The organism is Streptomyces sp. NPDC001536, from assembly GCF_042894505.1.
Lineage (GTDB): Bacteria > Actinomycetota > Actinomycetes > Streptomycetales > Streptomycetaceae > Streptomyces.
On the sequence record NZ_JBIAVQ010000010.1, the window covers coordinates 55,181 to 112,189 of the forward strand.

The 57,009-nt window shown below is 70.3% G+C and carries 47 protein-coding genes, 1 tRNA gene and 3 pseudogenes (1 of these 51 running past the window's edge); 17 read left to right on the plus strand and 34 right to left on the minus strand.

Annotated features, from left to right (window positions below; all coding sequences use genetic code 11):
* Window positions 1-958: the 5' portion of an MFS transporter gene (locus ACFY0U_RS26290; protein WP_388640306.1), read on the minus strand. Its footprint begins 176 nt before the window's first position; the window shows 958 of its 1,134 coding nt (coding positions 1-958); its start codon is at window positions 956-958; its stop codon lies off the left edge, out of view.
* A 334-nt stretch (window positions 959-1,292) separates the two neighbouring features.
* Here ACFY0U_RS26290 and ACFY0U_RS26295 point away from each other — a divergent pair, with 334 nt between their 5' ends.
* A complete protein-coding gene (locus ACFY0U_RS26295) occupies window positions 1,293-3,404 on the plus strand; it encodes a LamG-like jellyroll fold domain-containing protein (RefSeq protein ID WP_388640308.1) in 2,112 nt (703 codons plus the stop codon).
* A gap of 48 nt (window positions 3,405-3,452) precedes the next feature.
* Here ACFY0U_RS26295 and ACFY0U_RS26300 read toward each other — a convergent pair.
* The 5 genes and pseudogenes from ACFY0U_RS26300 to ACFY0U_RS26320 form a co-directional block, all read right to left on the minus strand.
* Window positions 3,453-4,241: pseudogene (locus ACFY0U_RS26300) on the minus strand (lipid II:glycine glycyltransferase FemX).
* Window positions 4,242-4,250: 9 nt separating this feature from the next.
* Entirely contained in the window at window positions 4,251-4,904 is a 654-nt protein-coding gene (locus ACFY0U_RS26305; protein WP_388639752.1) for a hypothetical protein, read from the minus strand.
* A gap of 49 nt (window positions 4,905-4,953) precedes the next feature.
* Window positions 4,954-7,158 (minus strand): glycoside hydrolase domain-containing protein, encoded by a 2,205-nt coding sequence (locus ACFY0U_RS26310; RefSeq protein ID WP_388639754.1) that lies wholly within the window; start codon window positions 7,156-7,158, stop codon window positions 4,954-4,956.
* 102 nt (window positions 7,159-7,260) lie between these two features.
* Window positions 7,261-7,647 carry a hypothetical protein gene (locus ACFY0U_RS26315; protein WP_388639756.1) on the minus strand — a complete coding sequence of 129 codons (387 nt, stop codon included), beginning with the start codon at window positions 7,645-7,647 and terminating at the stop codon, window positions 7,261-7,263.
* A 180-nt stretch (window positions 7,648-7,827) separates the two neighbouring features.
* Window positions 7,828-8,182 (minus strand): annotated as a pseudogene (locus ACFY0U_RS26320) (hypothetical protein); the annotation flags it as partial.
* A 208-nt stretch (window positions 8,183-8,390) separates the two neighbouring features.
* Between ACFY0U_RS26320 and ACFY0U_RS26325 the strand changes: the two are divergent.
* Both ACFY0U_RS26325 and ACFY0U_RS26330 read left to right on the plus strand, forming a co-directional pair.
* Window positions 8,391-9,077: a response regulator transcription factor gene (locus tag ACFY0U_RS26325; RefSeq protein WP_388639758.1), complete on the plus strand. Its 687-nt coding sequence runs from the start codon at window positions 8,391-8,393 to the stop codon at window positions 9,075-9,077.
* Entirely contained in the window at window positions 9,074-10,558 is a 1,485-nt protein-coding gene (locus tag ACFY0U_RS26330) for a sensor histidine kinase (RefSeq protein ID WP_388639760.1), read from the plus strand. Before ACFY0U_RS26325 ends, ACFY0U_RS26330 begins: the two co-directional genes overlap by 4 nt.
* A gap of 174 nt (window positions 10,559-10,732) precedes the next feature.
* On the opposite strand, the gene ACFY0U_RS26335 is transcribed toward ACFY0U_RS26330, so the two are convergent.
* On the minus strand, window positions 10,733-11,173 hold the full coding sequence (locus ACFY0U_RS26335) for an OsmC family protein (protein ID WP_388639762.1): 441 nt from the start codon (window positions 11,171-11,173) through the stop codon (window positions 10,733-10,735).
* 361 nt (window positions 11,174-11,534) lie between these two features.
* Between ACFY0U_RS26335 and ACFY0U_RS26340 the strand changes: the two genes are divergently transcribed.
* From ACFY0U_RS26340 to ACFY0U_RS26350, 3 genes are all read left to right on the plus strand, one after another.
* The gene (locus ACFY0U_RS26340) at window positions 11,535-12,956 is read left to right on the plus strand and encodes a family 2B encapsulin nanocompartment shell protein (RefSeq protein ID WP_388639764.1); all 1,422 of its coding nucleotides are present in this window, start codon (window positions 11,535-11,537) and stop codon (window positions 12,954-12,956) included.
* A gap of 78 nt (window positions 12,957-13,034) precedes the next feature.
* Window positions 13,035-14,483, plus strand: coding sequence for a family 2 encapsulin nanocompartment cargo protein terpene cyclase (locus tag ACFY0U_RS26345; RefSeq protein WP_388639766.1), 1,449 nt, complete (start codon window positions 13,035-13,037; stop codon window positions 14,481-14,483).
* A gap of 15 nt (window positions 14,484-14,498) precedes the next feature.
* Window positions 14,499-15,374 carry a geranyl diphosphate 2-C-methyltransferase gene (locus tag ACFY0U_RS26350; RefSeq protein ID WP_388639768.1) on the plus strand — a complete coding sequence of 292 codons (876 nt, stop codon included), beginning with the start codon at window positions 14,499-14,501 and terminating at the stop codon, window positions 15,372-15,374.
* 155 nt (window positions 15,375-15,529) lie between these two features.
* On the opposite strand, the gene ACFY0U_RS26355 is transcribed toward ACFY0U_RS26350, so the two are convergent.
* A complete protein-coding gene (locus ACFY0U_RS26355) occupies window positions 15,530-16,096 on the minus strand; it encodes a DUF4291 domain-containing protein (protein WP_388639770.1) in 567 nt (188 codons plus the stop codon).
* Between the two features lie 271 nt (window positions 16,097-16,367).
* Here ACFY0U_RS26355 and ACFY0U_RS26360 point away from each other — a divergent pair, with 271 nt between their 5' ends.
* Window positions 16,368-16,970 carry a hypothetical protein gene (locus ACFY0U_RS26360; RefSeq protein ID WP_388639771.1) on the plus strand — a complete coding sequence of 201 codons (603 nt, stop codon included), beginning with the start codon at window positions 16,368-16,370 and terminating at the stop codon, window positions 16,968-16,970.
* Window positions 16,971-17,089: 119 nt separating this feature from the next.
* On the opposite strand, the gene ACFY0U_RS26365 is transcribed toward ACFY0U_RS26360, so the two are convergent.
* Window positions 17,090-18,466, minus strand: a complete 1,377-nt coding sequence (locus tag ACFY0U_RS26365) for a hypothetical protein (protein WP_388640310.1) — start codon at window positions 18,464-18,466, stop codon at window positions 17,090-17,092.
* A gap of 263 nt (window positions 18,467-18,729) precedes the next feature.
* Here ACFY0U_RS26365 and ACFY0U_RS26370 point away from each other — a divergent pair, with 263 nt between their 5' ends.
* Window positions 18,730-19,260 (plus strand): SMI1/KNR4 family protein, encoded by a 531-nt coding sequence (locus ACFY0U_RS26370; protein WP_388639772.1) that lies wholly within the window; start codon window positions 18,730-18,732, stop codon window positions 19,258-19,260.
* Window positions 19,261-19,310: 50 nt separating this feature from the next.
* On the opposite strand, the gene ACFY0U_RS26375 is transcribed toward ACFY0U_RS26370, so the two are convergent.
* A complete protein-coding gene (locus tag ACFY0U_RS26375; RefSeq protein ID WP_388639773.1) occupies window positions 19,311-19,826 on the minus strand; it encodes a GNAT family N-acetyltransferase in 516 nt (171 codons plus the stop codon).
* A 189-nt stretch (window positions 19,827-20,015) separates the two neighbouring features.
* Complete coding sequence (locus ACFY0U_RS26380; RefSeq protein ID WP_388639774.1) at window positions 20,016-22,277, minus strand: M4 family metallopeptidase; 2,262 nt, start codon at window positions 22,275-22,277, stop codon at window positions 20,016-20,018.
* A 548-nt stretch (window positions 22,278-22,825) separates the two neighbouring features.
* Here ACFY0U_RS26380 and ACFY0U_RS26385 point away from each other — a divergent pair.
* The 3 genes from ACFY0U_RS26385 to ACFY0U_RS26395 all read left to right on the plus strand — a co-directional run bounded on the left by ACFY0U_RS26385 (window position 22,826) and on the right by ACFY0U_RS26395 (window position 27,691).
* Window positions 22,826-24,172 carry an RICIN domain-containing protein gene (locus tag ACFY0U_RS26385; RefSeq protein WP_388640312.1) on the plus strand — a complete coding sequence of 449 codons (1,347 nt, stop codon included), beginning with the start codon at window positions 22,826-22,828 and terminating at the stop codon, window positions 24,170-24,172.
* A 140-nt stretch (window positions 24,173-24,312) separates the two neighbouring features.
* Window positions 24,313-26,457 (plus strand): glycoside hydrolase family 9 protein, encoded by a 2,145-nt coding sequence (locus tag ACFY0U_RS26390; protein WP_388639776.1) that lies wholly within the window; start codon window positions 24,313-24,315, stop codon window positions 26,455-26,457.
* A 442-nt stretch (window positions 26,458-26,899) separates the two neighbouring features.
* Window positions 26,900-27,691: a class I SAM-dependent methyltransferase gene (locus ACFY0U_RS26395; protein ID WP_388639778.1), complete on the plus strand. Its 792-nt coding sequence runs from the start codon at window positions 26,900-26,902 to the stop codon at window positions 27,689-27,691.
* A 126-nt stretch (window positions 27,692-27,817) separates the two neighbouring features.
* On the opposite strand, the pseudogene ACFY0U_RS26400 reads toward ACFY0U_RS26395, so the two are convergent.
* The 4 genes and pseudogenes from ACFY0U_RS26400 to ACFY0U_RS26415 all read right to left on the minus strand — a co-directional run.
* Window positions 27,818-28,073, minus strand: a pseudogene (locus ACFY0U_RS26400) (protein translocase subunit SecD); the annotation flags it as partial.
* Between the two features lie 85 nt (window positions 28,074-28,158).
* Window positions 28,159-28,602: a hypothetical protein gene (locus ACFY0U_RS26405; protein ID WP_388639780.1), complete on the minus strand. Its 444-nt coding sequence runs from the start codon at window positions 28,600-28,602 to the stop codon at window positions 28,159-28,161.
* A 249-nt stretch (window positions 28,603-28,851) separates the two neighbouring features.
* Window positions 28,852-30,156, minus strand: coding sequence for a phytase (locus tag ACFY0U_RS26410; protein ID WP_388639781.1), 1,305 nt, complete (start codon window positions 30,154-30,156; stop codon window positions 28,852-28,854).
* A gap of 184 nt (window positions 30,157-30,340) precedes the next feature.
* Entirely contained in the window at window positions 30,341-30,796 is a 456-nt protein-coding gene (locus tag ACFY0U_RS26415; RefSeq protein WP_388639783.1) for a hypothetical protein, read from the minus strand.
* A gap of 144 nt (window positions 30,797-30,940) precedes the next feature.
* Here ACFY0U_RS26415 and ACFY0U_RS26420 point away from each other — a divergent pair, with 144 nt between their 5' ends.
* Entirely contained in the window at window positions 30,941-32,104 is a 1,164-nt protein-coding gene (locus ACFY0U_RS26420) for a serine hydrolase domain-containing protein (protein ID WP_388639785.1), read from the plus strand.
* Here ACFY0U_RS26420 and ACFY0U_RS26425 read toward each other — a convergent pair.
* A complete protein-coding gene (locus ACFY0U_RS26425; protein ID WP_388639787.1) occupies window positions 32,076-32,714 on the minus strand; it encodes a dihydrofolate reductase family protein in 639 nt (212 codons plus the stop codon). The two genes, ACFY0U_RS26420 and ACFY0U_RS26425, sit on opposite strands and share 29 nt — an antisense overlap.
* 177 nt (window positions 32,715-32,891) lie before the next feature.
* Here ACFY0U_RS26425 and ACFY0U_RS26430 point away from each other — a divergent pair, with 177 nt between their 5' ends.
* Together ACFY0U_RS26430 and ACFY0U_RS26435 are read left to right on the plus strand one after the other, a co-directional pair.
* Window positions 32,892-33,041 carry a hypothetical protein gene (locus tag ACFY0U_RS26430; protein WP_388639789.1) on the plus strand — a complete coding sequence of 50 codons (150 nt, stop codon included), beginning with the start codon at window positions 32,892-32,894 and terminating at the stop codon, window positions 33,039-33,041.
* A gap of 429 nt (window positions 33,042-33,470) precedes the next feature.
* Window positions 33,471-33,547 (plus strand) — tRNA-Met (locus ACFY0U_RS26435).
* Between the two features lie 37 nt (window positions 33,548-33,584).
* Here the strand turns inward: ACFY0U_RS26435 and ACFY0U_RS26440 are convergent.
* A complete protein-coding gene (locus tag ACFY0U_RS26440) occupies window positions 33,585-34,523 on the minus strand; it encodes an aminoglycoside phosphotransferase family protein (protein ID WP_388639791.1) in 939 nt (312 codons plus the stop codon).
* 110 nt (window positions 34,524-34,633) lie between these two features.
* Between ACFY0U_RS26440 and ACFY0U_RS26445 the strand changes: the two genes are divergently transcribed.
* Entirely contained in the window at window positions 34,634-35,284 is a 651-nt protein-coding gene (locus tag ACFY0U_RS26445; RefSeq protein ID WP_388639793.1) for an SMI1/KNR4 family protein, read from the plus strand.
* Here ACFY0U_RS26445 and infA read toward each other — a convergent pair.
* From infA to ACFY0U_RS26465, 4 genes are all read right to left on the minus strand, one after another.
* A complete protein-coding gene (infA, locus tag ACFY0U_RS26450) occupies window positions 35,281-35,505 on the minus strand; it encodes a translation initiation factor IF-1 (RefSeq protein WP_007386266.1) in 225 nt (74 codons plus the stop codon). The two genes, ACFY0U_RS26445 and infA, sit on opposite strands and share 4 nt — an antisense overlap.
* A complete protein-coding gene (locus ACFY0U_RS26455; RefSeq protein WP_388639795.1) occupies window positions 35,502-36,293 on the minus strand; it encodes a GNAT family N-acetyltransferase in 792 nt (263 codons plus the stop codon). The genes infA and ACFY0U_RS26455 overlap by 4 nt, the downstream gene beginning before the upstream one ends.
* Window positions 36,294-36,598: 305 nt before the next feature.
* Complete coding sequence (locus ACFY0U_RS26460) at window positions 36,599-37,657, minus strand: ScyD/ScyE family protein (protein WP_388639797.1); 1,059 nt, start codon at window positions 37,655-37,657, stop codon at window positions 36,599-36,601.
* A 437-nt stretch (window positions 37,658-38,094) separates the two neighbouring features.
* Window positions 38,095-39,636, minus strand: coding sequence for a CHAD domain-containing protein (locus ACFY0U_RS26465; RefSeq protein WP_388639799.1), 1,542 nt, complete (start codon window positions 39,634-39,636; stop codon window positions 38,095-38,097).
* Window positions 39,637-39,815: 179 nt separating this feature from the next.
* Here ACFY0U_RS26465 and ACFY0U_RS26470 point away from each other — a divergent pair, with 179 nt between their 5' ends.
* On the plus strand, window positions 39,816-41,786 hold the full coding sequence (locus tag ACFY0U_RS26470; RefSeq protein WP_388639801.1) for a potassium transporter Kup: 1,971 nt from the start codon (window positions 39,816-39,818) through the stop codon (window positions 41,784-41,786).
* 167 nt (window positions 41,787-41,953) lie between these two features.
* On the opposite strand, the gene ACFY0U_RS26475 is transcribed toward ACFY0U_RS26470, so the two are convergent.
* Window positions 41,954-43,201, minus strand: a complete 1,248-nt coding sequence (locus ACFY0U_RS26475; protein WP_388639803.1) for an acyltransferase family protein — start codon at window positions 43,199-43,201, stop codon at window positions 41,954-41,956.
* A 221-nt stretch (window positions 43,202-43,422) separates the two neighbouring features.
* On the opposite strand from ACFY0U_RS26475, the gene ACFY0U_RS26480 reads away from it, so the two are divergent.
* Entirely contained in the window at window positions 43,423-44,670 is a 1,248-nt protein-coding gene (locus ACFY0U_RS26480; protein ID WP_388639805.1) for an AI-2E family transporter, read from the plus strand.
* Between the two features lie 103 nt (window positions 44,671-44,773).
* Here the strand turns inward: ACFY0U_RS26480 and ACFY0U_RS26485 are convergent, their stop codons facing one another.
* The 12 genes from ACFY0U_RS26485 to ACFY0U_RS26540 all read right to left on the minus strand — a co-directional run bounded on the left by ACFY0U_RS26485 (window position 44,774) and on the right by ACFY0U_RS26540 (window position 57,001).
* Complete coding sequence (locus ACFY0U_RS26485; RefSeq protein WP_388639807.1) at window positions 44,774-45,496, minus strand: dienelactone hydrolase family protein; 723 nt, start codon at window positions 45,494-45,496, stop codon at window positions 44,774-44,776.
* 369 nt (window positions 45,497-45,865) lie between these two features.
* Window positions 45,866-46,990: an alcohol dehydrogenase catalytic domain-containing protein gene (locus ACFY0U_RS26490; protein ID WP_388639809.1), complete on the minus strand. Its 1,125-nt coding sequence runs from the start codon at window positions 46,988-46,990 to the stop codon at window positions 45,866-45,868.
* A gap of 40 nt (window positions 46,991-47,030) precedes the next feature.
* Window positions 47,031-48,038, minus strand: a complete 1,008-nt coding sequence (locus tag ACFY0U_RS26495) for an ROK family protein (protein ID WP_388639811.1) — start codon at window positions 48,036-48,038, stop codon at window positions 47,031-47,033.
* Window positions 48,035-48,721 (minus strand): HAD-IA family hydrolase, encoded by a 687-nt coding sequence (locus ACFY0U_RS26500; RefSeq protein ID WP_388639813.1) that lies wholly within the window; start codon window positions 48,719-48,721, stop codon window positions 48,035-48,037. The genes ACFY0U_RS26495 and ACFY0U_RS26500 overlap by 4 nt, the downstream gene beginning before the upstream one ends.
* Window positions 48,718-49,575 (minus strand): TIGR03619 family F420-dependent LLM class oxidoreductase, encoded by an 858-nt coding sequence (locus tag ACFY0U_RS26505; RefSeq protein WP_388639815.1) that lies wholly within the window; start codon window positions 49,573-49,575, stop codon window positions 48,718-48,720. The genes ACFY0U_RS26500 and ACFY0U_RS26505 overlap by 4 nt, the downstream gene beginning before the upstream one ends.
* On the minus strand, window positions 49,572-50,438 hold the full coding sequence (locus ACFY0U_RS26510; RefSeq protein ID WP_388639817.1) for a VOC family protein: 867 nt from the start codon (window positions 50,436-50,438) through the stop codon (window positions 49,572-49,574). The genes ACFY0U_RS26505 and ACFY0U_RS26510 overlap by 4 nt, the downstream gene beginning before the upstream one ends.
* A 350-nt stretch (window positions 50,439-50,788) precedes the next feature.
* The gene (locus tag ACFY0U_RS26515) at window positions 50,789-51,688 is read right to left on the minus strand and encodes an NADP-dependent oxidoreductase (protein WP_388639819.1); all 900 of its coding nucleotides are present in this window, start codon (window positions 51,686-51,688) and stop codon (window positions 50,789-50,791) included.
* Window positions 51,685-52,500, minus strand: a complete 816-nt coding sequence (locus ACFY0U_RS26520) for an SDR family oxidoreductase (RefSeq protein WP_388639821.1) — start codon at window positions 52,498-52,500, stop codon at window positions 51,685-51,687. The genes ACFY0U_RS26515 and ACFY0U_RS26520 overlap by 4 nt, the downstream gene beginning before the upstream one ends.
* Window positions 52,493-53,485, minus strand: coding sequence for a zinc-binding dehydrogenase (locus ACFY0U_RS26525; RefSeq protein ID WP_388639823.1), 993 nt, complete (start codon window positions 53,483-53,485; stop codon window positions 52,493-52,495). The genes ACFY0U_RS26520 and ACFY0U_RS26525 overlap by 8 nt, the downstream gene beginning before the upstream one ends.
* On the minus strand, window positions 53,485-54,693 hold the full coding sequence (locus ACFY0U_RS26530) for an MFS transporter (RefSeq protein WP_388639825.1): 1,209 nt from the start codon (window positions 54,691-54,693) through the stop codon (window positions 53,485-53,487). Before ACFY0U_RS26530 ends, ACFY0U_RS26525 begins: the two co-directional genes overlap by 1 nt.
* Entirely contained in the window at window positions 54,690-55,754 is a 1,065-nt protein-coding gene (locus ACFY0U_RS26535) for a 3-oxoacyl-ACP synthase III family protein (protein ID WP_388639827.1), read from the minus strand. Before ACFY0U_RS26535 ends, ACFY0U_RS26530 begins: the two co-directional genes overlap by 4 nt.
* On the minus strand, window positions 55,751-57,001 hold the full coding sequence (locus tag ACFY0U_RS26540) for a sedoheptulose 7-phosphate cyclase (RefSeq protein ID WP_388639829.1): 1,251 nt from the start codon (window positions 56,999-57,001) through the stop codon (window positions 55,751-55,753). Before ACFY0U_RS26540 ends, ACFY0U_RS26535 begins: the two co-directional genes overlap by 4 nt.
* Window positions 57,002-57,009: the final 8 nt, after the last annotated feature.

Sequence of the window (57,009 nt, forward strand, 5' to 3'; positions counted from 1 at the left end):
CGGAGTTCGCGGCGAGTGCGATGTCGGTACGGCCCGGTGCGCACCGCAGCATGGCGTGCTGGGTGGTCATGAAGACCGGCCCGAGCGCACCGCCCATCAGCACCAGAAAGACCACCGCTGTCACCTGGTGGGCGCCGACTGCGTACAGGCCGAGCATGCCCACTCCCTGCACGGCCACAGCCGTGGTCACCGCGGACTGCGGGAAGCGGTCCAGCAGCACCCCGGTCAGGCTCACCCCGGCCAGACAGGCGACGCCGAAAACCGCGAGCAGGCCGCCGACCGCACCCGGCCCGAACCCGCTCACATCACCCAGGAACTTCACGAGGTAGGTGTATCCCGCGAACGCTCCGGTGGCGGACAGGGTCCCGGCCGCCAGCACGAACCTGAACCGGCGGGCATCGGGCCGAGTCCCGTAGGCGGCGGGCTCTTCTTCCGGACTCGAGGTCCGCAACAGACCGGCGATCGTCACGAGCGAGATGAGTCCCAGGACCGCCAGTAGGGCGATGGGCGCTTGCCAACGGGTCTGTCGGCCCAGCCAGGTCCCGGCGGGAACACCGAGTACGAGCGCGAGCGAGCCGGCGACGGACAGAGCCGCCAGGACACGGCCACGGACCTTGGGCGCGAACAGGCCTACCGCGACCGGTCCCATCACAGCCCAGAACAGTGCCTGAGCGAGCGCGGTGAGCAGCCGCGCCGCGAGGAGCAGCCAGTAGGAGGTCGTCAGTGCGGCGATCAGGCTGGACAGGACCAGGGCGGCCAGGACCCCCATGAGCACATGCCGTCGTGGGACGGCCCGCAGGGCGTGGGCGAGTGGCACCGATGCCACGGCCACTGTCACGCCGTATCCCGTGACCAGGAATCCGACCGCCAGCACGGACACCCGCAGGCTTTCGGAGATGAGCTCCAGAAGGCCGACGGGCAGGTTCTCCGCCGTATTGAAGGTGAACGCGGCCAGCATCAGGCCACCGAGCACCGCCGGCCCGTGCCACGGGGCTGGTTGTGTCGCGAGCCCGGGGTTTCGTCCTGTGCTCGCCCGCCGGGCCTGTTCCGCGGCAATGTCCACGAAGCCACCTCACCGGGCGCCTCATCCCGCCGCAACCGAATTCCCCCGACGTGGCCGAGCCCCTCGACGGATCAGGCGGGTGTGTCCGCACCGCGCTGTGGAAAACCCTTACGGCGCTGTCAGTGGCGCCTGTTAGCTTCTGTGAGCTCGTGTGATCCACGGGCATCAATCGCTCACAGGGGAGGGCCAGTTGAAGCTGTCCAGGAAGACCGGCAGACACAGAGGGACGGTGGTGGCGGCGTGCGCGGCAGCGCTGCTGGCGGGCCTCACCGGCACGGCGCACGCCGTGGACAACCTGCCGCCGAACCAACCGCTCGTCGAGGACCTCCAGTCGGGCGGCAAGCCCTGCGCGACGGGTGACGACACGGTGTACGTATCGGCTCCGCCTCGGTTGAGCGCCGTCCTGTACGACCCGGAAGAGGACAACCAGCCCAGTGAGTCCAGCCCGGTCTCGGGCGAGTTCGAAGCCTGGTGGACGGATGCCGACGGGACGGTGCAACGCCGTTCCTACACCACGATCACCCTGTCCTCGGGATCGCGCCAGTACTGGACGATGCCGAGCGACCTTCCCGCGAACACCGCCGTCTCCTGGCGCGTCCGCGCGAACGACGGCCACGCCACCTCCCCCTGGAGCGACGAGGGCGACGGCTCGGCCTGCTCCTTCGTCTACGACGACACGAGCCCCGAGAAGCCGACGATCAGCTCTCCCGAGTACCCCACCCCGGACGAGGTGTTCTGGGTGGACGGTGTCGGCGTCTACGGCCACTTCACCGTCGACTCCCCCTCCGACGACGTGGTGTCGTACACCTACGGCTTCCCCGGCGGCCCCTACGGCACTGTCACCGCCGAGCAGCCCGGCGCGGCCGTGACCATCCCCTACCTGCCACTCACCTCCGGTCCCAAGAACCTGACGGTCCGCGCCATCGACCGGTCCGGCCGCAGCAGCGCAGAGGCCCGCTACGACTTCAACGTGAAGTCCGGCCGAGCCGCTGTCACCCGCTGGAAGCTGGACGACCCGGCGGGGTCCCGTTCGGCGGCCGCCGAGAGCGGCACCCCCGCCCGCGCCGGCGTCGGCGCCACCTTCGGCGGCCCGGCCCCCACCGGCACCGCGGCCACCGCCACCGTCGCCCTCGACGGCTCCGGCCACGGCTTCCTCACCCCGGACGCCCCGGCCACCGACATCCGCGACACCTTCGCCGTCAGCGCCTGGGCCCGGCCCGCCGAGACCGGCCGCACCATGACCGTCGCCAGCCAGGACGCGGACGGACGGCCCGGGTTCACCCTCGGACTGCGCGCCCAGGACTCCGGCGCGCTCTGGTCGTTCGCCATCGGAGGAGCGCGAGTGTCCGGCGGCGCCCCCGAGACCGGGGAGTGGGCACATCTGCTGGGGCTGTACGACGCCGAGACCGGAAAGGCCCATCTGTACGTCAACGGCCACGAGGTGGGAGACGCGGTGGCGGCGACTCCCGCCGAAGCCGCCGGCGCCTTCCAGATAGGGCGTGCGCGCGGCACCACCGGTTACCGCGACCGGTGGCACGGTGACGTCGGCGACGTACAGGTCCATGACCGCGTCGTCGTGCCGAAGGAAGTGGCCGAACTGGCCTGGCGCAAGCCGAGTCTGCTCGGCCACTGGTCCCTGTCGAGCGATACCGACGGCGCCAGTCCCGAGCAGTCGGGCGGCACACCGCTTCAACTCGCCGGTGGCGCCTCGATCTACCGCGCCTCGAACGACTCCTGTATCCCCGAGCTCGACCCGGACTGCACCTACGTGCCGCCGCCGCTGGTCGGTGACGGGCATCTGACTCTGGACGGGGAGAGCGGATACGCCACCGCCGAAGGGCCCGTCGTGGACACCGGTGACAGCTTCACCATCGGTGTCGTCGTACGCCTTTCTGACTCCGACCCCGCTCACCCGATGACCGTCCTCTCCCAGGCCGGGGAGCACACCGACGCGTTCAAGGTGCGCTACGACCCGCCCACCCACAGCTGGCAGCTGGTGATGCCCGAACGGGACGAGGCCGGTGCGCCGGAGAAGGTGGTCTCCCAGATCACGGGTGCCGACGGCGGCGAGGGACAAGGTCAGCGACTGGCCGTGGTCTACGACGACGCCACCGACACCATCAAGCTGTACGCCGACGGCTACACCAACGCCACCGCCACCGCCAGCCTGCCCGACGGCTGGCACAGCTCCGGCGCGCTCCAGATCGGACGCGGCAAGGTGGGTGACGGCTGGGGCGAGTACCTGCACGGCGACGTGGACGAGGTGCAGGCCTACGCCGGTGCGCTGCGGGACGAGGACGTCCTGGGGCTCGGCACGGAGACGAACCCCTGCCTGTGCTGATCCGGCGGTCGGCCGGAACCCGGGTTCCGGCCGGCCGTGGCCCCATGCTCAGCGGCGGGACATGTAGGGGTCCAGGGCCTTGTGCAGGACCTTGGATCTCAACAGCCCCAGCAGGTGGTTGCTCTCCTCCAGCGTGTCGGTGATGCCGCGGAAGTTGTAGACACCCGCCCCGAGCGCGTGGGCGTCGCTCAGACGTGCTCGCCGCCGGTCAGCATCGTGGCGGCGGCGAGCACTTCCCCCTCGTGCTGGGCGAGGTAGAGGCGCATGCGGTCGCGGTCCTCGGCTGTCAGCGCGGTCCACATGCGCTGCGGGGGATGAACCTGTCCCGCTCGGCGGTCTCCCGGTAGATCTCGTAGAAGGCGGGCAGATCCTCGTATCCGCCCCGGACGACCTTGATGCCATCCTTCTCCGCCTTCTTGATGTTGCGGCGCCGCTGCTGGTTCAGGCCCCGCTCGATCTCCGCCAACGACCGCCCGGCGAAGGGCACTTGGAAGACGTAGCGCGGCTGGCCGGCGGCGAAGCCGTCCTCGTCTCCGGGTTCACTCTGCCGCCAGTCGCCCCGCCCGGGGGTCGGCGATCGCCGCCTCGACTGCCTCGGCTTCCAGCGCCCGGCCACGACGGGCGGCCCCATCTTCACCGAGAACGCCCTTGCTCCTTCAGGTAGGCGAGGTACCGCTTCAGCTTCGGCAACGGCCGCACCAGTACCAATCCCGCGCCGACGAGACGGTCACTCTCGTCGAACCACCCCAGGCTCTCCGCCCGCCAGTCCCGCTTCACATCGCCCCACGCGGGAACCTGCATGTGACTGACCGCGGGCCGGGCCCGGACGAAGGCCAGATGGCGTGGTCAGGCGCCCAGGGTGAGCGTCCCCGCTCCCTGCCCGGGTGTGTCCTCCCAGCCGCGGATCCTGGCTGCGAGCCGCTTCAGGCGCGCGTCCGAGGGGGGTACGTCGATCTGGAAGTGGGACTCGTTCGGGTGGCGGAAGTCTCCACCCCAGGCCACCACTTCCTGGCATTCCTTGAGGATGTCGCGGAGAGTGGCCAGTTGGTGGGGGAAGAGGCCGTCCTTGGTGCCCTTCGGGTACCAGGTCGGGCGGATCGCGACCGCGGTCCCGGAGGCGTGGTTGGTCGCGTAGCCCTTCAGCTTGCCGTTCGCCGGGCGGAAACCGATCACCTCACCGTCTACGAGCGTGTCGATCTCGTAGTGGTAGCGGCGGATGACATGGACGAGCACGGTGGCCGCCTCGCCGAGGCGCAGGGCCACGGAGACCGAACTGCCGGGCACCTGACGGGTCCAGATGGTTCCCGTGGTGTCGGCCTGCGGTTCCATCGGCCAGCCGTTGGCGCTGGTGGGGTGTGTGGGCGGGGTGTCCTCGGCGGCTCGCGTGGACGCGGACGCCGCAGACGGGGTCGCGAGTGTCGCGAGGCCCGCCGCCGCGGTCAGGCCGAGGCCGGTGCGCAGTACGCCACGGCGCGGCAGGTGCGGGGATGAGAGGGGCATAGCGGTCCTGTCCGAGAGTCGAGGGGTGCGATGGATGGCGATCGGTGTGTCACAGGCCGCGCAGGGGCGCGTTGTACTTCTCGAACACCCGGTGAAGGCCGAGCATGGCGGTGCCGTAGTCCTGAGCCCGGCCCTCGGTGCCGTTGTAGCGGGCCAGCGTGAGGCGGGTGTCCTCGTCGTCGGTGACCATGGACGGTCGGGGAACGTGGATCTCGTTGGCCCCCTGGATCAGGACCGTGGGCACCGTGCTGATGTTGTACTCGTGGTCGTTGTGCAGTCGCTGCCAGACGTTCCACAGGTCGTTCTCGTCGGCGGGGCCCATGAGGGAGCCGCCGATCAGGCCGGCCAGGATGCAGTGGTTGCGGCCGCGGATCGCGGTGGCGGCGAAGATCTGTGCGAGACCGGTGCTGGAGTCGTTCTTCGTGCTCAGTCCGGTCCCGTCGTAGTGGTCGATGACCGCCTCGTCACCGACGACGTCCAGGGTGTTGTACATCCGTATCTCCCACAGCAGCGGGCTCTGGATGATGGCTTTGCGCATTCTGAAGGTGCGCGCGAGCCGGGTGACCAGCCCGTCGAAGCTCATCAGGATGTCGAACGCCTGCGTGGTGGACCGATACGTGAGGGCCTGGGCGCCCTGGCTTCCGCCCTCCTCCGGCACACCCATGGTGTTGAGGAGGTACGACTGGACGTCCGCGAGCAGGGCGTTGCGTCGGGACATGTCCATACTGACGTCCAGGTCCGCGGTCGTCTGCTCGGGGTTGTAGGTGTTCTGGCCCGAGTCGCGGCCGGACACGATGTTGTTGTCGATCTCGATGAGGCCGGCGCCCGCTCCCACCGAGACGGTGGAGATCTGGTCGAAGGCCCAGTCCTCGGGCAGCGGATAGCCGAGATTGCCGGAGAAGCCGGTGGACATGTCGCAGACGAAACTGGCCGAGGTGTATCCCGCGGCGGCGACGCGGCTGCACACGTTGCGGGGTCCGTAGATTCCGGTCAGGTACCCCTGGCCGTGCTCGTTCATGACGTCCCGGATCGCACGGAAGTGCGGGAGGATGTTGTCGGTGACCTCGTAGTCGAGCGCGTCGAAGTCGACGGCGAAGTAGATACGTGTGCCGGGTCTGAAGCCGTAGTGCTTGGCCCGCTCGATGGCGGCGAAGGCGTCGGCCACCCCCTGCTCGCGGCGGAAGTAGGCCGCCTCCCCGCCCCAGGTCTGGTAGATCGGGAAGCAGCTCAGTCCGTAGGCGGCCATCCGGCCCAGCTCACCGGGCTTGATCTTCTTGTCGAGGGTGGTGTTGGGGACGTTGGACAGGTAGCGGCCCACGATCTGGTATCCCGCGTCCCGAAGCGCCGCCGCGCGCGCGTCGGTGACCTCGGTGACGCAGTCGGCCGCCGTGCCCTTGCGGGTGGCGTCACCGGTGGACACCAGCAGCGAGGCCCAGGTCTGGAAGTCGCCTCGGCCGGTGACAGGGAGTTTCGCGAAACTCTGGAAGCTGCGCACACGTGTGGCCAGGTCGGCGTCGAACTGACTGCTGAAGACCGCCCCGATGCGCTTGTTGAAGATCATGGCGGCGGAGAAGAGACTCACCCAGGTCCCGGACGAGCCCTCCGAGAGGGGGTTGTTCCTGATGCCCTGCTGGGTGCCTGGGCCGAAGACACCGTTCGCGACGTCGTCGCTCATGCCGATCTCGTACTGGATCGCGAACATGAGTGCCTTCTGCACGTCCCGTGAGAAGTGACCGTCGCACGGCACGATGAAGAAGTTGCGGCGGCCGACATAGCGGCCGTTCATCCACTGCTGTACCGCGCGGGTCAGCTCGCTGCCGCCCTCGATGACGACGTAGGCGTCCATGGTGAGCAGCGCCTTGAACACCTTCGGCGCCACACCGTCCGCGAAGGCTCCGTCGACGCCCATGTTCTGCTTCAGCTCACGGACAGAGGCCGCGACGGAGTCGTTGTAGGTGCCGTCGATGCCACCGCCGTCGTAGCCCTTGCAGTACAGCGCGGACTGCACGATCTTGAGGATCTTCTCGTGCCGGGTGCCCGCGTTGATGACGGGATGGCGGGACTGGAGGGTCGCGAGCGTCGTCGGGCCGAAGCTGTCGGACAGGGCGGTGATGCCCAGCTCGTGCTGGAGCGCCCGGGTCAGCGCGAACATGACGGGCCAGCCGGTGCGGCCGTTCTCCTCGACCTTCGGGATTCCGGCGACGTTGTAGGAGTTGATGAACTTCTGTGCCTCGATGACCATCTGGTCGGCCACGCTGGGTCCTTTCACGCGCGCCTGGGAGGACTGCCCGGGCCGGTGCGCGCACCGGCCCGGAAAGAGGTTTGTCTCTGACTGGTCGTGTCCTTTGACGCCGCGTCAGCAGTCCTCGACGCCGTCGATCCAGTTGGTGGCGTTGTCGGTGTAGTAGCTGGCCATGTAGCCGCGGTGGCCGCTCGGGGTGAGGACCCACACCCAGTACGGGTTGCCGCCGACGCTCTGCGCACCCTCCTGCTGGCAGTACACCCACACCTGGGCCGGGCTGCTCACCGTGGTCTCCACCGTCGGGCAGTTGGCGGCCGACGGGTACAGATAGCACTGCTCCCCGCCGCCGGAACGGACGTTGACGCCGGAGGCCCAGACTCCGTAGTAGCCCGCGCCATGACCGGTCGCATGGGCGGCGCCCGCCGTGCCGACGACGAGGCCGGCGGAGGCGATGACGGTGGAGGCCATGGCCGCGGCAGCGGCCTTCACGGAATGGATCATGAGTGATTCCCCCTTGGGATGGTCAGGAAGCGGTCGTCGCGGGCCCGGGAGTCACACAGGGCGGCACACGTCACATGGCAGCGATGTGGACCTGTGAAGAGCGACGTCGACAGAGGCTAGTCAGACGGCGCGTGCTCAACTCCTGACACATGTCAGGGCAACCCGAGACGTGTACCAAACGCCGCGGCCCTCGACCCTGGGGGGGGGTGCACGGTGCACGGTGCACGCGGAGGCGGCCACGAGTCCGAAGCCGTTGTCGACGTGGCGGACCGTCACGTCGTCCACCCAGCAGTCGTAGGCGCATTGCAGGACGACGCCGTTGTAGCCCATGTCGAGCAGATGTGGTTGCCGCGCGGTCTGCACGGCCTCCAGGGTCAGGCCCTCCACTCCCGCGCCGGTCAACGCCTTTACACGGGGTGGTCAGTTGCGGGTCCCGCTCCCGAGACAGGTCCAGTGGGAGCGGCCTTTCGAGGGTGACCCGGCGGCCGCGGACTCGGGTGATGCGTACGGGCCATTCGTAGGGGACGTACGTGCTCGAACAGCGGCGGACCGGGGGTCCGGAAACCCTTCGGCGCCCCCGATGCCGGGCTTCCGGACCCCTGCTTCCCTCCCCGGCCCGCGATCGTCGATCCCCCGGGTCAGCGGGCTCTGGGAAGACAGTGGCATGACAGGACTGTGGGGAAGCTGAAGGTTCCTGAAGAGCCTTCAGCTTCCCCACAGGGCCGACCGGTCATGCTGGTGCCATGCGGATACTGGTGGTTGAGGACGACCAGCGTCTGGCGGAGCTGCTGCGCCGCGGGCTGGTGGCCGAGGGGTACGCCGTCGATGTCGCGTACGAGGGCCCGCACGGCCTGGAGATGGCCCTGGACAACGACTACGACGCGCTCGTGCTCGATGTGATGCTGCCGGGCCTCAACGGCTACCGGTTGTGCGCACGCCTGCGGGAGGCCGGGGTCTGGAACCCGGTGCTCATGCTCACCGCCAAGGACGGCGAGTACGACCAGGCCGAGGGTCTGGACATCGGAGCCGACGACTACGTCACCAAACCCTTCTCCTTCGTCGCACTCGCCGCCCGGCTACGCGCCCTGATCCGGCGCGGCCGCCCTCAGCGGCCCGCCGTCATGCGCATCGGAGACCTCGAAATCGACCCTGCCACCCGCCGCTGTCGCCGCAGCGACACCGAACTGGCCCTGACAGCACGTGAGTTCGCCGTACTGGAATACCTCGCCCGCCATGACGGGGGGACCGTGACCAAGTCCGAAGTGCTGGAGCATGTGTGGGACGACCGCTTCGACGGCGACGTGAACATCGTCGAGGTCTACATCAGCGCCCTGCGCCGCAAGATCGACACCCCGTTCCAGCGGCGCACCATCCGCACCGTACGCGGCACGGGCTACCGCCTGGACGCCGATGAAGGATCCCGGCCATGACGGCCTTGGGAGCGGTACGGCTCCTGGGCCGGTTCCGTCCGGCCACATTGCGTATGCGGCTGACCCTCATGGCGGCCGTGCTCGCGGTCGTTCCCCTGACCGCGGCCGCCGCCGGCGTCGCCGTCGCGACCCGCGCCTCGCTGCTCCAGGACGCCCAGCAGCGCAGTGAGAGGCCAGAACTCGCCTACACCGTGGAGGTGAAGGGAGAACGCCGGGTCCTCGACCGCGGCGCACCCGTTCCCGAGTGCGGATCCACCTCCCCCAGGCCCCGGGACCACCGGCAGGTCAGCTTCTGCACGTACCTGTACGACCTGGGCTCCACGCGGCCGTCCACGCCGGGCCATCCGTCTGTCCACGATCAGCTGACCAGCCGCGGCGCGTTGTCCCTCGAACCATGGACCGACCCGTTCACGGACCCGAAGCCGATCCGGCAGGCCACCGCCTACGTCAACCTGCAGGGATACGTCGTCATGGTCTACTCCCTGGAGGCCGGCCAGACCCGACTCAACACCCTGATGTGGTCACTCATCGGCGGAGTGCCAGCCTTGACGCTGCTGATCGCGGGCAGCACATGGTGGGCGGTCGGCCGGGTGCTGCGCCCCGTGGAGGCGATCCGCTCGGACTTCGCCGAACTGAGCGCGCACCACCTCGACAGGCGGGTCCCCGTTCCCCGCTCCGGGAACGAGGTCACGAGGCTGGCCGCGACGATGAACGCCACACTGGACCGCCTGCAGAGCGCGGTTGAGCGCCAGCGCCAGTTCACCGCGGACGCCTCGCACGAATTGCGGACCCCTCTTGCCTGTCTGCGCGCCGAACTCGAACTCGCTCTCCGTGACCCCGAATCGGCCGCCTGGCCGCAGGTGGTCCGCGACGCACACCAGGACACCATGCGGCTGCAGGACCTCACGGAAGACCTGCTGCTCCTGGCCCGGCTCGACGCCGATCGACTCGGGACAAGCTCGAAGCGTGCCGTCGACCTCACCGATCTGGTGCGCGAGGAAGCCGCCCGCCACCGCACGACTCGCCCTCTCACCTTCGATGTGCTGTGCGAGCCCGGCCCCGTGACGGTCCACGGCCACTCCGCTCTGCTCGCCCGCGTCCTCGGCAATCTGCTCGACAACGCGGTACGCCATGCCTCCTCCACCGTCACCGTGCGACTGGCCCGCGACTCGGACGGACAGGCGATCATCGACGTCCTGGACGATGGTCCCGGCATCCCACCGCAGGACCGCGAACGGGTCTTCGAGCGTTTCACCCGGCTCGACGACGCACGCGCACGCGACAGCGGCAGCGGCAGCAGCACGGGCAGGGCCGACGGCTTGGGCGGGACCGGGCTGGGACTGGCCATCGCCCATCGCATCACCGCGGCCCACCACGGCACCCTCACCCTCGCTCCCAGCGCCCACGGCGCCCACTTCACCCTCCGGCTGCCGTGCGGAGCGTCTCAACGCGGCGCGGCAGAGGCTCCGTCCGCCCCATGACCGCCGGCAGGAGAGGGCGCCCGCGCTGTCCTGCCGGAACGTGCGGAGCTCGTACTCGGGTGGGCCGTCAGGTGGCGCCAGGCGGACCGACTCGGCACGGCCGGCTCGCACCCGTCCCGCCCCGTGCCTGATGTGCAGTGCAGCGCATCCCGTGGTCCGCGCTCCGGTGAGAAGTCAGGCGCCTTCGATCGTCGCCTTGACGGGGGTGCCGATCTCGACGGTGCGGCTCACCGTGCACAGCCGGTCGTGGGATGCGCTCACGGCCCGGGGAAGAATGGTCCGGGCCCGCTCGGCGCCCTCGCCCTCCGCGAAGTCGACGGAGAACGTGACCGCCAGATCGGTCATCCGGTTACCGAGCTCGTCGGCGACCTTGTTCCCGGTCACCTCGACAGAGAACCTGACCGGCTCCGCGTGACGGCTCGTCGCCACATCGACGTCCACCGCCGTGCAGCCTCCGATCGCGGCGAGCAGCAGCTCCACCGGAGTGAAGACGGCCTCCCCCTCAGTATCGGAACCGGTACCAAAGCTGATCGTGGCGCCACGCGCGTTCGTCGCGGTGAAGTGGCCGATGCTGGTTCGCTCGACGGTGACGGAGCGCAGGGAGTTGTCGGTCATGCCGTCGAGACTATCCGGGCTGCGGGAAGCGTGGCGGCGGCATGGACAGGTGTCTGGCTCGCGGCGAGCCACTTCGACCTGGTGCAGGTCTCGCCGGGCGTCAAGGTGGCCACGTCCGCCGCCGTAGGACGGGGGTGGCGCAATGTCGCTCATTGGTCCGATAAACCGGATTCGATTGATTGTCACCGCTTCGAAGGAAGCCTCTGGGATCTTCGGGCGAGGCGGCTCAACTGGCCCTTACCGTCCTGCAGGTGGATGGATCACCGAAGTCCTCCCTCCCTATTGCCGAGTCCTCCCTGTCCATTGACCGGCGCACACCTGTGCGTCGGCCGCCCGGCCACGCAAGGAGCAGCCCACCCCGATGACCGTGGACAGCAGCCCGGAAACCCAGGCCGCACCAGCCGCGCACGCGCCGCAGCAGTCCCTGAGCACCGCCGCCGCACGCAACCTCACCACCACCACGAAGTCCGCCCCGCAGATGCAGGAGATCACCTCCCGCTGGCTGCTGCGGATGCTCCCCTGGGTCGAGACCAAGGGCGGCGCCTACCGGGTCAACCGACGGTTGCGTCACACCGTCGGCGACGGGCGCATCGAGTTCGTGCAGGAGGGCTCCACGATCCGTGTGATCCCCCGCGAGCTCGGTGAACTGGCCTTGCTGCGGGGCTTCGAGGACCTGGACGTCCTCACCGCCCTCGCGGAGCGCTGCACACAGCGCGACTTCACTCCCGGCGACGTCCTCGTCGAGCGCGGCAGCCCGGCGGACCGGATCCATCTGATCGCCCACGGACGCGTCAGCCAGTGCGCTGAGGGCAAGTACGGCGGAGAGATCACCATCGCGGTGCTCGCGGACGGCGACCACTTCGGCGAGAACGCCCTCCTGGACGCGGACGCCCGCTACGACTGCACGGCCACCGCCGAGACCTCCGGCACCCTCCTCACCCTGTCCCGTGCCGACTTCGCCGCCGTGCGGGACTCCGCGCCCCCGCTTCAGGCCCACATCAGCGAGTTCAGCTCCGCCACTCAGCGAAGGCAGAACAAGCACGGTGAGGCCGAGATCGCCATGTCCGCCGGTCATGTCGGCGAGGCCGATCTGCCGGGCACCTTCGTCGACTACGAGCTCAAGCCACGTGAGTACGAACTCTCCGTCGCGCAGACCATTCTGAGGATCCACACCCGCGTCTGCGACCTCTACAACGGCCCGATGAACCAGACGGAGGAGCAACTCCGGCTGACCATCGAGGCGTTGCGCGAGCGCCAGGAGCACGAGCTCATCAACAACCGAGAGTTCGGGCTGCTGCACAACGCCGACTTCAAGCAGCGCATCCAGACGCACTCCGGCCCGCCGACCCCGGACGACATGGACGATCTGCTCTGTCGCCGCCGCGGTACCAAGTTCTTCCTCGCCCACCCCAGGACGATCGCCGCGATCGGACGCGGCTTCAACGCCTGCGGTCTCTACCCGGACCACGTCGATCTCGGCGGGCAGTCCGTCCCGGCCTGGCGCGGCGTCCCGATCCTGCCGTGCAACAAGATCCCGATCAGCAAAGAGCAGACCAGTTCCATCATCGCCATGCGTACGGGCGAGAAGAACCAAGGGGTCATCGGCCTGTGGCAGACAGGGCTGCCGGACGAGGTCGAGCCGGGGCTCTCGGCGCGGTTCATGGGCATCAACGAGCAGGCGGTCATCTCCTATCTCGTCAGCACGTACTACTCCGCCGCGGTGCTCCTGCCCGACGCGCTGGGCGTGATGGAGAACGTGCAGATCGCCCGTGGACGCGGCTGAGGTCATGCCACGCGGACTGGACTGACGTCCCCCGTCCCCGCCGTACGAGCGCCCATCCCACAGCAGTAAGGAGCAGCGATGCCCGATCCCGGGCCCTCAGGGCCATCCATCCCTGAGCAGCGGTCGCAGACGACCACCCCCGTGCCGGACGTCCCCACGGCGGTGATCCCCGACCTTCCGGTCGCGGCGGCGGCTTTCGGCCTCGCGGCGGTGGCACATCCGCCGATCGCCGCCCCGCCCCCTCCCCCGCCGGCCACGCCTCCCGTACCCGCCGCAGAACCCGCCCTTCAGCGGGTCCTGGGCGGACCGACCGGCCTGGGCACGGCCTCGCTGTCCCTGGCGGGCGGTGCGCAGCCGACCAGTACACCGTCGCCCCCTCCTGAGCACCCACCGGTCGCGTCCGCCGAAGCGGCCGCACCTCGTGTGGCCGACCCGGTTCTTCAGAGGGTCCTGGGCGGGCCGACCGGCCTGGGCACGGCCTCACTGTCCCTGGCCCACGCTCTGCCTGAACCCGCCCCGGTGCTCCCGGCCCCCGCGCCACCCGCCGAGGGCCAGGCTGTGCCCGGCCTGTACCACCACCCCGTCCCGGAGCCCGACCCGGCACGTGTGGAGGAGGTGAGTAGCCGGATCAAGCGCTGGGCCGAGGACGAGGTCCAGCTCTATCCCGAGGAGTGGGAGGGCCAGTTCGACGGCTTCTCCGTCGGGCGGTACATGGTCGGCTGCCATCCCGACGCTCCGACCATCGATCACCTGATGATCGCGACCCGGCTGATGGTCGCGGAGAACGCCGTCGACGACTGCTACTGCGAGGACCACGGCGGCTCGCCCGTCGGCCTCGGCGGACGCCTTCTCCTGGCCCACACCGCGCTCGACCCCCTCCACACCACCCCGGAGTACGCGCCGGCGTGGGAGGAGTCGCTCGGCTCGGACCCGCCACGGCGCGCCTACCGCAGCGCGATGGACTACTTCGTCCGCACGGCCACGCCCTCCCAAGTCGACCGCTTCCGCCATGACATGGCCCGGCTGCACCTTGGCTATCTGGCCGAGGCCGCCTGGGCCGAGACCGACCACGTCCCGGAGGTGTGGGAGTACCTGGCGATGCGCCAGTTCAACAACTTCCGCCCCTGCCCCACCATCACCGACACCATCGGAGGCTACGAGCTCCCAGCGGACCTGCACGCGCGGCCCGAGATGCAGCGGGTCATCGCACTGGCCGGGAACGCGACCACCATCGTCAACGACCTGTACTCCTACACCAAGGAACTCGCCAGCCCCGGCCGGCACCTGAACCTGCCGGTGGTGATCGCCGAACGCGAGCAGCTCTCGGAGCGCGACGGCTATCTCAAGGCGGTCGAGGTCCACAACGAACTCATGCACGCCTTCGAGGCGGCGGCGGCCGACCTCGCCGCGGCCTGCCCCCTGCCCAGCGTGGTGCGCTTCCTCAAGGGCGTGGCCGCATGGGTCGACGGCAACCACGACTGGCACCGCACCAACACCTACCGCTACAGCCTGCCCGCCTTCTGGTAAGGAACGGACACCTCTGTGACCACAGAAATCACCCCCACCCTCTCCGCGACGATCCCGGCCCCCGCGACCCCCTACCAAGGGGACATCGCCCGGTACTGGAACAACGAGGCGCGGCCGGTGAACCTGCGCCTCGGTGACGTGGACGGGCTCTACCACCACCACTACGGCATCGGCGCCGTGGACCACTCCGCGCTCGGCGATCCGGAGCACAGCGCCTACGAGAAGAAGCTGATCGCCGAGCTGCACCGGCTCGAGTCCGCCCAGGCCGAGTTCCTGCTGGACCACCTCGGTACCGTCACACCCGAGGACACGCTCGTCGACGCCGGCTGCGGACGCGGCGGGTCCATGGTCATGGCCCACCAGCGCTTCGGCTGCAAGGTCGAGGGCGTCACCCTGTCCTCCGCTCAGGCCGACTTCGGCAACGGGCGAGCACAGGAGCTGCGTATCCAGGACCACGTGCGCTCCCGGGTGTGCAACATGCTCGACACCCCCTTCGAGAAGGGCAGCGTCACCGCCTCGTGGAACAACGAGTCGACCATGTACGTCGACCTGCACGACCTGTTCGCCGAGCACTCCCGCTTCCTCAAGGTGGGCGGCCGGTACGTGACCATCACCGGCTGCTGGAATCCCCGCTACGGCCAGCCCTCGAAGTGGGTCTCCCAGATCAACGCCCACTTCGAGTGCAACATCCACTCCCGCCGCGAATACCTGCGAGCCATGGCCGACAACCGGCTCGTGCCGCAGACCGTGATCGACCTGACCCCCGACACGCTGCCGTACTGGGAGTTGCGGGCGACGTCCTCACTGGTCACCGGGATCGAGGAGGCGTTCATCGAGTCGTACCGGGACGGCTCCTTCCAGTACGTACTGATCGCGGCCGACCGCGTCTGACCGGGCGCGTCATCCGGTCGATGACGAGACCGCCAGGGCGTGAACGGCGGTAGTGACGCGATCAGATGGTGCGAGCGCCGGCAGCCGGCGCGGGTGGCGGCCCGGTGAGGGCCGCCACGTCTGGTGTTCCGACGCTGCGTCTCGGACCGGCAGCGTCATCTGCCTGGGGACACAACGTCCTCCAGTGTCCGCGGCAGGGGGTAGACGCGCTCCGCGGGAAACAGCCGCTGAGCCTTGGCGGCACGGCCGGTCTGTATCAGTGTCGAGGCCTTGCGGATCTGGGGGGTGAGGTCGGTGAGACTGACGATCCAGTCGTCGGCGAACGTGCGGATCAGATCGCGGCCGATGCCGACCTGGATGCTGTAGTGGTTCAGCGCCGCTCCGCGCGGCGAGCGCTCCGGGTCCCACTGGACATGTACGGCTGCCCGGGCAACCGCCGCCGGGTCGGCGGTCGTCAGCACGGCCTGGGAGAGGGCTTCCTCCCAGCCCTCCCGAGTGATCCGTACCGCGAAGACACGTTCCTGGCCGGGCTTGCGGGCCCAGTTGCTGCGGTGCATCAGCCACATGAACGACGGCTTGATCCAGGTCATGCGATGGAACGAGAACGGCGCGACGAAGCGGCCCGCCCGCAGTGCCGCGTCAGCGATGGCAGGCGAGTACGCCTGATAGACCACGATCGTGCGAGCGTCGTAGTCGGCGCGAATCTGATACGGAGGCGTCACGCGCCGCACCCTGCCACCCGGTCCGTCGACGCGGCGAGCCAATTTCGCCTCGCCGCGCGCCGCGCCGGGAGTGTGTGCCGGAGGCCGCTGACCGACGTCACGGCCACCAGTGAGCTACCACTCGGAACAAGTCACTCGGCTCGAACGTAGTATCTCCACACCAAGCATCTGTGCACCTACATGGTTCATGGTCCGCGATCCATGTACGCGGTCCGCCCAGGAACTCGTGCCACAGGTATTTGGGCCGAGAGTTCAAGGAGAGGTCAACCACATGTCCGAGAACGCCATCGCCTCCACGGAACTGACGTCCCAGTACACCGCTCAGGTAACCAACGACCTTGAGCGCAACCTCAAGGAGCAGGAGCGCGTCCAACAGGAAATAGCCGCCCTGCAGCAGCAGTTGGCTACCCTTCAGCATGACCACGCGGTACTCGTGAACATGCATCAAGCACTCGGCCTCACTCCGCCCACCGCCGAGGCCGAACAGTCCCCCGCGCCGGCTCCCCGCAAAAAGACCGGCACCCGGCGGCCTGCCCCGTCCAAGAAGGGCGCCACTCCCAAAGCCTCCAGGTCGGCCACCACGAAGGCCGAAGCCAAGACGGCGGAGCCCACCCTGGTCAGCCTGATCCGCGACCACCTCGCCGCACAGAGCGAACCCCGCTCCACGGCCGAGATCGCCGACGCGATGGGCCAAGCCCACCCCGACCGCGGAATCAAGCCCACCGTGGTGCGTACCACCCTCGAAGCGCTCGTGGCCAAGGGCACGGTCCAGCGCGTCAAGCAGGGCAGTTCCGTCTACTACACCACCTCCGACGCGACACTGCCTGCCCCGGAGCAGGCGTCGACGGACGCGCAGACCGACACCACCGCGTAACCCGGCGCGGGCCTGCCCGCTTCGTTCGCGGTGAACGGTGCACCTCACGGGAGACCCGCGGCACGCAGGGCCCGAACCAGACGGTCCAGGCCCTCCCTCGTGCCGCGGGTCCCGCACCTCTACGGAGCGATCCCGACACCGTCGATCCGGCTCCACTGCTTCTCCTGCTGAGCCGTCATGGCAGGCCATGACAGCCCCGCCGGCCGGGGCTCGACACGGGAGGCGTACGGCAGAGGGCGGAAGTCGGGGTCGTAGAAGCATCCCGTGCCGTAGGTGCGGTCGTAGGAGGCGCACGAGGAGGCGACGGACTGCGCGGTGGGCCTCTTTCCCGTGCGTACCCAGGTGGCCAGCGCGGCAAGGGAGTTGGCGTCCTCGGCGTCGCTCAGCTCGCTGTGTTCGTGCTCCGTGGTGAAGGTCTGCACGAGGTTCTTGTCCCGGTGGGCGCCTTGGAGGCTCGCCCGGTAGGCGGCCTCGTGCTCGACGAAGGCGGTGGGGTCGTCGATGGCGTGCAGCGTGAGTACGGGGATCGACACCCGACCGGTGAGATCGCTGTCGTAGGACAGGTCTCGTCGGGCCGCAGGGTCGGCGGAGAAACGTTCGACACCTTCGTTCAATGCCTTGTCGTCGTGTGAACCGGAGTACCGCACGCCCTCGTTGCTGAACGGATTTCGATCGCCGAGCCGGTTGTGCACGATGTCGCGGAAGGTGAAGACGGAGAAGCGCAGGTGGGATTCCAGCGTGCGCTCCGGGATGCGGGTGACCGCGAGGATGTCGTCAAGGTTGCGTTGCTGCACGGCGGTGCGATCCTGCGGCGCCGACGCGTATCCCGTGCACTCCTCCAGGCGGGCCCGCAACCCCGTCGTGGTCAGGGTCGAGGTGGGACGCAGTCCCTGCCACAACGGGTACTGGGGCTCAGTGGGGCGCGGCAGGTTCTGGCAGTAGTACTGATAGACCACCCGCAGGTCGACGCGGTAGTCGTATCCGCGTGAGCCGCCACCCAGCACTCCGTTGGTGAGCAGAGCACCGTCATAGGAGCCTTGCTTGCCATATGCCTCTACGACCTTGGCGGCGACGTTCCCGCCCCAGGACTGTCCGTGTACGAAGGTCCGCCTGGGACGGCCGAACTCATCCACGAAGAGCCGGCGCACATTCTCCGTGTCGGCGGCGGCCATACGGGTTCCGTAGCCGCCGCGCCGATAGGACGAGCCCGCCCAGGCATAGCCCTGGTCCACCATCACCGACCAGCGTTCGAGGTCGCCGAGGCTTCGCTCGGGGTCCGACCCTTCACCCAGGTCGGGGCCGCCGTGAGCGTGCACGACGAGCGAGCCGTTCCACCGCTTGGGCACAGCGATCGCGTAGAACGCTCCGTTGGCGTCCTGGCCGGTGTAACAGGTGGCCTTCTCCGCCAGGTTCACCGGGCAGGAGATCGGTGCGGGTGGCGGCGGCTCACCGGCCGCCTGGACCGGGCTGATGCCGCTGAGCGACCCGGCGACCATGCCCGCGATGCCGGCGGTCAGCGTCACTCCGCGGCGTGCGCGGGACCAGAGGCGAGGAAGGGGCAACGTGGTCCGACCCGAGCGATTCACAGCAATGCTCCTGAGCCTCAGTGGCGCACCATCGCGCCGAGCGCTGCGATGTTATGAACGCAGGCGCCGGTGCACCACGAGTCGCTCGATTCTGTTCATAGTGTGCGCACAGCATGCGGGGCGTGGGGCCCGCCGTGCCTCGTTGTCTGCGTGGCATGCCATCATCCGGGCCCATGGATGGACGTACGCTGACGCCCGCCTGGCTGGAGTCCTGGGCGCGTGGGGTCTCAGGCGCCCTGACCGTCATGACCGACGAGTTCGAGCACCGGCACGGCTTCCCCCCGGGCACCAACCAGGTCCGGCCGGCCGACCACGGCGACCAGGCCGCGGCGCACGCGCTGGCCCAACTGGACCACGCCTCCGCCGACTTGGTCACTTTCTACGTCAGCGTCGCCGACCTCACCTGGGCCGATGTCGGCAGCGGCTACTTCATCCATCCAGTACCCGACGTCCTTTTGTGCCTCCACGAGTACGGCGCCGTGCCCCTCGGCGCGGGCCAGGACGTCGGCGGCTTGGTCTTCGGCTCCAACGGTGGCGGCCAGTCCTATGTCACCGGCCCCGGCGGGGTGGTCCACCGAACGCGGACGGCATCGCTGGACGAACCTCAACTCGACCGGGTCGCCGATGACTTGCGGCATTTCCTCCAGCTGCTGGAGCAGTCACTGACCCGGTTCCTCGCCGACGGCGAACCAGGACGTCTCTAGGAGCGGTCGCCGGTCACGGCATTGAGGAGGGCCGGGACGGTGGGTGGTTCTCAGGCCGACTTCAGGTCGGTGCGTGGGTCGATGGCCCAGTGGTTGCTGCGCAGCACTCGGTCCGCGAACGTGACGTCCCGTTCGGTGACGAAGTGGAAGCCTAGGGACCGGCAGATGCCGTTCGAGGCCACGTTGCCCGTTGCCGGAAAGGCATGCACCGTGCCCCAACGCTGCTCATCCCGAGCCTGTTCGAGGAGGGTTCGAGCCGCGCGCTTGCCCAGGCCACGGCCCTGGAAATGCGGCAGAACCATCCATCCGATCTCCGACATGGGGCCGTCGTCGGTGTCATGAGACCAGATGGTCACCGACCCGGCCACCACGTCGGGAGTCTCCGGATCAGGGATGATCATCTTGATCCAGCAGAGGTCGGCCGCGGCCTCGGCGGCATCGCGAAGAACCTTGTCGGGGATGCCTTCACGGGGTAGCGGGCCGCCGAGATCAGCCATCATGACCGGGTCGCACCGCATCCGGACATAGGCGTCGACATCGTCCGCAGTGACGTTGCGCAACTGCACGAGACCTCCTGACCGTGCTCGGGAACAGTCCCATGATCCGAGACGTCGTTCATCAGCGGTGTCGACCTCGCCCATGTGGCTTGAAGCAGTGCCTTCTCAGCCCCCGGCCGCAGTCAAGGGCTCGAAAAAACGGACCACACCGCCGCCCGGATCGCGTGGACCCGGGCGGCGGTGTGCCGGCGGTGCGGATCAGGGGGTCAGTTGCCAGCGCGCTATGTACCCGACGTCGATGGACGCCCGGTCCTGCACGCGCAGCTTCCACGTGCCGTTGAGCGGTTGCGCGGAGGCGTCGACGGTGAAGGTCTGGTCGACGTTGTCGGCGGACCCGCCGGTGCGGTTGAGGAGGGAGTAGACGGTGCCGTTCGGGCCGACGAGGTCGACGGTGAGGTCACCGCGGTAGGTGTGGACGATGTTGACGTAGACCGTGGTGGTCGCGGAGGCGTTGCCGTCGCGGCCGGTGATGGTCACCGGTGACTCGACGGCGGCGCCGTTGTCGGGGATGTCGACGCGAGTGGCGTTGGCGTAGACGTAGGCGATCTGCCAGCTGAAGGTGTCCGTGGCGGTCGCCCCGGTGGTGTCGGTCACGGTGATCGTGACCTCGCTGGTGCCGAGGGTGGTGGGCGTTCCGGTGATCAGGCCGCTAGGGCTGAGACTGAGTCCGTCGGGCAGTCCGGAGGCCTCGTAGGTCAGAGAGGCGCCGGAGTTGGTGGTGTAGGCGTCCAGTTGGAGGCTGACGGTCTGGTTGACGCCGCTGATCTGGTCGGCGGTCGGGGCGAGGTTGACGCCGAGGGCGATGCGGTTGCCGACGTTCGTCGCGGCCCAGGCGTCGGCGACGGCGAGGTAGGTGGGGCTGTAGGCGCCGAAGAGGTCGGCGGTGGCCGACAGGGTGGCGGTGCGGGCGCCGGCGTAGTTGGTCGTCGAGGTCATGTACGTCGTCAGCGCGCGGTACCAGATCGCGGCGGCGTTCTGGATACCGATGCCGGTGACGGCCTGGCCGTCGTACGTCGGGCTGTCGTAGTCCACTCCGTTGACGGTCTTGGCGCCGCTGCCCTCGGAGAGCAGGTAGAAGAAGTGGTTCGCGGGGCCGGAGGAGTAGTGGACGTCGATACTGCCCAGCGTGGAGCTCCAGTTGTCGCGGGAGTCGCCGTCCCTGGAGGGCTTGTCCATGTAGCGCAGCGGGGTGCCGTCACCGTTGATGTCGATCTTCTCGCCGACGAGGTAGTCGCCCGGGTCGGCCGGGAGGTTCTCGTAGAACTCGACGGCGGCGGCGAAGATGTCGGAGGTCGCCTCGTTGAGGCCGCCGGACTCGCCCGAGTAGACCAGACCCGCGGTGGCGGCGGTGACACCGTGGCTCATCTCGTGGGCGGCTACGTCGAGCGCAGTCAGCGGGTGGGTGTTGCCAGCGCCGTCGCCGTACGTCATGCAGAAGCAGGAGTCCTGCCAGAAGGCGTTGACGTAGTTGTTGCCGTAGTGGGCGCGGCTGTAGGCGGCGACCCCGTCGTTGCGGATGCCGTTGCGGCCGAAGTTCTCCTTGTAATAGTCCCAGGTGGCCGCGGCGCCGAAGGCGACGTCGACACCCGCGGTCTGACGGTTGGACGGCAGACCGTTGCCCCAGACATCGTTGTCGTCCGTGAACAGGGTGCCGGTACCGGAGGTGCCCTGGTTGAGGTCGTACGTCCGCTGCCCGGCCCGGTCGGGGTCGACGAGCTGGTACGTCGACCCGGACAGGGTGCTGCCGAGCGGGACCTCGCCGGCGTACTGGCCTGTGCCGGAGCCGGTGTGCACATGTTCCGCGGCCAGGAGCTGCTTGCCGGTGGCGGCGTCGGACACGACCTGGAGTTCGCTGGGGGTGCCGTCCTCCTGGACGCCCTCGACGAGGGTCTCCCAGGCCAGCACGGGCTTGCCGCTGCCGGCCCAGACCACCAGGCGGGGTGCCTGTTCCGTCTCGGCACCCTTGACCTCGGCGTTCTTCGAGGCGGTGAGGGCCTTCGCGGCTGCGCCGGCAGCCGTGACCTTCGGGCTGAGCGAGGACACCTGGAGGCGAGCCGCGGTCGCCTTGGTGACGGTCGTACGGCCGCTCTTGTCATGGACGACGAGGTCGCCGCCGAGGACGGGCAGCCCGGCGTAGGTACGGTCGTAGCGGGTGTGCAGGGTGCCGTCGGCGTCCTTGATGACGTCCTTGACGACGAGTTTCTCCTGGGCGCCGAGGCCGATCCGCTGCGCGGTGCCGGCCGCCGCGGAACGGGCGCTCTTGATCAGGGCGGTGCGGCGAGCGGGCGTCAGGGAGGGCTGGGCGGCGCCGGCCCGGGGGGTGGCGGTGATCTTCGTGGGACCCGGGTCCGCCGGGGCCGCGGCGGCGAACTCGGGGGCGGCCAGGGCGAGTAGGGACCCTACGGCCGTAAGGGCGAGGGCGGTGGCGCGTCTGCGCCGTACAAGAGCGCGGTGGGGCAACGACTTCTCCTTCGATACGACGGCCAGCCCGTGACGGGGGCCGCGGACGAGACGGAGCGGCGGGGTGCGCCGGTCCGGAGCGCTGCACGGCAGGCGGGTGGAAGGAGGCGGGGGGTGGGGTCGAGCGGTTGCTCCGCGTGGTGATTTGGTCAAGGAACCGTGAACTTCCGCAGAAGAGTGGCACCGCATGCACAGTTTTGTCATGGGAATGCCAAAGCAACGGCTGGAAATGACCATGACGTTCCGGCATATCCGCACAGACAGCGCCGGTTTTCAGCCGCGCCCGCGGAGACGCACTGGTCGGCGTCCCGCCGTTGGTAAGTCTTGGGGCCGGCACCACAACGGCGAGAACGACTTCGCGTTCACGCTCTCACGGACGCCAACTCCTGTACGGACAGCGCGACTTGATCGCGCCCTGTCGGTTCGTCACAAGCCTGGCGTGCCGCAACAGTTCACGCGTCAGGCCTGGCACCGCACCCTCACCATCGGATATGTCATGTCTCTGCCACACCACCCTCAGTGCCGGAGTGAGAGGAACCACCGTGCACCTGCGCCCCCTGCGCGCCCTGTGCGGCACCGCCGCGCTCGCCCTCACCCTGCCCGCCCTGCCCCCTGGCCAGGCCGCGGCAGCCGTCCCCACCACCTCGGTGTACCTCCAGAGCTACGTCACCGGCCTGAACGCGGCCGACAGCGGCGGGACGGTCGTCGCGCACAATCCCAAGGGGACCGAGGACCACCAGCAGTGGACCCCGGTCGCGGTCAGCGGCGGCCACCGGCTGCAGAACGCCGACGAGTCCGGCGTCTGCCTCGGCCGCAGCGGCACGTCCGCGGTGACGGCGGCCTGTGGCGCGGACGGCACCACCTGGACGATCGCCGCGGGCACGGGCGGCACGTACACCGTCTCCGTCCCGGGCACCTCGCAGTACCTCACCACCTCGGCCGCGGACTCCGCCGCCGTACAGCTCGGTTCGTCGGGCGACCTGGCCCGCTGGTACCTCACTCCGACCGCCTACGCCACCACGCCGGCGGACACCCGCACCCTGGACCAGGTCACCTTCCTGACCTCGCACAACGCCTTCGCCAACGGCTCCGACGGCAACTTCGCCTCGTTCCCGGTCAGCCTGTTCCCCAACCAGAGCCGCGGCATCACCCGCCAACTGAGCGACGGCGTACGGGGTTTCATGCTGGACGACTACACCGTCTCGGGCCAGGCCGTGCTGTGCCACAACAGCTGCAGCGGCGTCGGCAGCCCCGTGCCGCTCGCCACCGACCTCCAGCGCATGGTCGACTTCCTCAAGGCGAACCCGGGCCAGTTCGTCACCGTGTTCCTGGAGGACTACGCCTCCTCCGACGTGCTGAAGTCCTCGCTCGCCTCGGTCAGCGGGCTGTACGACGTGCTGTTCCGGCCCGACCAGGAGGGCGTGGCCGCCAACGGCTGGCCGACCATGGCCGACCTGGCCGCCCGCGGCAAGCAGCTGCTGATCTTCAGCGACCGCACCCGCGCGAGCGACACCGCGAACGGGTGGAGCACCCGGGACACCTTCGGGGTGATGTACCAGCGCGAGTGGACCGTGGAGAACTACTGGTCCATGGGCGGCGGGATCGGTGACTCCGACTGGTCCTGCTACAGCCGCTGGGGCACCGGCAGACCGCTGACCACCGACTCGTCCGCCTTCCACCCCCTGTTCGTCATGAACCACTTCCGCGACTACACCATCACCGCCACCACCACGACCGACAACGGCAAACTCCTCAACCGCGCCCAGAACTTCTGCACCCCTGCCGCCCGCAAGAAGCCCACCTACCTGGCCGTCGACCGCTACGACCTGGGCTCCCCCACCCCCCTCAGCACGGTCGACACCCTCAACACCTACATCCTCACACCGGGCCAGTGACCGACCCCCCGCCCCGCCGAGCGCGGGGCGGGGACGTCCCACGCCTCCCACGTGCACACCGATTGACGGGTCATCGTGCGCATGACACTCTCCTGATGGGAGCGCTCCCACACCCGCGAACACCCCATCAGGAGCCGCTCATGCATGCCTTCATCTCGTTACGTCACTACAGCAGGCCCCTCGCGGTCGCCCTGCTGACGAGCTCTCTCGTCCTCGGCGGCCTGCTGACCGCTCCCACCGCCGTCGCGGCGACCAGTGCCGTGCGCGTCAACCAGGTCGGCTACCTGCCCGACGGCCCCAAGCGCGCGACCGTCGTCACCACGGCGACGCAACCGCTCACCTGGCAACTGCGCAACGCCTCCGGAACCGTGGTCACCTCCGGCTCCACGACCCCGCGCGGCGCGGACACCCCCTCCGGCCAGTCCCTCCAGGTGGCCGACTTCTCCTCGTACGCGGAAACGGGCTCGGGCTACGTCCTGACGGTGGACGGCAGCAACAGCGACCCGTTCGACATCCGCGCGAACCTCTACGACGGACTGCGCTCCGACGCGATGGCGTTCTTCTACCACCAGCGCAGCGGCATCGCCATCGACGCCTCCCTGGTGGGCTCCGCCTACGCCCACCCGGCCGGGCACCTCGGCGTCGCACCGAACAAGGGCGACACCTCCGTCCCCTGCCAGTCCGGGGTCTGCGACTACACCCAGGACGTCAGAGGCGGCTGGTACGACGCCGGCGACCACGGCAAGTACGTGGTCAACGGCGGCATTTCCGCCTGGCTGGTCGTCAACTCCTTCGAGCGGGCCAAGCGCGCGGGCACCGAGGCCGCCCTGGGCGACACGACGCTGCGCGTCCCCGAGCGCGGAAACGGCACCCCGGACGTCCTGGACGAGGCGCGCTGGGAACTGGACTTCCTGATGCGGATGCAGGTGCCCGCGGGCAAGCCGTACGCGGGCATGGCCTTCCACAAGATCCACGACGCGAACTGGACCGGTATCCCGACCCGCCCGGAACAGGACGCCCAACAGCGCGAACTGCACCGCCCGTCCACCGCGGCGACCCTCAACCTCGCGGCGAGCGCGGCCCAGTGCGCCCGGGTCTTCCGCCCGTACGACGCGGCCTACGCGGACCGCTGCCTGGCGGCCGCCCGCCGGGCCTGGACGGCGGCACAGGCCAACCCCGCGCTGTACGCACCGGATTCCGACAGCACCGGCGGCGGGGCCTACGGCGACACGCGGGTCACGGACGAGTTCTACTGGGCGGCCGCCGAGTTGTACGCGACAACCGGTGAGAGCGCCTACCGCGACGCCGTGACCTCCTCGTCCTGGCACACCTCGGCCGACGCCTTCACCGCCTACGGCTTCGGCTGGGCCGACACGGCCGCGCTCGGCCGGCTCACCCTGGCCACCGTCCCCAACGGGCTGACCGCCTCCGACCTGACGCGCGTCCGCGCCTCGGTGACCTCCGCCGCCGACAGCCACCTGTCCAGGATGGCCGCGCAGGGCTACGCCGTGCCCATCCCGGCGGACGGGTACTTCTGGGGCTCCAACAGCGAGGTCGCGGACAACGCGATCGTGATGGCCGTCGCCGGAGAGCTGACCGGCAACGGGCGCTACCGCACCGGTGCGTTGGAGGCGATGGACTACCTGCTCGGCCGTAACGCCATCGGCCAGTCCTACGTCACCGGCTACGGCGAGAAGGACTCCCGCAACCAGCACCACCGATTCTGGGCACAGCAGGCGGACGCCTCGCTGCCCAACCCTCCGGCGGGTTCACTCGCGGGCGGCCCCAACGACGACCTCCAGGACCCGGTGGCGCAGGAGAGGCTGGCGGGCTGTGCGCCCGCCGCGTGCTACATCGACGACATCGGCTCGTACTCGACCAACGAGGTGGCGGTCAACTGGAACGCTCCGCTGGCCTGGCTCGCCGCGTACGCCGCCGAACGGACGCCCTCGGGCGGTGAGCAGCCCGCCGCGGCCTGCGCGGTGACGTACAAGGTGGAGAACGCATGGAGCGACGGCTTCACGGCGACGGTGACCGTCAAGAACACCGGCCAGTCCGCCGTCGACGGGTGGCAGTTGACCTGGAGCTACCCGGGCGGTCAGCGAGTCACCAGCGCCTGGAACGCGACCGTCGCCCAGAGCGGAGCCGCTGTCGTGGCCCGCAACGTCGACTGGAACCGGGCGATCGCACCTGGCGCGACAGCGAGTTTCGGCGTCCAGGGGTCTCTCAGCGGGAGCAATCCCTCTCCCGCAGGTTTCGCCCTGAACGGAAGTGCCTGCGACTGACCCCGGCGCACCACCGAGCCCTGGGGCCAACGGCGCCTGTGCTCAGTACGGCAGGATGCGTCCCGAGGGCGTCCGGCGGTCGATCTCGAGGTTCCGCGGCGCGCTGGGCCGACGGCTGACATGGACGCGAACCCGGGCCTGACGATTCATGACACCTCCGCGTGCTGCGCGTCCGCTACGGAATCCGACCCCCGCACCGGTCTCCTTCACCCTCGCCGACGCGATGGTGAAGGACATCGTGCCCAGCGGGCGGGCGATCATGCGCGCGGAGAGGAATCATGGCAGGCGGACGGCTTCGGCAGGCCCAGGGCGTAGCGGTGTTGCCGGTGGTCCCGAGCTGCGGCGCAAAATTCGTTGAGTCCGCACCCTGCGATCGTGTTGGCTGGCGGCACCGGACTGTCAGTACCGCAGGTGTCCGCCTGGCTGTAGCAGGGAGTTGAACGTGCAGGACATGGGTCTCGACCCCGTTGCCCACAATCGAGCGGCCTGGGACAAGTGTGTCCAAGAGGGCATCGAGTGGTCGAGGCCGGTGAGTTCCGAGGAGGTCGAGCGCGCCCGCCTGGGCGACTGGTCGATCGTTCTCATCGGGCATGAGCCGGTGGACCGCTCCTGGCTGCCGACGGACCTGACCGGCAAGGACGTGCTGTGCCTGGCCTCTGGCGGTGGCCAGCAGGGTCCGATCCTCGCCGCCGCGGGGGCGCGGGTCACCGTGTTCGACAACTCCCCCCGCCAGCTCGGCCAGGACGAGATGGTGGCGGAACGCGACGGACTCGAGCTGCGCACGGTCCTGGGCGACATGCGTGACCTCAGCGCCTTCGGCGACGCGACGTTCGACGTCGTGTTCCATCCGGTCTCCAACCTGTTCGTACCGGACCTGGCACCGGTGTGGCGTGAGTGCTTCCGAATCCTGCGACCGGGCGGGACACTGCTCGCGGGCTTCCTCAACCCTGATGCGTACCTGTTCGACCACGAGGCGCTCGACGAACGCGGCGAGCTGATCGTCGCGCACAAGCTGCCCTACAGCGATCTCACGCACTACTCCGCCGAGGAACGTGCCGCGAAGTTCGGCGCGGATGCCCCTCTTGAATACAGCCACACGCTCACCGACCAGATCGGCGGACAACTCGCCGCGGGGTTCGCCCTCACCGCCTTCGCGGAAGCGCCGCACCAAGCCAACGCATCCGCTCACTACATGTCGCACTACTTTGCGACGCTGGCGGTCAAGCCGGGCTGACCCAGCCGAAGTTCGCTGATTCGGCATGACCCGGTGTGCCGCGCCATGGGCGTTTGTGGAGCTCGATGGCTAGGGGTGTCGCGGTGAACATGGAGGAGTACGTGCCGACCGCGAGGCCGATGAGCATTCGACACCGAAGTCCAGTCCCCGCACGGCGATCCCGGAACCGGCCAGCACCAGGAGCGCGCCGGGGTCGGTGCGGGTGAGGCGGTCGCGGACGGTCCCGGGGTGGGCGATGCCTGTCAGACCGGGGCAGCGCCAGAGCCAGGGCCGGGGGACGGCGTGGTCGGCGAGGGCCCGGGTGATCACCAAGGCGCTGAACATGGAGACGAGGACGCCGATGCCCAAGGGTGACGCCGAAACCACGTACGGGTCCGGAAGATCCCGCGTCGCCAAGGCGTCCGCACTGACGGCACTACCTGCGAGCCCGCTCTCTCAGGACCTCGGACGTCGACCGATCGGTCAGGTCAGTCGCTGCCGCGCCAGTCCTCGGGCTCTGCCGCCATGGGCGCCGATCCGATGGTGATACGGCGGTAGGCGGCCCGGGCGTGGACGATCCGGGCGAGCACCGTGCCGACGAGGGCCGCGGCGCAGAGACTGGCGAGCCAGAGGGTGTCGCGAGGGGCCGCCCAGGTGAGGGTGCCCACGGGTGGGATCGCGAAGCCGTTGAGGAACAACCAGCACAGCACCGCCGTACCGGGGGCGGCGGTGAAGCGGGCGCACAGGCCCAGCGCTACGGCCAGCAAGGAGAGCCCTGCCAGGGCGAGACCGGGGCGGTCCGTGCCCACGAAGAGGGTGTGCAGCGCCACCAGGACCAGGGCACCCCCGAAGGCCGTGGCCCAGACCAGCGGCGTGGCAAGGGGGCGGGGGACGGGTCGTACCTCCGCGCTGAGGGACACCCACTCGATCATGCTGACGATTCCCCTTCCGGCCCTCCCCCGCGCTCGCGGGACGCCGGCCGCTCCGGCCGGACGGACCCCTGGCGACAGATTCTCCCACTCAGCTGTCAGCCGTACTTCCCCTCGGGCCGATTCCCGGTGCTCCTCACGCTGGGCTCCCGTGACCGTCCGAGGGCGAGGACGATCCCGACGCGTGCGAGAACCCAGGTCATGTGCGCCGTCCCCCGCGGCCGCCGGGACCACGCCCGGCGGCCGCAGAGGTCACATGTCGGTCGCGTCCACGAGCTCACCGAGATCGACGAACTTGAAGCCGGTCGCCGTGCGCGTGCCGCCCTCGCCGTCCGGGACCGCGGGTGTCTCCTGGCCGTCCTGGACCACGAGCAGGCCGTGCGGATAGCGGTCGCCCAGCGGGGCGTTGAGGACGGCCGACCCGTCGCACTCCTGCACGCCGTCGAGGGTCGGCGAGGCCGCGGTGATCCGGAAGCCGCCCTCGTACTCGTTGCCCTCGCTCACCTCGCGGTCGTACAGGGCGAAGGTGTTGTCGCCCTGGCCGGAGGCGAGCAAGTAGCCGTCTCCGTCGGACTCTTGATAGAGCGTCAGGCCTTCGACGTCGGCCGAGAGGCGGGTGCCGCCGTACCCGGGGTCGGCGCCCGGCGTGCACTCCTCGCTCTCCTCGTCGTACGTCCCCGGCACGCCGTACTCCTTGACCTTGTCGACCAGGACCGGCTTGCCGGTGAGGTCCGCGCGCAGCCGCCAGATGCCCACGTCCTCCTGTCCGGCGTAGAGCGTGCCGGTGGCCGGGTCGACGACCATGCCCTCGACCTGCGGGAGTTCGCCGGGCTCCAGGCAGGGGGTCCAGGAGGTGCCGTTCGGGAGGCGGAAGGAGGACGGGAGGTCGAGGGTGCGGACCTTGCGGTAGCCCACCGTGCCGCCTGCGGCCGGGACGAGTTCGAGCAGGGCCAGGCGGGTGCGTTCACGCTGGCTGACCAGGGCGTACGAGCGTCCCGTGGTCGTGTCCTTCCAGGTGGCCAGGCCGTACGCGGTGCGCTGTTCGTTGATCTCGGTCTGGTCGGTGGAGAAGACGGGCGGGGCGGCCGGGTCGGTGATGTCGGTCAGGGGCCCGCCGGGGTGGGAGGGGGCGATGCGGTAGATCCGCAGCCGGTCGTTGCCGCGGTCGCTCACGACCGCCACGTCGGCCCGACCGGTCGAGGTGCGCAGGCCGGAGACGAGGTCGACGTTGTTGAAGCGGCCCGGGGCGTCGTCCTCGGCGGGCGGCTTCGGGGCCGCCAGCGACTGTACGAGGCGGGCGTTCAGGTCGTAGACCCGCAGGCCGCCCTCCTTGGCGGTGGCCACGACGAGGCTGCGTCCGGGGTGTGCGGGGTCGCGCCAGATCGCGGGGTCGTCGGCGTCGGAGTGGCCGCCGGCCTCGTCGTCGTAGAGGGCGGCGGTCTCGCTCGTGGCGGTCACCGTCGGCAGGTCCGCCGCGGTCACGGGGGACGCGGCGACGAGGGTGGCCAGCGCGGCGATGGCCGCCGCTCTTCGTGCGGTGCGGTGCGTCGAACTCACGGGCGCTTCCTAACCGTCGAGGGTGCCATGGACATGCAGATACTGCGGGCGGAAGCTTGCGCACAGAAGACCGTCAACTGTCCATCAGTCACAGGGAGTACGGCAGGTGGCCGGCTGAAGTTGGCCGGAAGGTCACCCGATGCGTCGGTGCGCGGGTGTCAGGGCGCGCATCCCAACGGGGCCCTCAGGGTTGGTGTATGTCCTCCACCGTCTGCTCCTCCTGCACCGTCAAGGTGCCGAACGCCGTCGCGCTCGCACCGCCCAGGAAGGCGACGGCCGCCGCCGCGCCGACGAGTGCGAGCGGCAAGCGCGGCCGGCGTCGCCGCGCGGGTTCCCGCGGAGCCGGTGCGGGGAACGGCCGTGCGCCCATGGCGAGTTCCCGGCGGGCGGCCACCCAGCGCCGGGTGTCCTCGGCGTCGAGGCCGCAGGCGGCGAGGAAGGCGACGAGAACGGCCTCACGGGGCAGGCGATCCCGACGGAGCATGCTCGCCGCCGTCGAGTACGGCAGCACCTCGCCCGCCGCGGCCGCCGCGCGCTCCAACTCCCGGTAGCTGAGGCCCGACCAGGCCTTGAGGCGGCGCAACTCGGCCATGAACGCGGCCTCTCCGTCGGCGGGGGTGGGCACGGGCGGCGGTGTCATACGGGTGTCCCTCCGATTGGGTGTGCGGCGCCGACCTGCGCGTACAGGAACTCGCACAAGCTCGCACAGCCCCTGTGTTGAAGGGGCCCGGGAGCGGCGGTCAGCCTCGGCCTCACAGCTGTCGTCGTTGTCTGGGAGGTATGTGTGGCTCGCTTCGGTTCCCTCGTGCTGTTGCTCGCTTTCACACTCGTCGGGTGCTCGGATGTCCACACCGTGGCCGGAACAGGGACCGGCGACGGGAAACGGGCGGCCGCCTCGGCGCGGGACCCGATCGACCCCGCCGTCGAACGCTTCCTCGATGAGGCACTCCCCGAGGGGCCCGGCATCACCGTGGCCGCCGCCCGAGGGGACAAGCTCGTGCACTGTGCGGGGCGCGGGCTGTCCGACCGTGCCGCGAAGACCCCCGCGACCTGCGACACCGTGTACGACGTCATGTCGATCACGAAGCAGTTCACCGCCGCGGCGATCCTGAAGCTGGAGATGCACGGCGAGCTCAAGGTCAGCGACCCGATCGGCACGCACCTGGGGCGCGTGCCCGACGACAAGAGGGCCATCACCCTGCACCAGCTCCTCACCCACACGTCGGGGCTGCCCCAGTCGCTCGGCGACGACTACGACCCGCTGACGCGCGCTCAGATGCTGGACCGGGCGATGCGGGCACCGCTCCGATCCGGTCCCGGCGAGGAGTTCCACTACTCGAACCTCGGCTACAGCCTGCTCGCCGCGGTCGTGGAGGAGGTCTCCGGGCAGAGTTACGAACGATTCCTCGCCCAGCACCTGTTCCGGCCCGCCGGGATGACCCGTACCGGCTATGTGCTGCCCGACTGGAAGCGCGCGCGGGTCGCCGTCGAGTACGACGAGCACGGACGCGCCCAGGGACGGCCGATGGACCACCCGTGGGCGCCCGACGGGCCGTACTGGAATCTGCGCGGCAACGGCGGGATCCTCTCCACCGCCCGCGACATGTTCCGCTGGCACCGCGTCCTCACCGGCGTAACCGTCCTGTCCGCCGCCGCGAGGCACAAGCTGTTCGCCCCGCATGTGCGGGTACCCGAGGTCGGCGGCGCCTACGGGTACGGCTGGGTCGTCGTCGACTCCGACGGTGATCGGTTCGCTTGGCACGACGGGGGCAACGACTGGTCGCTGGCGACCGTCGCGGAGTTCCGCCGCGACGAGGCGATGGTGTTCTGGGTGAGCAACCACGCCCATCGCAAGGGGAGGTGGAACCTGGAGGACGATCACGTGAAGCTGACCCAGGACATCGCTGTCGCCGGGCGTGTCAGCGGCGGACCAGGATCGCGTGGGTGACCGTCGGGGAGCCGACCAGCTCGGCCACCCGGTAGCCGTCGGTCCCCTCCCCCAGATTCTCGAAAAGTCGCTCCCCGCGTCCGATGAGCATCGGCGCGATCACCAGGTGGAGCTCGTCGATCAGCCCCGCGCGCAGATACTGCTGGATGACCGCCGCGCCGCCGCCGATCCGGACGTCCTTGCCGTCGGCGGCGTCGAACGCACGCTGGAGTACCGTCTCCACCGGCTCGTCGGTGAAGTGAAAGGCCGTCCCGCCGGCCATCTCCAGCGTCGGGCGCACATGGTGGGTGTGCACGAAGACGTCGTGGTGATAGGGCGGGTTGTCGCCCCACCAGCCCTTCCAGGACTCGTCCTGCCACGGCCCGCGCTGCGGCCCGAACATGTTCCGCCCCATGATCGTGGCGCCGATGTTCTGATCACCGCGGACGAAGTAGTCGACATCGGTTCCGGTCTTGCCCGCGGCGGCGTCCTCCGACGCGGCGACGAACCAGCTGTGCAGCTCGTCACCCCAGCCGACACCGTCCCCGAAGGGGGCGTCCAGCCGCTGGTTCGTGCCGGCCACGAAGCCGTCGAGGGAGATCGTCACGTTGTGTACCCGGACCTTGGGCATGGCCTTCACCTCTCGTGTTGATGGCCTTCTCTCACCCTTGCGTCGAACACAGCCTGCCTGGATCGACATCCGCCCGCACATTTTTCTCGGCCGGACCGTACCGCCGCCCCGCGGAGCGAGGCCGGGCCTTGCGGTCCGCGTACCTCGTCGTCGATCGGCGTGCCCATGGGGATGCTGATGACCTGCCTGATCGCGCTGGCCGGTGTGAACCTGGTGCTGGGTCCGGCCCGGCGGTGGCGGCGGTCGGTGGAGGCTCGGATCGTCAGGCAGGTGCGGGCATGGCCCGGGCTCGACGCCTACCACGCGGAGTTGCTGAGCGCCGCCTAGCCGTTGTGCTCGACCGCTCACCAACCCCAGCCACTGAGCCGCAACTCCTCCCGCGCGGCGGAAGTGGCCGTCCGCCTGATGCGCAGGGACGGCCTGCTGGACGGACAGAGCCTGAAACTGACGGGGACCGCGACTGAGCCGGCTCGCCCGGTCACACGGCCTCGGCGCGGCGGCTCCCGCCGTCCACGCCTTCTTCGTCCTACGGCACTCCGACCCCGCCGATCCCGCCGTCGTCCAGGGCTCCTTCATCCTGGCCTCGCTCGTCTTCGTAGCGGCTCTGATCGTCCTCACAGCCCAGGCCGGCAACACCTGGCACCCTCTCGAAAGCCCGCAGGTGCCCGTCGCGCTTCAAGGACTGACCCAGCCCGCGAGGATCTCGTAGGCCGTGTCCGCGCCCCGTTCCCGAATGGCATAGGGTGGGGGTACCGACGCGGGGTGGAGCAGCTCGGTAGCTCGCTGGGCTCATAACCCAGAGGTCGCAGGTTCAAATCCTGTCCCCGCTACCAAGGGTCCGGCCCCTTCCTCATCTGGAAGGGGCCGGAGTCATGTCCGGCCTTGCCCGTCAGCGAGGGCGTGATCAGCGGTGAGGCGGCGTAGCGCGGCTTGGGCGGGTGGGCCCCAGGTGGGCTTGCCGCCGGGGCGGCCGTGGACGCCGGCGTCCGCGATGTGGATGCAGGCGAGGGCGCGCAGGACTGCCCAGCCGCGGGCGCGGCGCAGGGTCGCGGTGTCCGGGGTCGGCCGATAGGTGTCGTGGAAGCGTTCGACGGCGCCGTCCGGCAGGAGTATCCAGGGGGCGGCTAGGTCACAGGCCGGGTCGCCGGCGAAGAGGTCGCCGAAGTCGATCACGCCGCAGAAGGTGCCGTCCGCGGTGAGAACGTTGGCCGGGTGCAGGTCGCCATGGAGCCACAGGGCCGGACCCGTCCAGTCGGGGGCTGCTGCGGCGTCCTCCCAGACCGCGCGGACGGCGTCCGGGTCAGCGATCAGGCCCAGCTCGGTGGCCGAGGCGAACATCCTGGCGAACCCCTCGGCGTGGTCGGCCAGCGGCCCGCCGCGGTCACGGCCGGCGGGCGCCCCGGTGGGCGCGGGCCGGTGAAGAGCCGTCAGGAAGGCGGCCAGGGTGTCGGCCGCCTCCGCGGCGCGTGTGGCGGGGGCTCGGTCGGCGGGCTCGCCCCGCACCCAGGTGGTGACGATCCAGGGCCGCGGAAACCGCTCGGAGGGCTCACCGAGGCGCTGTGGGACGGGGATCGGCAGCGGGAGGCGCGGGGCGAGGGCGGGCAGCCAGGTGTGCTCCTTGCGCAGCAGTTCGTCCGCGGACCGCGTCGCCCAGGGCAGCCGGACGGCGAGGTCGTCGCCGAGGCGCCACAGCTGGTTGTCCCAGCCTCGCGCGCCGAGTTTCAGCGGGTGACCGGCCAGGTCGGGGTGCTGGTCGCGCAGCAGGTCCCGGATCAGCTCCGCCGTGATCTCGATCTCGCTATGAGTCATGCGAAGCAACCGTAGCCGGACGGAGATCCGCCCTTCGGTCGCAGGTGTGCGGAGCTGTCCCGAGCGGGCGGGTCAGTACAGTGGCGCCGGACGAGAGAAGAGATCCTGCGATGGGCTCCCGTATATCGCGCATCCGATCCAAGCTGGCCAGGGTTCCGTACCAGGCGCGGCGCAGCCACTCGGCGGGTGCCGAGCGTCATGGGTTTCGCGTCGGCCCGCGCCTCCGTTCCGCGCAGGCCGACGTCTTCGAGAGCGAACACCACATCGAACTGCCGTCGGCGTACCGGAAGTTCCTTGTGGAGCTCGGCGGCAGCGGTGCCGGGCCCTTCTACGGTCTGCTCCCACTGGAGGAGTGCAGGCTGTACACGATGGACCGGCAGCCGCCGGACGGCACGGCGCGCGGGTTCCACCACGTGGACCACCCGGAGGCGATGGGAGGAGACCTGTTCCTCCACGTCATCGAGATGGGCGGCACCGACCTGTGCCTCATCGGTGTGACAGGTCCCCTCACCGGCCGCATGCTCATCGGCAACGCGGACGGCTTCTGGCCTCCGAACGTCTCCTCCGCGCCCGACTTCCTTTCCTGGTACGAGCGTTGGCTGGACCACATGCGGGACGGCAAGGACAACGACGCTCTCGGACTCACCTCCCCGGCGACCGTGGCAAGCGCCCCCTGGGGCCCTCGGGCCGGGGCCTGGTCACGGAAACGGCGTGACCAGGCCCCGGGGTCAGGTGCCTCGGAAGGTGCCGACCGCCGCTAGTTCCGGTACCGGAACACGATCCGGCCGCGCGTCAGGTCGTACGGCGGAAGCTCCACCAGCACCCGGTCCTCCAGCATGATCTTGATGTAGTTCTTGCGGATCTTCCCGCTGATGTGCGCGAGCACCTGGTGACCGTTCTCGAGCTCCACGGTGAACATGGCGCTGCGCAGGCACTCGACGACCTTGCCCTCGACTTCGATGACGTTCTTGTTCCTCGTCATCGGACCAGCTCCAGGTTGCTGCTCATCGGCCGGGCGCCGATGCCCTCGAACAGTGCCGAGGCCGCTCGGTTGGACTCGTGGACCTCGGTCCACGCCTCGGTGTACCCGGAGTCGTGCAACCTCCCCAGCGCGTGGGCCAGGAGCGCCCGCGCGATGCCGCGGCGCTGCTCGCCGGACCTGACCGCGACCAGCCCGATACGCGGCCGGACGACCGTGACCACCCGGAACAGACCCAGGTAGCGGTCCGGTGCCGCGGCCACCGCGTACTTCGACGGGTCGACGATGGTGTCGCCCGCGGGGCGGGGGATCACCTCCGCGGGCATCGACTGCCACCCGACGGTCGCCTCGACTTCGTCACGGATCGCGCGGTCCACCGCTCGCAGCAGGCCCTCGTCCGCCTCACCGGCGGGCACGATCGTCACGCCCGGAGGCGGCAGCACCGCGTCGAGTCCTGTGAGCCGTGGATCGGTCGGTACGGCGTACTCCCACTCGCGGCGCCGGATGGTGAAACCGGCCCGCCGCCAGCCGGCCGTCAGCTCGACGTCGGCTTCGTCGACCACCGTGTACAGCGGCGCGGGCAGTTGGGCCGGCATCACCTCGGCGAGCCGGTCGAAGGCGGCGGTGTGCCAGGCGTCGATGCTGACGAACAGGCGGCCGTCCGGCCGGTGTTGGGCATGCCCGCGGCCGACCACCAGGTCGTCGTCGAGTGCGTGCCATTGCCTGTCCGCGACGCGCGTGATCGTCACCGCGTGGTCGCTCAGGCCAGAGGTGAATGGCTTTGTGTTCATCGGAGTCTCCCTCCAGGAGTGCCTCGATCTCAGGCGCTCCTGGCGACACCGAACGTCAGCCGCCGGACCGTGACGGGTTGAGGGAGCACCCACGGGTAACTGTGTTCACGGGGCTCACCTCCCTACGACGACTTCACGGTCCGCCGTGAAAGTAACAGCGGGCTGCGGTCTCGCTCAAAGCCTTTTCCAGGCCGGGACGCGTGAACGGCCCCGTCGGCGCTGATCGCACCGGCGGGGCCGTCGTCACAGGTGTACGCACGTCAGGGGGCGAGGGAGCACGCCGTACCGGCGCGACGTGGACGATGTCAGTAGGTCAGGCTCAGCAACTCGCCGTCGGTGCCACGGGCGTTGTTGACGACCAGGATCTGGCCGTAGCGGTTGACGTCGAGTCCGGTGCCCATGATCAGCCTGTCGCCGGTCGGGATCTCGGTGACCGCCTTGGTGACGGGGTCGATCTTCAGGACCTTGCTCGGCTGCGGCGGGTCCTCGAGGTAGCCCGGGGTGTACGTCAGAGCGATCAGGTCGCCGTTCGGAGCGACGGCCAGGTCCACCACGTTGGTCAGGCCGGTGACCCACAGCTCGGGACCGTTGGCGCCGACCTTGTAGATCCGCGACTGGCCCGCGTAGACGCCCAGGCCCGCGACGTATGTCGTGCCGTCGGCGCCACGGGCGATGCCGGTGGGCACCCCGTCGCGGTCGTTCTCGTTCGTCGGCAGCACGAACTCGGTGGAGGTGGTGCCACCGGTCGTGCTCAGCACGGTGTTGGCACCCGCGTCGGTGGTCAGGTAGGTGCCGCCGCTGCGCAGGACCTTCCACGGGTTGGCGTACGCCTCGCGGCCATCGGGGTTCAGCCGCGTCTCGTGGTCGACGTAGTCCGCGACGACGGACCCGTCACGCGTCCGCATCAGCGTGCCCAGCGTCTTGGCGTCCGGGCCGAGCGCGGCGCGGCCGTCGTTGTTGAAACCGCCCGAGTTCAGAACGAGATAGCCGCCCTTGGGGTCGGGCAGGACACTGGCCGGGCCGAGGGCCTGGACGGGGGTCCCGGGCGCGGCGCCCGGCCCGAAGGAGGCCAGACCGGTGACGACCCGGCCCTGCCAGGAACCCTTGACCTTGTAGATCGAACCGGTCTTGCCCAGGCACACCTGACCGACGGCGCAGCCCGGCAGACCCTCGCCCGACTCCGCCACCAGCAGGCTGCCGTCCGCCAGCGCGGTCACGTCACGGGGGTTCTTCAGCCCGGAAGCGACCACCTTGACCGTCGTCTCGGCAACGGCGTCGGTCCCGGTCGCAGCGCCGGCAGGCCCAGCGGTGGCCAGGGGCGCGGCAACGACACAGGCCGACGCCGCGAGTATCCATCTGGACATGCCCCTGCGTGAATTCGACATTCTCCATCGCTCCTTGTCCCTTGCGCGCTCCGCAGCATTCAGGAAAGCGGATGACAAAACGCGGTGCCACACTAAGCGGGTTCGGAGCGGATGACCGCGCTTGTCGAATGCGTCTGCCGCCCATCTCTAGCAGCCTTCCAGGAAGTCTCAACTCCGGTAGCCACAAAGGTCATTGCAGAGATCTTCCTGCATCACGGAAAAGGTCGGACCGTAATGGCGACCAGGGGAAATCAATGCGGATCCTGGAATTCACCATTCGACTGTCGCTGCGTCCTGCAGATCGGGCCGCCTGAATACGTTGCCCAGTCACGCGAGCTGTTGCTGGGTGACGTGGTCAACTGGGCCCAGGGCAGGGCCGGACGGCCCGTCTGCCCGGCATTCAGGTTGAGAACTTGCGAAGGGGCTCGAAGGGCGTCTCAGCGGGCGAGCGCCTTGCGCAGGTCGCTGCGTGACGCTTCGGCCCATACGGCCGGCAGTTCCCGTTCGCGGCGGTCGGCCGCGGCCTGTTCCTGTCCGTACAACAGGCCCCAGACGAAGCCGGTTTCGCCGGCCGCGTGGGCCGCCGGCGCCAGCTTCCGCAGGGCCTCGCGGGCCACGACGCTGTCCTGGTGGTCGCCGAGGACCTTCTGGACGGCCTTGACGCGCTTGCCGAGACGCTTGGCGGGCTTGCCCAGCGCGTCACGCGCCGGCTCCGTGGCATACCGGGTCCGTTTGGCCGCCTTGCGCGCCTCGTGGAGGGCCGTGTCGCGTTCTGTGCCCGGCGAGAGGTCCAGCGCGTGGGTGACGCGGTCGGACAGCCGGCCGTACTCCTTCAGCACAGCCTTGGCCGTGACCTTCTCCGGCTTCCGGGAGGCCTGGGCGCGTAGCGGGGGCCGCCGCGTCAGCGTTTCCAGGGAGTCCAGAAGCGCGAGGTAGCGCGGTGAGGCGAGGGCGTCGAGGGTCCGTCGGCGGGTCTCGGAGCGGTTGTGGGCTTCCCAGATCTGCAGCCGTGCCGCAACGGGCCCGAAGAGCAACTCCTGAGGCACCGCCCCGATCCTCGAACTCAGCCGCTCCAGCAGGACCTCCTGGTCGCGTTCCGCGCCCAGCTCGCCGCCCAGCCACTTCAGCTCCTCGCGGATCGGATCGGTGGCCTTGCGGTCCAGGACCGACCGGTAGGAGCGCAGGACACTGCGCAGCCGACGGGCGGCGACGCGCATCTTGTGCACGGAGTCGGGCACGTCACGCCGTACCGCGGGGTCCAGCCTCACCAGGGCGCCGATCTGTTCCGCCACATAGCCGAGGACCGTTTCGCCGGCGGATCCGCGGGCCACGGTCTCTGCGGCGTGCTCGTCCGGCAGACGGGGTGCTCCCACCGCCGTCTCCTCCAGCGCCCGGGCCAGCTTGGACGGGGACTCGGCCCGGTCCACGCCGCTCTTGCGCAGCGTCTTGTCCACGACGTCCAAAAGCGCCGGGTCGGTGTCCGGGGCGAGCTCGACCTCCATCTCGGTCCAGGAGGCCCGGGTGCCGGTGGCAAGCAGCGCCTCGGCACGGACCGCGTCGATGCTCAGCTCGGCGAGGACGCCGCCCTGCGCGTCGACGAGGTGACGCACCCCACGGGTGGAGCGGATCCGGACGACCGGCCTGAGATCAGCCCCTCGGGTACGGGAAAGCGCCAGGTCACGCAGCGTGTACGGAAGGGTGTCGGTGAGTGGGGCCCGTACCTCCTCCCGGCTGTCGCCCGACAGCGGCAGCTTGAGATGCCAGCCCTCGTCCGTCCCGCCCGTCCTTCTGCGCAGCGTGACCGAGGCGCCGGCCAGACGCAGGTCGTCGGTGTCGTAGTACACGGCGTCCAAATCCGCGGCGCCCTGCTCCACGACGGACACGATCCCGCCCACACCGGCGAGGTCGGGCAGCCAGCCGGTGTCGTCGGCCGACGGGGCTTCGTACTTTCGCTCTGTTTCCAGCTGGGACACGGTCATCTAGTACGCGTACACGTCTGGGCGCCGAACAAACACCGTTGGTCCTCCCATCTCAGGGACGCGAGAAGAAGTCGCCGAGACTGGGTGGTGCCCCTGCCGACGGTTGGACCATGGGGTGGGTATCGTCCGCTCCGACGCCCCGGGCCCGCAGATCAGCGGCTCGTACGAGGAGGAGCACCATGGCCGATCAGCGGCAGGGAACCGAGTCGGATGACGGAGCCGCATCGCGGGCCGAGGAGGCACGTCGGGCCGGGACACGCGACACGGTGCGCCTGGCCGTGGTCATCGGTGCGCTCGGTGTGGTCTTCGGCGACATCGGCACCAGCCCGATCTACACCCTCCAGACGGTGTTCAACCCCGACGACCCGCACCCCGTCCCGGTCAGCACGGACAACGTGTACGGGGTGGTGTCGCTGGTGTTCTGGTCGGTGATGATCATCGTCACGGTCACCTACATCCTGCTGGCGATGCGCGCCGACAACGACGGCGAGGGCGGCATCATGGCGCTCATCACCCTGTTGCGGCGGTGGAGCTCGCAGCGGGGTCGCAAGGCCGCCGCCGTCCTGGCCGCGCTCGGCATCTTCGGGGCCTCGCTCTTCTTCGGCGACAGCATGATCACTCCGGCGATCTCGGTACTGTCCGCGGTCGAAGGGCTCAAGGTCGTCGAGCCGTCGCTGGAGGACGCGGTCGTACCCATCACCGCGGTGATCATCGTGATCCTCTTCCTGGTGCAGCGCAGGGGGACCGCGGCGGTGGGGCGGGTGTTCGGGCCGATCATGATCGTCTGGTTCCTGGCCATCGGCACGTGCGGGGTCGTAGGCATCACCGACCATCCGGGCATCCTGAAGGCGCTGTCCCCGACGTACGCGCTGGGCTTCCTGTTCGGCCATTGGGGCACCGCCTTCTTCGCCCTGGCCGCGATCGTGCTCGCCGTGACGGGCGCCGAGGCGCTCTACGCCGACATGGGCCACTTCGGCCGCCGGGCGATCACCCGCGGCTGGCTGTTCCTCGTCCTGCCCGCCTGTGTCCTGAGCTACATGGGGCAGGGCGCGCTGATCCTCGACGATCCGGAGAACATCAGCAGCCCGTTCTTCCTGCTCGTGCCCGACTGGGGGCGCTGGCCGATGGTCCTGCTCGCGACGGCGGCGACCGTGATCGCCTCCCAGGCGGTGATCACCGGCGCGTACTCGGTCGCCTCGCAGGCCGCCCAGCTCGGGTACCTGCCGCGACTGCGCATCGCGCACACCTCCGAGTCGACGATCGGCCAGATCTACGTCCCCTGGATCAACTGGCTGCTGATGGTCTCGGTCCTCACCCTGGTCTTCGCCTTCCGCTCCTCCGCGGAGCTGGCCTACGCCTTCGGCATGGCGGTCACCGGCACCATCACCATCACGACCCTGCTGTTCTTCTACGTCGCCCACGCCAAGTGGGCCACGCCCACCTGGCTGCTGGCCATCGGCGGCGGCCTGCTCCTGTTCGTGGACCTGCTGTTCGTGGCGGCCAACATGACCAAGCTGGTGCACGGCGCGTGGCTGCCGCTGCTCATCGGCCTCACGGCCTTCACCGTCATGACGACCTGGCAGCGCGGCCGCGAGATCGTCACCGAACAACGGGCGCGCGCCGAAGGGTCGTTGCCCGAGTTCGTCGACGACCTGCGCAGCGGCGAGGCCGTCACGCGTCAGGTCCCCGGTACGGCCGTCTTTCTCAACCGGGGCAAGGAGACCGCGCCGCTGGCCATGCGGGCCAACGTCGAGCACAACCATGTGCGGCACGAGCAGGTCGTGATCCTCTCCATCAAGACCGAGCCCGTGCCCCGGGTGCCCGCCGAGCGGCGGATCGTCGTGGACGACCTCGGCTACGCCGACGACGGCATCGTCCATGTCACCGCCCGCTTCGGCTACATGGAGACTCCAGACGTACCCGGCACCCTGGCCATGCTCGACCCGGCCGACACGGAAGGGCCGTTGCAGCTCGACCAGGCGTCCTACTTCCTGTCCAAGATCGAGCTCCGGCGCGGGACGGCACCGACGATGGCGCCCTGGCGCAAGCGGCTGTTCATCGCTACCTCCTACATCACGGCCGACGCCGCGGAGTACTTCAGCCTGCCCCGCGACCGCACGGTCATCATGGGCTCGCACATCGAGGTGTAGGCGACCTGTTCGGCGGCGTCGACGGTCAGTTCCACCGGGGTGGGGCGGTCGGCCGCCGCGGCCGCCGCGCACCTCGACGGGTCGACGATGGCGTCACCTTCGGGGCGGGGGAGCACCTCCGTGGGCACGGTGAGCCTGGCAGCAGGCGTTGCCCTTGAAGACGCTGGTCACGGCGCGGGGGAACGTTCCGCGGTGACCGTCGGCTCCAGTGGACGCACGCGGAGCCGGTCACGTCTCAGCAGGGGGCGTTCGACGAGGACGTACGACGCGTAGGCCACCACCACCGTCGCCGCGAGGCCTGCCGGGAGCAGCCGGTCGCCGTGCACGCCGAGGTCGGAGAGCAGCCTGATGACGGGGTAGTGCCACAGGTACATCCCATAGCTGAGGTTGCGTCCGACCCAGGCCGGCGCGGACGTCGACAGCAGACGGGAGGGCCATGACCGCGGGCAGAGGTCGAGCGCGGCCACCACGATGGCCGACACGACGGCGGTGGCCAGGAACCCGACCGTGTACCAGAGAGGATTCCAGCCGCTCGCTCCGGTGATCGGGATCTGCCAGGCGATCAGCCCCAGCAGCGCGAGCGCGGGGCAGCAGAGCCGTCCCGCCCAGCGCCGCAGCAGCGCCAGTCGGGGGTCGTCGGCGCGCAGTCGGGCCAGGACGAGGGCCGGCAGCGCCCCCAGGAGGAGCTGGTCGGCGCGCGTGTCGGGGCCGTTGTAGATGCGGTGCGCCGCCGTGGGGTCCCAGAGCACCGTCCGCCAGAGCACCGGCAGGACGCACAGCACCGCGACCCAGACCAGCACGGCCCGTGCCGTCATGTGTCGCAGCAGGACGAGCAGCAGGAGCGGCCAGGCCAGATAGAACTGCTCCTCCACCCCCAGGGACCAGGTGTGGGCGAGTGACGTGGTGAGGTCCGAGTACGGCCCGGGCTCCCCCGCCCGTACGAGATTGACCACCGAGAGCGCGGCCAGCGCCGCCGTCACCCACGCGCCGTCGAACAGCGGCAGCGGAAACGCCACGGACAGCACGGTGGTGACCGCGCACATCGCCAGCATGGCGGGGCCCAGCCGGCGCCACCGCCGCCGGTAGAACGCCCCGAGCCCGATGCGACCGGTGCGGGCGTACTCCGCGACCAGCAGCCGGGTGATGACGAAGCCGCTGAGCGTGAAGAAGACGTCGACGCCCACCGACCCGCCGGGCACCAGGTCCGCATCCACGTGATAGACGATCACCAGCACCACGGCGACCGTCCGCAGTCCGTCAAGCCCCGCCACCCGCCCACCACGCAGCGCGGACGGGAAGCCCCGCCCGGTGCGTCTGCGCGGTCGCGCCGCCGGCGGGGCGGGCGGAGGTGCCGCTCGTACACCCGGGCTCAGCTGCGGGGCCTCGTCCACCGTGCTCGATTGGGGGGTGCTCATAACGGGCGCGTCTGCCCCGGCGCGGCGAGGTCACACAATTTCTCATCCTCCCCTCATGGTCGGCGCCGCTTTCCGGTCGTCGGGGCAGGGGCATGATCGGCCGGTCCACGGCGAGCGCGCGGCCATGCCCAACTACCGTTCCTGAACGGGTACTTCGCCCAGATCGCAGGAACGGCCGGGGCGGCGTCCGGTCGCAAGACGGCGTGGGCGAGACTTGCCCGGTGGCACGCACAGACGAGACCGCTCAGGGCTCCCCGAACGCACCCGCATCCGACCCGGCACCGAGCCCCCAGCCTCCGCCCGGGCAAGCCCCTGGACCGGCCGCGCGCATGCCGCGCTGGCTGCCGCGCGCCATGGTGCTCGCACTCGCCCTCGTCGCCGTGTTCCAACTGGCCGACTGGGCCTTTCACCAACTCCTCGGCCTGCTGATCAACATCCTGATCGCGTTCTTCCTCGCCCTCGCGATCGAGCCCGCGGTGAGCCGAATGGCCGCACGGGGAATCCGCAGAGGACTGGCCGCCTTCCTGGTCTTTCTCGGCATCGTGGTCGTGAGCGCCGGTTTCGTCACGCTCCTCGGCTCCATGCTCGCCGAGCAGGTCGTCAAGATCGTCGAGGACTTCCCGGCCTATCTCGACTCCGTCATCAACTGGATCAACACACACTTCAACACCGAGCTGAGGCGCGTCGACGTGCAGGAGGGGCTGCTGCGCTCCGACTGGCTGCGCAACTACGTGCAGAACGGCGCCACCGGCGTCCTGGACGTCTCCGCCCAGGTCCTCGGCGGGCTCTTCCGCCTGCTGACGATCACCCTGTTCGCGTTCTACTTCGCCGCCGACGGCCCCCGGCTGCGCCGCGCGCTCTGCTCCGTCCTGCCGCCCGCCAAGCAGGCCGAGGTGCTGCGCGCCTGGGAGATCGCCGTCGACAAGACCGGCGGGTACATCTACTCACGCGGACTGATGGCGCTCGTCTCAGGCATAGCGCACTACATCCTGCTCCAGGTGCTGGGCGTTCCCTACGCGCCGGTGCTCGCCGTGTGGGTGGGCCTGGTCTCGCAGTTCATCCCCACCATCGGCACCTACCTCGCGGGCGCCCTGCCGATGCTCATAGCCTTCACGGTCGACCCCTGGTACGCGCTGTGGGTGCTCATCTTCGTCGTGATCTACCAGCAGTTCGAGAACTACCTCCTCCAGCCCAAGCTGACCGCCAGGACCGTCGACATCCACCCGGCGATCGCCTTCGGTTCCGTCATCGCGGGCACAGCCCTCCTCGGCGCCGCCGGAGCCCTGATCTCCATCCCCGCGGTCGCCACCCTCCAGGCGTTCCTGGGGGCGTATGTGAAGCGCTACGACGTCACGGACGACCCCCGGGTCGAAGGCCACCGGAACAAGGGCACCGGCCCGAGCGCCGGGAAGTGGGCGCGGCAGAGGACCGGGGAGCCTTCGTCCACCGTCGGCAGCGCGCGTCCGTGATCGCCGTCGGTGGCCACCGCCATCGAGGAGGCTGAGGCCTGCCCTCGACGGCGGCGCCCAGACCGGGACCGCTACCGTCCGCGGCCGGCCCAACGGCCCTGCCTCACTTCAGATGCCGACCGAAGAACCGGATCGCGTCCTCCCCCGCGAACCAGGGAGTGCCGGTGTGTCCGCCCATGTTGGCGAGCAGCGTCTTCTCCTTGGTGCCGAAGGCGTCGAACAGGTCCAGGGCGCGCTGCCGGGGGTTTCCTTCGTCGTCCCACTGGAGCAGGACCAGCACCGGACTGGTGACCTGCGGGGCCTCCTCGCGCTGGGCGCGGGGCACGAAACCCCCGGCGAAGAAACCGGCGGCGGCGATGCGCGGTTCGACCACCGCCAGCCGGATGCCGAGGGCCATCCACCCCGAGTAGCCGACCGGGCCGCCGATCTCGGGCAGTGCCAGAAGGGCGTCCAGAGTCGTCCGCCATTCCGGGACCGCGTTCTCGACCAGCGGGCCGACGACGGACTCGAAGATCTCGTCGACCGGCTCGCCGGCCTGCATCGCCCGGCGAAGTTCGGTGCGGGCCTGCTCGTCGGCGGCGGATCGGGGCCGGTCACCGCACCCGACGGCGTCGATGGTGGCGACCGCGTAACCGTGCGCCGCGGTGTACCGGCCCCGGGCCACCAGCCGGGCCAGGCTCTTGGGCAGGCCGTTGTTGTGGGCCATCAGGATCAGCGGGACCGGCGCGGCGGACTCAGGCGTCCACAGGGTGCCAGGGATCTCACCGAGGGTGAATTCGCGTTCGAGGACGCCGTCGTCGAGGCGCTGCTCGGAGGTGAATCGCATGGTCGTGCCTTTCGGGAATGCGCTGGAACGGCGCTCCCGGACGACCTATCGCCCGACCGCGACCCCGGAGGGGAGCACCCATGTCGATACTGCGTTCACGGGTACCACCTCCTCGCCTCCGGCACGGCCTCCGCGAAACTAGCAGCGCCCGTCGCGGTGCACCAACGGGATTCGCGGAGGCTCCGCGGTCAAGGCCGGCTCACCTGGTCAGGATGGCGCCGCTCTCAACTCCTGCCAGTTGCCCGGCAATCCACCGCCTGATCGTCACTTCGCCCACTCCCATCGCGGGGAAGCCACCCCCGTACAGATCGATGCGGTGGGGTGTGCCTCTTGTTGCACCTCCGTCCGACGGCCCGCGTGTTCAGGTCTCTAGGGCAGGCGGTCCCCGTGGTGCGCGGAGCCGTTCCCGAGGTCGATGACGAGGCGCATGACCAGTTCGTCGTCGACGACCCGGGTGCGGTCGCCGATGATCACGTTGAGGTGGCGGACGCCGGGCTCCAGGGTCAGGACGTGGGTGAGGAGCGGGTCGGCGGTGTTGTCGGTGCGCAGGGCTTCGGCGGCGGCGAGGAGTTGGGGGTTGGTGACGCCGCGGTTGCCGCTGAGGGTGAGGCTCAGGCCGGGGCGGGTGAAGGTGGTGGTGGCCGGGGGCCAGGGGCCGCCGGTGTTGGCGCGGCGGACGCCGTCGAGGTCGACGCCGGGCAGCAGGGGGGTGGTGGCGCGGGGCGCGACACCGCCGAGGGGGTGGATGGCGACCAGGCGTTCGCCGAGGGCGGTGACGGCGGCTTCGACGGCGGGGACGGTTCCGCCGCGATGCGTCGTGACGAGGAGCGCGGCGGTGCCGGTGACATGCCGGTCGAGCGGCTCGGTGTCGAGGACGCTCACCGCGTGAGGGACGTGGCTCTGGGTCCATTTGAGGCCGGTCTCGGTGCGGTGGACCACGACGACACGGACCGTGGGGAACAGGAAGCGGGGTGCGAGAAGGGCGGCGAGATTGCCGGTCAGGCCGTCGCCGTGGACGACGAGGGTGTCGGGGGCCGAGGTGGCCAGGCAGGCGAGGGCGTAGCGGATGACGGCGAACGGTTCGACGAGGGTGGCGCGGGCGGCGGGGAGGTCCTCGGGGATGCGGGAGACGAGACCGCCGCGGACGGCCGAGGCGCCGATGAGGACGCGTTGCTGGAAGAGGCCCGGCACGTTGTGGCCGAGGAGGAAGGACGGGTCGCCGGGGTGGGTGGGGTTGACGAGCACCCGGTCGCCGGGAGCGAAGCCGTCGGCACCGGGTCCGGCCGCGACGACCCGGGCCGCGCCCTCGTGACCGACGACCGGTGAGGGGTCGTCGCGGTCGCGGCGCAGGATCTGGATGTCGGTGCCGCACAGGCTCACGTGCTCGGGTGCGAGCAGGAGTTCGCCCTCGCCGGGGTCCGGGGTGGGGACCTCTTCGATGCGGCAGGTGGTGCCGTGGCGGACGATCGCGCGGTGGGTGGCCGTGGCCGGCATGGGGTCCTTCCGGAAGGGTGGCGGTTGAAGGGGGCTGGTCTCAGTGTTTGGTGACGGTCAGTGAGCCGTGGGAGAGGGCGACGGCGCCCGCCATCGGATCCACCTCGCCGGGGCGGCACAGCCGCAGACCGTCGTCGGGCCGCCCGGTGTCGCGGTCGGCATAGCTGCGTACCTCGCTGACCTGGCGGACCAGTTCGGCGCGGTAGGCCTCTCCAAGGCCTTCCGCGTAACCGCCGCCGATGCCTATGAGGTCGACACGGGGGTCCAGGCAGCGCACGGTGCGCACGATCTCGGCGACGGGTTCCACGACGGTGGTGAGCAGGCGGCGGGCGGCGGGGTCCCCCGTCCGTAGCCGGGCGGGGAGGGTGTCGCGGATGTCCTCGGGGCCTTCGATACCGAGCGCAGCCGCGACGTGCGGCAGGGCGGGTCCGGCGGCCAGGGCGGCGACGTGGCCGGTGCCGCCGCAGGGGCAGGTCAGGGCGCGGACCGCGGCGGGTGCGGTGGAGACGGCCGGGAGGTGGCCGACCTCGCCCTGCATGCCGTGCGCGTCGACCGGGACGGAGCGTTCGGTGAGGTCGGCGGTCCGCAGGGCGATACCGCTGCTCACCGTGACGTACACGACGCGGCGGTGCCCGGGGCAGGTGAACTGCTCGACGAAGCTCGCGAGACCGGCGGTGACGTCGTTGAACAGGTGCCAGCTGACGTCCGGGCGGCGCGCGTCGAGCAGGGCGCGGAGCGGGACGGGCCGGTCCGGGCCACCGCCCCACAGCGGGCCCGAGCCGTGCAACACGCCCTGCTCCTCGTCCATGGCGGCCCCGCAGGACATCGCCACCCGCGCATGCGCCGGCACGGCGTCGGCCAGGGTTTCGATCAACTGCTCCAGGAGCGCCGCCGGGTCCTCGCCGGGCCGGTTGAGGATGCTCGGGGCGGGGAGCCGTACGGTCTCACCGGACTCGGTCCGGATCCGCAGCCAGGTTCCTCCGAGGTCGACGGCGACCTCCGTGCGTACCTGGTCGTCGCGGTCCTGTGCGACGGCCCGCGTGCTCACAGCCGTATCCCTTCCGCCGGTTCGGCATGGGCGCGGGGCTGCCGGATCTCCAGGCGGATACGGCCGTTGCTCACGTGGGCGGTGACGGCCGTCAGGTCGTCGACGCGGTACGCGGCCGGTGCGGTGCCGGGGGCGGCGACGGCGACGGGGGTGCCGCCGGAGCGGTGGGCGGCGAGGAGTCCGGGGGCGGAGTCCTCGAAGAGGAGGCAGTCGGCGATGTCCACGTCGAGGAGACGGGCGGCGGCACGGAAGCCCTCGGGGTCGGGTTTGCCGGCCCGGACGTCGTCGGCGCAGACGGCGACGGCGGGCAGGGGCAGTCCGGCGGCGGTGAGCCGGCGTTCGGTCATGGTGCGGGAAGCGGAGGTGACGACGGCCCAGGTGCGCTCGGGCAGGGAGCTGAGCAGCCGTCGGGCGCCCGGGATCTCGGTGACGGTGTCGGCGGTGGCCTCCTCGCGTTCGCGGATCCAGGCGACTTCGGCGCCGACGTCGGAAAGGCCGGCTGCGGGGAGGAGCCCGGCGACGATGTCGTGGGCGGTGCGGCCGGGCAGCACGGCGAGCACGGTGGCGGGGTCGAGACGGTGGCGGGCGGCGAACTCGCGCCAGACGCGGTCGATGGACTCGGCGGAGTCGACCAGCGTGCCGTCCATGTCGAAGAGCAGGGCGCGGGCCGTCACGGCGGTCATCCGATCTCCAGGGTGTGTGCGGCGAGCCGGACCAGTTCGAGGTCTTCCTTCCAGTGGCTGCGCAGACGCTGGTCGCCGGGGTCGGTGTCGAGGACCACGTGGTCGGCGCCGAGGTCGCGGAGGAAGGCGATGTCGGCACGGATCTGGTCGGGTGTGCCGTAGCCGAGCGGCCGGGAGGCCGGGTCGGCGGGGGTGGTGGTGGGCAGGAAGAAGATCCTGGGGGCGAACTGCTTGCCGTCCGCGAGGACTTCGGCGGCCCGGGCGCACAACTGCCGGCTGGGGTGGAGCGGATGCCAGGCGGTACCGACGCGGTTGACGCGTTCCACGGCGCGCGGTCCGTTGCCGCCGATCCACAGCGGCGGATGCGGGTCCTGGACGGGCCGCGGCGCGGTGTGCACCCGGTGGCCGCGATGGGTGACGGTGTCGGAGGTCCATGCCTCGACCAGGACGTCCAGCGTCTGGTCGGTGAGGGCACCGCGCCTGCGGAAGTCCACGCCCAGGACGTCGAAGGCGCGCGGGGCCCAGCCGACGCCGACACCGACGACGAGGCGGCCGCCGCTGAGTCCGTCGATGGTGGCGGTGGCCCGGGCGAGCGCGATCGGGTGGCGGTGGGAGGCGATGAGGACTCCCGCGCCCAGACGGACCCGCTCGGTCTGCCCGGCCAGCCAGGAGAGGGTGGCGAGGCTCTCGTGGAACGGGGCGGGTGAGCGCCGGTGGGCGTCGTCGGTGAGGGCGAGGTGGTCGGAGACCAGGACGGTGTCGAAGCCCAGCTGTTCGGCCTCGCGGGTCCAGGCGAGCATGCCCTCAGGGGTCATCTGGGGGCCGAAGTTGGGCAGGTTGATGCCGAATTTCACGTGGTCACCGGGCCCGGCAGGGTGAGCCCGAACGGGGTGTGGCGCGCGGTGCGGGCGGGCTGGGGCGTGGCGTGGAGTTCGAGCAGGTTGCCGCCGAGGCGGTCCAGGGGGCGCGGCGGTTGCCGGTCGGGGACGCCGTGCTCGAAGAGTTCGAGGTTGAGGGCGTCGTCCACGACGACCATGGCCATCGCCGAGATGCCCTCGACGTCGAGGTCGAACTGGCGGCGCATGAAGGCCCGGTCCGCGGCGATCTCGGTGCGCAGGACGACCCGTGCCCGGTGGTGGGTGACGAGGTGGTCAATGGTGGCGTCCAGGCTCTGGACGCTGTAGCCGGTGTGGTCGAGGCCGAGCAGGGTGGGCAGGGGCGCGTCGTCGGCCGGCCGCTGGTCGTGGTGGAGCCGCTCGGCGGTGGTGTCCGCGTATCCGGGGGTGTCGGGCCACTGCTGGAGCTCGAAGAGGGTGCCCCAGGGGGAGCGGAAGTAGATCCAGCGGTTCCCGCGGATCGGGCCCTCGGGGATGGTGATGATGTCGCCCAGGACGTCGACTCCGGGGAGCTGTTCCAGGTGGGCGACGGCCGCCTCGATGTCGCCGACACGCAGGCAGAGGTGGTTGGTGCCGATGTCGACCAGGCGGGGCGGGGTGTCGGTGGTGCCGTCGGGCGTGGTGGGTACGAGGCGTACCTCGATGCCGGGTGAGAACGCGACGACGCCGGACGCGCCGTCCCGGTCCACGGCCGAGGGCCCGGCCAGTTCCGCGAGGAAGGCGGTGGCCTCCTCGACGTCGGGCACCGCCACCGTGATCCGGTGGGCCGGCGGGCGGGTGCCGGGGGCGAGGGGCAAGGAGGTGTCCGGAGCCGTGCTCATGCGGGGTTCCTTCGGGGTGCGGGGTCGCATCGACGACCCGGGTGGGGTGCGGGGCGGGTGGCTGGCGTCGGGTGGGGGCCGGCGGCCGGGCACAACAACGGCTCAGCTGCGGCGGGTACCGGACCGGGCCGACAGCCAGGTACGCATACCGGCCGGTGGCCCGGTTCGGGGTCGGGCCAAGGCCGGGAATGAGACCGGGCCCGAGGCCGGGACCGGGCCTGAGACCGAGACCGGGCCTGAGACCGAGACGGGCCCGAGTCCGAGACGGGCCCGAGTCCGAGCCGGTACCGCGACCTGGACCATGTGCGCATCCGTGATCGGGTGCGCCGCCGGCCTCCGGCGCGGCTGGGTCACGGCAGGAGCAGGACCTTGCCGCGCAGTCCGCCCGCGCTGAAGTCGTGATGGGCGCGCGCGGCGTCGGCGAGCGGGTAGCGGCGGCCGGTAGGCACGGTGAGGCGGCCGGCGGTGACCAGATCGCTCAGGGTCTGGAGCTGGTCGCCGTTCTCGTCGACGTAGCTCTTGCCGGGAGTGATGCCGCGCTCGGGCGCGGGCTGGGGGTTGTCGTCGATGGCGACGAACTGGCCGCCGTCGGCGACCGCCCGGATCGCGGCGGCCACGCCCGCGGTGTCGACGACGGCGGTGTGGGTGGCGTCGGGGAGATCCGCGGCCCGGGTGTGGACGGTGCCGACGCCGAGGTCGCGCAGGGCTTCGGTGTCGCCGGTCCGGGCCAGGGCGTCGACCGGGTGTCCGGCGGCGAGCAGCAACTGGACGGCGATCCGGCCGACCGCGCCGGCGGCGCCGGTGACGAGCACCGGTGCGCCGGGCGGCAGGGTGAGCTTGGCCAGGGTCTGGACGGCGGTGAGTCCGGCGAGCGGGAGCGCGGCGGCCTCCTCCAGCGGCACTTCGGCCGGGGCGTGTGCGAAGAGGCGTGCGTCGGCGGTGACCTGTTCGGCATAGGTGCCGTAGCGGTGGGCCGGCTGGGCGATCATGCCGATGACCCGCTCGCCCACGGCGAACCGGGTGACCTCGCCGCCGGCCTCGGTGACCACGCCGGAGACGTCCCAGCCGGGCACGGACGGGTAGGTCAGGTTCAGGCTGAGGAAGCCGGAGCGGGTCTTGAGGTCGACCGGGTTCACGGCGGCCGCGGTGACGGCGACGCGGATGTCCAGCGGTCCGAGGGGCAGTTCGGGCACCTCGTCGAGGGCCAGGACGTCCGGGTCGCCGGTGCGGTGGAAGGTGATGGCTTTCATGCCGGCGAGTTCTCCTTCGGGGCAACGGTGGTGAAGGCGTGGCGGGCGTTGGCCTCCGCCGCGGTGAGGGCGAGTCCGCCGTCGGCGAGGACCGAGGCACCGGTGACATAGCCGGCGTGGGGCCCGGCGAGATGGGCGATGAGCGAGGCGATCTCCTCGGCTCCGGCCGGGCGTCCGAGCGGGATGTCGGGGCGGGAGATCTCCCGGTAGGTGTCCTCGTCGTGGACGCCGTTCATGGCGGTGGCGGTCTCACCGGGGGCAACCGAGTTGACCCTGATGCCGTACCGGCCGAACTCCAGGGCGAGCACCTTGGTGATCATGCCGAGGGCGGCCTTGCTGGCGCAGTAGAGGGCGCCGCCGGTGATGGGGACGGTCTCGTGGACGGAGGTGACGTTGATGATGCTGCCCCGGACGCCGCCTCGGATCATGTGGTGGCCCACCGCGGAGGCGAGCGTCATGGGGGCGAGGGTGTTGATCGCGAACACCTCGTCGGCCCGCTTCAGTTCCAGGGCGTCGGCGGCGCTGCGGTCGTTGATGCCGGCGTTGTTGACCAGGCAGTCGATCCGCCCGGCCCGCTCGACGGCGGCCATGCAGCTGTCGACCGCGGCCTCCGGATCGCGCAGATCGGCCCGGACCGGAACGCACTCGGCGCCGGTGGTGCGCTCCAGTTCATCGGCGACCTGGCGGACCCGGTCCTCGCCGGTGGCGTAGCAGAGCAGCAGCCGGTGGCCGGGGCGGGCGAGCGCCCGGGCGGTGGCCCGGCCGATGCCGCTGCTGGCGCCGGTGATCAGGGTGGTGCGCAGGTCAGGCAAGGCTCAGCACCACCTTGGGCCGGGTCCGGCCGTCCTGGAGCACGTCGAAGGCGCGGGCGACCTCGGCGAGCGGTATCACCTGGTCGACGAGTCCGGCGCCGAGTTCGTCGACGAGCGCGACGGCGCGGGCGTAGTGGTCGACGCCGTGGCGGACTCCGGCGACGCGCAGGGCGTCCAGGGTGATCCGGGCGGCGTCGACGGTCTCGGGCTGTGCGGGGACGCCGACCAGAAGGCACTGCCCGCCGGGTCGCAGCCGGTCGAGCGCGGCGTTGAGGGTGCCGGGGGCGCCGGAGCACTCCAGGACGAGGTCGTAGCCGGTGGGGGCGTCCGCGGTGCGGGTGACGCGGTTGCGGTAACTGCCGGGCGGGAGGTGGCCGACGGTGCCGGGTTCGGCGATGTCGACGGTCACCGGGTAGCGGGCGAGGACGGCGGCGGCGAGGCTGCCCATGGTGCCCGCGCCGACGACCAGGACCTGGTCCCCGGGCCGCAGGTCGGCCGCGCGGACCGCCTCCAGGACGGTCACCAGGGGTTCGACCAGGACGTGTTCCGGGCGCGGCTGCTCCGTACCGGGGCCGAAGGGGACCAGGGCGTGACGGGGCATCACCAGGTACTCGGCGGCGGCGCCCGTCCAGCCGTACAGACCGACCTCGCGCAGTTCGGTGCACAGGTTGCGATGTCCGGCGGCGCAGGAACGGCAGGACTGGCAGGGAATCATCGTGGAACCGGTGACCACCTCGCCCCGGCGCAGTCCCGTGACGCCGGAGCCGAACTCCTCGACGGTGCCCGCCCATTCGTGGCCGAAGCGGTGCGGGAAGACGGCCCGTCCGTCGGCGAGGTAGGGGGAGGTGCCGTGCAGGAGCTCCAGGTCACTGCCGCACAGACCGACGTAGGCGATCTTCACCAGGACCTCGCCGGGCCCGGCGGTCGGGCGGGCGGTCTCCACGAGGGTCGCGGTGTGCGGTTTGTCGATGACGGCGGCCCGCATCAACGGCCCTCACCTGCCGTCCGGGTGCGGCGGGTGCCCAGCACGAGGGCGAGCACGGCTGCCAGGGCCAGACCGGCGCCGACCGCGGGCAGTGTGGCCAGCGACGCGCCCAGCGAGAGGGTGGCCGAACCGATCCAGGCGCCGGCGGCGTTGGCGAGCTGGAAGCCCGCGATGTTGACCGTGGCCGCGAGGTTAGGTGCCTCACTCGCCGCGCTGATCAGCTTGGAAGCCAGCGGCGGGATGATCGAGAAGCCCGCGGCGCCCAGGACGAAGAGCCAGGGTGCGGTGAACCAGGTGCTGGAGCCGAAGAGCGCCAGCAGGCCGAGTGCGACGGTGAGAGCGCCGAGCGCGACGAGCAGGGTGCGGTCGATGGAGCGGTCGGCGAAGTGTCCGCCGAGCTGGTTGCCGGCCACCGAGCCGATGCCGAACACGAAGAGCAGCAGGGTGACGTGGCCGGACGAGAAGCCGGTGTAGTCACGCAGGTAGGGCGCGATGTAGGTGAAGACGACGAACAGGGCGGCCTGGCTGAGCGCGGTGAGGGTGAGCGCCGCCCATACCGCGGGGCGGGTGAAGACGGTGAGTTCGGCGGAGATGGACCCGGCCGGGCGGGCGGGGGCGCGCCGGGTGACGGCCACCAGTCCGACGGTGACCAGGGTCTGGAAGACCGCGACCACCACGAAGGAGGTCCGCCAGCCGAACTCGCCGCCGATCAGGGTGCCGAGCGGCACGCCGAGCACGGTGGCCAGGTTCAGTCCGAGGGAGACGCGGGCGATCACCCGGCCCTGGAACTCCGGTGGCACCAGCGAGGTGGCGAGGACCAGGCACAGGGCGAAGAAGGTGGCGTGCGGCAGTGCGGTGACGATCCGAAAGACGACCAGGAGCGCGAAGCTGTTGGCCAGTGCCGTGCCGAGGGTGCCGATGACGAAGACCGCCATGGAGCCGATGATCAGGGCGGTGCGCGGCACGCGGGTGGTGACGATGGTGAGCAGCGGACCGCCGATCATCACGGTGACCGCGTAGACGGTCACCAGGAGGCCGGCGGTGGCGTCGGACACGTTCACGTCGCCCGCGATGTCCGGCAGGACGCCGGCCACGAGGTATTCGACGGTGCCGACGCCGAAGACGGCGAGCAGCATCCATAAGACGGCGGCGTTGGTGCCCGTCGCCGGTACGGGCGTTGGGGTCTCGGTGCTGGTGGTGGCGGTCAACGGACGCTCCCCTTCTTCTCGTTGGTCTCGATGGTGTGGGCGGGTGCGCCGGTGTACTCCACGACGGCGCAGCCCCAGGTGAATCCGACGCCTATGCCGGTCAGCAGCAGCCGGTCGCCCGGGGTGAGGGCGCCGGAGCGGCGCAGCAGGTCGAGGCCTACGACCGGGTCGGCGGCGCCGGTGTGCCCGATCTCCCAGCCGCGTTCGGCCAGCGTCTGAGCGGCGTCGATCTTCAGCGGGCCGAAGCACTGCTTGCGCAGCAGGACCTTGCCGAAGTTCGGCACCAGCCAGTGGGCGATGTCGGAGTGGGCGGTGCCGGCGTCGGCGAGCGCGGTCTCGGCGCAGCGTGACAGCGCGGCGGTGTTGCGGGTCCAGAACTCCTCGGTGCCGCGGGTCTCGGCGAACGCGGCGACCCGCTGGCGCAGGTCGATGGGGGCACCGGAGCCGTAGTACGGCATCGCCATCGAGTCGTTGCCGCGGTGCATGCGCTCCAGCAGCGGGTCGCTGACCACGGAGGTGGACAGGACCCGGAAGGGGCCGCCGTCGTGACCGAGCACCAGGGCGCCCGCGCCGTCGCCGTAGACCAGTCCGCTGTCGGAGGACCAGCGGTCGAAGAGCGGCAGCTGCCAGGCGTCGGAGGCGGTGACCATGCCCTTGCCGGAGCCCGCGCACCAGCGGCCGACGAGTTCCATACCGACGACGGCGCCCGCGCAGGCGGTGCGTATCTCGATCGGTACGCATTCCTCTATGCCGAGCTCGCTCTGGAGGTAGGAGCCGCAGTTCCAGCCCTCCAGGCCGTTGTGCAGCACCACCGCATGGACCAGGACATCGATGTCAGCGGGGTCGGTGCCGGCGTCCACGAGCGCGGCGCGTCCGGCGGCCGCCGCCATCTCGGGGGCGCTCTCGCCGCGCTCGGGGCGGGCCACGGCGGCCGACACCTGTCCGGTCTTGCGGTGTTCGACCTGGCTGTACCGTCCCGCGGCCACCATCTCGGCGGCGAACTCACGCTCTTCGGGCAGATAGGAGCCGAAGCCCTCGATGTAGAGGCTCTCCCACTTCACGCTGCCTCACCTGCCCCGACGAGTCCGGCGGCCGGGTCGAAGTTCTGCCCGGTCCGTCGTCGTGCGGTGTCGAGTTCCTTGAGCGCGGTGTCCAGTTCCTCGGGGGTGACGTCGTTTACGAAACGGTGGTGGCCGATGCCGACCGGCAGCGGCAGCCGCTGCTGTCCGTCGCGGTGGCGCACGGTGTCGGCGAGCGCTCCGTCCAGGATTCCCGGACGGCCCAGGACCTCGGTCCACAGCGGCAGCCCCAGTCGGTCCATCAGCGTCAGGACGCGCTGGGACTGGTGCTCGGTGACATCGCCGCGCATCCGCCCCATCACGGTGGTGAGCGCCATGTCGACGGCGACCGCCTCACCGTGCAGCAGCTCCGGCAGCGCCTCCATCTCGATGGTGGGGCTGAAGGTGTGCCCGTAGTCGACGCACCGTTCCAGGCACTGTTCCCACAGATTGGGCTGGAGTTCTTCCAGCATCAGGTGGATGGCCTCGGAGACGACCCGGCGGGCCGCCGTCTCCAGGGCGGGAGTGCTGCCCTGGAAGCGGTCCTCGATCAGCAGCGGTCCGAAGTCCTCGAGCAGATCGAAGAGTTCGGCCGACTTGATCAGCGCCATCTTCAGGATCTCGGCCAGCCCGTTGGAGAGGTGGCGCGCATCCAGGGTGCTCAGGAAGGAGCGGTCCACGAAGGTCGCCACGGCCGGCGCGTAGGTGCCGAGCCGGTTCTTGCCCTGGCCGTAGTTGACCCCGGTCTTCACACCGACTCCGGCGTCGACCAGGCCCACCAGGGTGGTGGGTATGCGTATGTAGGGGGTGCCGCGCCGGTACAGGCTGGCGGCGAGTCCGACGACGTCGAGGAGGACCCCGCCGCCGATGGCGATCACCGGTTCGCGCCTGCGGTCGATGCCGAAGTCGTTCATCGCGTCGACCACGTCCGTCACCAGGCTCCACCGCTTGACGCTCTCGTCGGCGCGGACGGGAAGGAGGGTGACCTCGATGCCGTGATGGCCGAAGTAGCGGGTGATGCGCTCCCCGTGGAGTTCCTGGACGGTGGAGTCGATCACGACGAGACGGCGGTCGCCGGGTCGCAGAGCGGCGTCCGCACAGCCCGATAACAGCAGGGTGCTGTCGGTGTCGAACAGACCGGACGCCTCGACGACGTGGTACCGGACCTGTTTGACGGCTTCCACGGTCCAGGTCGGGGAGGCGGAGTGACGACGGGTCAGGCCGTCGGTGTAAGACGCACTGTTGTGCATGTGGAGTC

Excerpts from the sequence above, each read along its gene's own strand:
- ACFY0U_RS26305 (WP_388639752.1), bottom strand. The coding sequence starts at position 4,904 with ATGCCCCTCTCATCCCCGCACCTGCCGCGCCGTGGCGTACTGCGCACC.
- ACFY0U_RS26460 (WP_388639797.1), bottom strand. The coding sequence starts at position 37,657 with ATGTCCAGATGGATACTCGCGGCGTCGGCCTGTGTCGTTGCCGCGCCC.
- ACFY0U_RS26390 (WP_388639776.1), top strand. The coding sequence starts at position 24,313 with ATGCATGCCTTCATCTCGTTACGTCACTACAGCAGGCCCCTCGCGGTC.
- ACFY0U_RS26370 (WP_388639772.1), top strand. The coding sequence starts at position 18,730 with ATGGATGGACGTACGCTGACGCCCGCCTGGCTGGAGTCCTGGGCGCGT.
- ACFY0U_RS26365 (WP_388640310.1), bottom strand. The coding sequence starts at position 18,466 with ATGGTCGCCGGGTCGCTCAGCGGCATCAGCCCGGTCCAGGCGGCCGGT.
- ACFY0U_RS26415 (WP_388639783.1), bottom strand. The coding sequence starts at position 30,796 with ATGACACCGCCGCCCGTGCCCACCCCCGCCGACGGAGAGGCCGCGTTC.
- ACFY0U_RS26465 (WP_388639799.1), bottom strand. The coding sequence starts at position 39,636 with ATGACCGTGTCCCAGCTGGAAACAGAGCGAAAGTACGAAGCCCCGTCG.
- ACFY0U_RS26470 (WP_388639801.1), top strand. The coding sequence starts at position 39,816 with ATGGCCGATCAGCGGCAGGGAACCGAGTCGGATGACGGAGCCGCATCG.
- ACFY0U_RS26335 (WP_388639762.1), bottom strand. The coding sequence starts at position 11,173 with ATGACCGACAACTCCCTGCGCTCCGTCACCGTCGAGCGAACCAGCATC.
- ACFY0U_RS26345 (WP_388639766.1), top strand. The coding sequence starts at position 13,035 with ATGCCCGATCCCGGGCCCTCAGGGCCATCCATCCCTGAGCAGCGGTCG.
- ACFY0U_RS26315 (WP_388639756.1), bottom strand. The coding sequence starts at position 7,647 with ATGATCCATTCCGTGAAGGCCGCTGCCGCGGCCATGGCCTCCACCGTC.
- ACFY0U_RS26525 (WP_388639823.1), bottom strand. The coding sequence starts at position 53,485 with ATGCGGGCCGCCGTCATCGACAAACCGCACACCGCGACCCTCGTGGAG.
- ACFY0U_RS26360 (WP_388639771.1), top strand. The coding sequence starts at position 16,368 with ATGTCCGAGAACGCCATCGCCTCCACGGAACTGACGTCCCAGTACACC.
- infA (WP_007386266.1), bottom strand. The coding sequence starts at position 35,505 with ATGACGAGGAACAAGAACGTCATCGAAGTCGAGGGCAAGGTCGTCGAG.
- ACFY0U_RS26340 (WP_388639764.1), top strand. The coding sequence starts at position 11,535 with ATGACCGTGGACAGCAGCCCGGAAACCCAGGCCGCACCAGCCGCGCAC.
- ACFY0U_RS26475 (WP_388639803.1), bottom strand. The coding sequence starts at position 43,201 with ATGAGCACCCCCCAATCGAGCACGGTGGACGAGGCCCCGCAGCTGAGC.
- ACFY0U_RS26540 (WP_388639829.1), bottom strand. The coding sequence starts at position 57,001 with ATGCACAACAGTGCGTCTTACACCGACGGCCTGACCCGTCGTCACTCC.
- ACFY0U_RS26510 (WP_388639817.1), bottom strand. The coding sequence starts at position 50,438 with ATGAGCACGGCTCCGGACACCTCCTTGCCCCTCGCCCCCGGCACCCGC.
- ACFY0U_RS26445 (WP_388639793.1), top strand. The coding sequence starts at position 34,634 with ATGGGCTCCCGTATATCGCGCATCCGATCCAAGCTGGCCAGGGTTCCG.
- ACFY0U_RS26430 (WP_388639789.1), top strand. The coding sequence starts at position 32,892 with ATGACCTGCCTGATCGCGCTGGCCGGTGTGAACCTGGTGCTGGGTCCG.
- ACFY0U_RS26500 (WP_388639813.1), bottom strand. The coding sequence starts at position 48,721 with ATGACCGCCGTGACGGCCCGCGCCCTGCTCTTCGACATGGACGGCACG.
- ACFY0U_RS26515 (WP_388639819.1), bottom strand. The coding sequence starts at position 51,688 with ATGAAAGCCATCACCTTCCACCGCACCGGCGACCCGGACGTCCTGGCC.
- ACFY0U_RS26330 (WP_388639760.1), top strand. The coding sequence starts at position 9,074 with ATGACGGCCTTGGGAGCGGTACGGCTCCTGGGCCGGTTCCGTCCGGCC.
- ACFY0U_RS26490 (WP_388639809.1), bottom strand. The coding sequence starts at position 46,990 with ATGCCGGCCACGGCCACCCACCGCGCGATCGTCCGCCACGGCACCACC.
- ACFY0U_RS26325 (WP_388639758.1), top strand. The coding sequence starts at position 8,391 with ATGCGGATACTGGTGGTTGAGGACGACCAGCGTCTGGCGGAGCTGCTG.
- ACFY0U_RS26455 (WP_388639795.1), bottom strand. The coding sequence starts at position 36,293 with ATGAACACAAAGCCATTCACCTCTGGCCTGAGCGACCACGCGGTGACG.
- ACFY0U_RS26485 (WP_388639807.1), bottom strand. The coding sequence starts at position 45,496 with ATGCGATTCACCTCCGAGCAGCGCCTCGACGACGGCGTCCTCGAACGC.
- ACFY0U_RS26440 (WP_388639791.1), bottom strand. The coding sequence starts at position 34,523 with ATGACTCATAGCGAGATCGAGATCACGGCGGAGCTGATCCGGGACCTG.
- ACFY0U_RS26425 (WP_388639787.1), bottom strand. The coding sequence starts at position 32,714 with ATGCCCAAGGTCCGGGTACACAACGTGACGATCTCCCTCGACGGCTTC.
- ACFY0U_RS26405 (WP_388639780.1), bottom strand. The coding sequence starts at position 28,602 with ATGATCGAGTGGGTGTCCCTCAGCGCGGAGGTACGACCCGTCCCCCGC.